We start from the raw sequence: 57671 nt of genomic DNA on the forward strand, positions 1-57671 counted from the left end.
AATACACAGGATTGTTTTGACGAGCTACATCGGTCCGTTCGACTCTTACTTCGTATCACGATCGTGATCTGTTACCGAAGTCACGCCGAGTGTCGCCCACCCGCCGACGCCTTCCTGGTCCCCAACGGTCGCGCAAGAAGCACAGCGATACCTGTAGTCAACGGCACCGACAGCGCAAGAGCAATGCCCCCCACGCAGGACCGCACGATCTCGATGGCAACCGCGTCCCCGGTGAGCACGGTGCTGATCGATCTGCCGGCCACGCTGAAGAGCAGCAACAGCGGCAGCGCGCCGCCGGCGTAGGCCAGGACCAGCGTGTACACCGTGCTGGCGATGTGGTCGCGGCCCACTCGCATCGCGGAGCCGAAGATGGACCGTCTCGTCGCGTCTTCGTCGAGCGCCGCCAACTCGAACGCGGCGGACGCCTGGGTGATGGTGACGTCGTTCAGGACGCCCAACGACCCGATGATGAAGCCGGCCAACAGCAGTCCGGTGATGCTGACCTGACCGATGTAGGCCTGGACGTTGGTGTTCTGTTCTTCGGAAAAGCCGGTCACCTTGGTGGCCTTGATCGCCAGATCCGACAGCAGCGCCGCCAGTCCCATCGACACGATCGTGCCCAGCAGGGCAGAACTGGTTCGCAGGTTCACACCGTGCGCCAGGTAGAGAACGCAGTAGAGGATCACCGTGCCGCCGATGAGCGCGACGAGCAGCGCCGACGACCCGGCGAGAATGGCCGGCAGCATGAACCCGACCAACACCCCCAGGGCCACACCGATGCCCAGGAGTGCGCGCAGTCCCCGCCATCGCGCGACCGCCACGATCACCACCGCGAAGATCAGGCCGACGATCAGAAGAGGCATACCGCGGGTGTAGTCGTCGAACGCATACTGCGGGGTGCCCGACGAGTCCTCCCCACGCACCAGTCGAATCTCGTCACCCACGCGCAGGTCGGGCGCACCGGGGCCGGGAGAGACCTCGAGAAGCGTCGACGTTCCCGCGTTGGTGCCGGTGTCGATGCGCACGATGCTGCGCTGGCACTCGTACGACGCGTCCACCGGAGGGGTGGGGTTGCCCGTGAAAACCTTTCCAGCCGAAGCGCTTCCGCAGGCGCCGAGGTCCTGGAGGGTGACGGTTCCGCTCTCCGTCGCGACGGCGCCGCCGGTCTGCGTCTGGAACGGCAGGGGAATGGCGATGTCCTGCTTCGCGGGCCACAACAACGCAACGCCGACGATCGCCGCGATACCGACGACCGTGAGTACTGCAACAACGATGCGGGAGGCGATGGGACCGACCGGCACGGGTCCGGATCCGTGGGAATGGGTGTGGTCCACGAAGTCGACAGTAATGCGTGCGAAAGGCGGTGGCGGGGAAGCAGGGGGGGTGTCCCCCGCCACCTTCCGAACGCGCCGCCGGGGGGTGGCGTCGCGTTCGGTGCTTTCGAGCACCGATCACAGTGCTACTGACGAACGTACTCCTCTCGAGCCAAAACTTTCGTATCGGCGCCAAGGTTTACGACGTCTGTATGTGTGGCGTCACATGAGTTGCTGAATTTCCTCGCGGATGGACCGCCCGAGTTCCGGATCGATGAACGACGCATCGACGGCGTTCGTCGCCAGCGTGGCCACCGCACGTCGGTCGAGACCCATCTCGAGCGCCGCCCGGTACTCACGGGTGAGGTCCGTTCCGAACATGGACGGATCGTCGCTGTTGAGGGTCACCAGCAGCCCCGCGTCGATCATCGCGGGAAGCGGATGCTCCGCAACGGTGCGCACCACCCGCGTGCGCAGGTTCGACGTCGGCGAGACGTCGATCGGAATGCGTTGCTCGCGAAGCAGTTCCACGAGGGCGGGATCCTGCATCACGGCGATACCGTGCCCGATGCGTTCGGCCCCGAGGTCGCGGATCGCGGACCAGACCCGGTCCGGCCCCTCCGTCTCCCCGGCGTGCGGAACGCTGTGCAGGCCGGCGTCGATCGCACGGCGAAAAACCGGCCCGAACGGCTCGCGCGGCACTTCGATGCCGCCGATGCCGAAGGCGACGACGGAGTCGCGTCGGTCGGCGAGCACGGCGTCGAGCGTCCGGTTCGCCGCGTCGAGGCCGAAGTCGCCGGGAAAGTCGGGAATCCAGCGGACGACGACGCCGCTGTCACGCTCGGCGCGCAGGCGGCCGTCCTCGATCCCGTCGAACACCACCGAGGCGTCGACCCCGCGCATGAGGTGTCCGAACAGCGACACGTGCATCTCGGCGTAGCGCGTGTTGTGCGTCGCGAGCGCGGTGATGCTGTCGTACGCGAGTCGGGAGAAGTCGTCCTCGTCGATCAGTGTCGTGATCGACTTCAGGTACACCTCGATGAAGTGCGGGAAATCTCGGAACTCGAACCACTCACGCAGTCCGGCCTCGTCGCTCGGAAAGTCCTGCAGCCCATGCTTGTCGACCAACGCGCGCAGCGTGCTCGGCCACATCGAGCCTTCGAGATGAACGTGCAGTTCGACTTTCGGCAGAGCTGCGACGAATTCTGCGTCGTTCACTGCGAGTACGACGAGAGGAAGTTGCCGAAACGCTCGATGGCAGTGGACAAGTCGCGTGCCCAGGGAAGGGTCACGATGCGGAGGTGGTCGTGATCGGGCCAGTTGAAGCCGGTGCCCTGCACGACGAGAATCTTCTCCTGCAGCAGCAGATCCTGAACGAGCTTCTCGTCGTTGTGGATCTCGTGCACCTCGGGGTCGAGGCGAGGGAACGCGTACAGCGCACCACGCGGTTTCACACACGAGACGCCCGGGATCTCGTTGAGTTTCGACCAGGCGACGTCACGCTGCTCGAGCAGTCGACCACCCGGAAGGATGAGGTCCTCGATGCTCTGATGACCACCGAGAGCCACCTGAATCGCGTGCTGCGCAGGAACATTGGGGCACAACCGCGTCGACGCCATCAGGTTGATGCCCTCGATGAACCCGGCTGCGTGATCGGTCGGGCCGGTGATGACGAGCCACCCCGAGCGGTACCCGGCGACTCGGTACGCCTTGGACAGGCCGTTGAAGGTCAGGCACAACAGGTCCGGCGCCAACGTGGCCAGCGAGATGTGTTCGGCGTCGTCGTAGAGAATCTTGTCGTAGATCTCGTCCGCCATGAGCAGCAGTTGGTGCTTGCGCGCCAACGCCACAAGCCGGGTCAGCACGTCCTTCGAGTACACCGCGCCGGTCGGGTTGTTCGGGTTGATGACCACGAGGGCCTTGGTCCGCTCGGTGATCTTCGACTCGAGGTCGTCGATGTCGGGGTTCCAGTCGTTGCCCTCGTCGCACAGGTAGTGCACTGCTTTTCCGCCGGCGAGCGTCGTCATCGCCGTCCACAGGGGATAGTCCGGCGCAGGGATCAGTACCTCGTCGCCGTCGTTGAGCAGAGCCTGCATGGTCATGGTGATGAGCTCGGAGACACCGTTGCCCAGATAGACGTCGTCGACGTCGAATTCCGGGAAGTTCGGGACGAGCTCGTACCGGGTGACCACGGCACGGCGGGCGGAGATGATGCCCTTGGACTCGGAATAACCCTGCGCGAACGGCAACGAGGCGATCATGTCCCGGACGATGACGTCGGGTGCCTCGAAGCCGAACGGCGCAGGGTTACCGATGTTGAGCTTGAGAATCCGATGACCCTCCGCTTCGAGCCGGGCGGCGTGAGCGTGCACCGGACCGCGGATCTCGTAGAGGACGTTCTGGAGCTTTTCGGACTGCTCGAAAACGCGGGGGGAACGGTGATGGGTTTCAGTCGCCTCGGTGCTCACAGGTCCCATGATTCCACCCGCTGTCCACCGCTTTACTCCTTGGCCTCCACCACGTCGGACAGCCGCTCGGCGTCCTCACGCTTGTCGTCGGCAGCTTCTGCCTTGGCGGCGGCCTTCTTCATGACCTTCTTCTGAGGCTCCTCGGCCTCCTGCTTCTCGCGCTCGACCTCGTCCAGCTTGGCTTCGCGCTCGGCTTCGGCTGCATCGATCCGTGCCTGCGCGATGTTGTCGGCGCGTTCACGATCGGCCTCCAACTTCGCCGTCGCCTTGCGCCCGGCCTCGATCTTGTCCGAGATCTCGTCGTCGGCAGCCTTGGCGATCTTGTCGTCGGCCTCCTCGCGAGCCTGCTCGACGCGGGCCTTTGCGGCGGCCTCGGTCTGCTCTTTCTGCGCCTTCGCCTCGGCGCGGATGCGCTCGGCCTCGACGTCGAGTGCAGATGCGCGCGCACGGTCGTACGCGGCGCTGCGCATGGCCTCGCCGCGCTTGCTCAGATCCGCGTCACCCAACACTGCCCCGACCACACCGTCGACGGTGCCCGCAACACGCTCGTATCCCACGCGTGCGGGGTTCTCGGAGTCCATCTGGCTGATGACCTTGGCTTCGAGCACCTCCCACGGGAGACGGACGAGGGTGTACTGCAGTCGCAGGATTCGGCGGGGGAGGGTCAGCGCGCTCATTCGGTTCCTTCGGTCTTCTGCTCGGCGTTCTTGCGCGCTTCGTCGGCGCGGCGTTCGAGGGCATCGGCCTTGGCCTTGGCGTCCGCGTAGTCCTTGGTGGCCGCGTCGATCTCCTCCGATGCGCTCAACTCTTCGTCGTGACGATCGACGACGGCCTCTTCCATCTTGCGGACGCTGGCGTTCTCGGCGGCGACGCGGCCCAGTTCTGCGGTCTGCATGGCCTTGGCCTCGGCGGCGCGCTGCTGCTCGAGTCGATCGTTCTGTGCGGCGGCCTCGTTGGCATCGGTGATGTCCTCGACGGACTGCTTGGCGTCCGCGGCGTCCTTCTCCGCTTCCGCCAGGTTCTGAGCGGCTTCCTCGGCCTGCACCGCGGCGGCAGTCTCTTCTGCCTCGGCTTCACGGCGCAGTTTGACCTCGGCCTGTTGTGCTCGACCTTCGTCGGCGATGTCGTCCTTGCCGGTGATCGCGCCTATCACTTCCTTGGCGCGCCCCTTGACCTTGTCTGCGATGTCCTGTCGTGCCTGCTGGGCTGGTCCGTCCTCGGTCATGGTCGCTGATTACCCGGAGGGTGTGCGCGTAAACGCACACGGGCGCGAAAAGGAGTGTCGGGGGACTCCTTTTCGCACCCGAGGCCGAAGGCCCATAATCGAACGATGTGCGGTCGCTACGCCAACACCAGGTCCGACGCCGATCTGTCGTCCATGTTCGACATCGCGTCGGCGCTCGACGACGAACTGCCACCCAACTACAACGTCGCCCCCACGGATCCGGTCCGGATCGTGCTCGACCGCGTCCTGAAAGATGAACCAGAGGATCCTCCGGTGCGCCAATTACGTACGGCACGTTGGGGTTTGATTCCATCCTGGGCCAAGGACCGCAAGATCGGCGCACGCATGATCAACGCCCGTTCGGAGTCGGTGACCGAGAAGCCTGCGTTCAAGAAGGCGGCGTCGTCGCGGCGGTGCATCGTGCCCGCGGACGGGTACTTCGAGTGGGAGAAGCGAGACGGCGCCAAGGTCCCGTACTTTCTGCACGGCAGCGACGACGTGATCGCCATGGCCGGGCTGTACGAATTCTGGCGCGACGAGTCGCTGCCCGAGGACGACCCGAACCGCTGGGTGGTCTCGTGCACCGTCCTGACCACGTCCGCGACGGACTCGCTCGGCCACATTCACGACCGTTCTCCGGTCATCGTTCCACCGGACCTGCGGTCGGCCTGGCTGGACCCGACACTCACCGCCGTCGACGATGTGACCGAGCTGTTGCGCTCGATTCCCGAGCCGACGCTCGAACCGTACGAGGTCAGCAGCGCGGTCAACAGTGTGCGGAACAACGGGCCGGAGTTGCTGGCCCCCGTCTAGAAGGCGGCGCGGCAGTGCTCGACGAACCGCCCGAGTGCGGGGGAGACGGCGGGTCTCCACACGAGCGCGAGCAGCGACGCAATGCCCACGTCGAGTGCAATGGCGACCAACGTGTCGGTGTAATCGGTGGCGATGGTTTCACTGAGGACGGCGACGCCGAGCCCGCGCGCAGCCAGATCGGCCACCGCGGCCGGGGCCGAAGCCTGCAATGTCACCCTGGCGGTCAATGCCTCTGCTGCGCACGCTTTCTCGAACACCGTACGCACTCCGGTTCCGAAGGGCAGGCAGACGATGGGGTGGGCGCACACGTCGATCAGCGTCGGGCTCGGCACGGCCAGAAGCGGATGGCCCGGAGGCACGGCCGCGACGATGCGCTCGGAGAAGACCGTCAGCGACGCCAGATCCGGGGGCGTCCTCTCTGCCACACCGACCAGCGCAGTGTCGAGCGATCCTCGTCGGACATCGTCGAGCAGATCGGTCGAATTCCCTTCTGTCAGAGACAGTTCGATGCCGGGATGGCTGCGGTGAAAGGCCGCGGTGGCGTCGAAGAACGGTGACAGGGTGCAGGCCGTCACCATGCCGACGTCGAGACGGCCGCGCACCATGCCGGTGACCTCGTCGACGGCTCGTCGTGTCGCGTCCGCGCTCGCGAGTGCGGCCCGCGCGTGCTCCAGCGCCGCGTCACCGGCGGCGGTGAGCGTGGCCGCACGGCCGGTGCGGTCGATCAGCTCGGCGCCCAGTTCCCGTTCGAGTTGGCGAATCTGAGCGCTGACGCCCGATTGGCTGATGTGGACTCGCTCCGCGGCACGGGTGAAGTTGGCCTCCTCAGCCACCGCAACGAAGTACTCGAGCTGCCGAAGTTCCATAACTGCAGATTCTAGACTCCATGAATACCATCTGTTGGACTTCTGGAGATGGCGGTTGCATCGTGGAGTCATGACCACAGAAACCATTGCACGCACCTACTTCGACGCCTGGAAGAACAAGGACTTCGAGACTCTGGGCAGCGTCCTCGCCGACGATGTGAGCTTCCGGGGTCCGCTCGCCACCGTCGACGGCAAAGAGGACTGCCTCCGCGGACTGAAAGGCATGTCGCAGATCATCGACGACATCGTGGTGGAGAAGGTCTTCGTCGACGGGTCCGACGTCGTGACCTGGTTCGTACTGCACACGAGCGTGGCGAAGCCGGCTCCGACAGCGAACTGGAGCCACATCGAGGACGGCAAGATCACCCGAATTCGTGTCACGTTCGACGCGACCGACTTTCGCTAGGCTCGCCGGGTGACGACTGCGCCTTACGGAACCTGGACCTCACCCATCACTGCCGCCGACCTTGCCGCGAGCGGACACCCGGTCTCGGGAGCCCGCTTCGTCGGCAACGAGGTGTGGTGGGCGGAATCCCGGCCGACGGAGGGCGGCAGGACCGCCATCAGGAAAGCCGGCCCCGTGAACGTGATCGAAGCACCGTTCGATGCTCGCACCACTGTGCACGAGTACGGCGGCGGCGCGTGGGCCGTCAGCGACGACGGTCGCCTCGTGTTCAGCAACATGTCCGACCAGCGCGTGTACGTCGTGAACGACGGTGTGCCGACCGCCCTCACGCCGGACACCGGAAGCCGCGCTCGTTACGGTGAGCTGTCGGTCCGCGGTGACGAGATCTGGTGTGTCCGAGAGACTCACAGCCCGGGCGGTCGGATCCGACGCGACATCTGCGTCGTTCCGTTGGACGGGTCGCCGGCTCGATCGGTGGTGTCCGGGTCCCGCTTCCTTGCCTTCCCACGCGTGTCGCCCGACGGTCGTCGACTCGCCTGGATCGCCTGGGATCACCCGCAGATGCCCTGGGATGGAACCGAACTCCGGTGCGCGTACCTCGGTGCCGACGGAACAGTGGGTGAATGGACCGTGCTCGCGGGCGGTCCGGAGGAGTCCGTGCTGCAGCCCGAGTGGATCGACAACGACGACCTCTACGCCATCAGTGACATCAGCGGGTGGTGGAACATCTACCGCTTCGAGGTCGAGGGCGGACTGCCCACCCCGATCGGTGCCGTCGACGCCGACATCGGAGCGCCGTTGTGGCAGTTGGGATCCCACTGGTTCGCGCCGGTCGACGACCGTCTGCTCACCGTCCGCACGGTCGGCACCGACACCCTGGCGTTTCTCGACCCCGCCACCGGCCAATTCACCGATATTGACCTCGGCGATCACACGAGCGTCGACCTGCTCGAGGTCGACGGCACCCGCGTTCTGTTGCGGACCGGCGGCGCGACCGTGCCGTCGGGCATCCGCATTCTCGACTCGACCACGATGGAACTCACCGACATTCGGCTCGCACTCGACGACGTCCCCGACACCGTCTATCTGCCTGTGGCGCAACAGATGACGTTCCAAGGGCCCGAGCGGGAGGTGCACACGGTCGTCTACCCGCCGCGCAACCCCGAGTACACCGGACCGGACGGGACATTGCCGCCGTTCATCGCGTTCGTGCACGGCGGACCGACCGCCCACGTGGCGCCTCGCCTCGACACCGTCTACGCGTTCTTCACCTCCCGCGGGTACGGCGTCGTCGACGTGAACTACGGCGGATCCAGCGGGTACGGCCGCGAGTACCGCAACCGCCTGCGCGGTCAGTGGGGAGTCGTCGACGTCGAGGACACGGTGGCCGCCGTGCGCGGACTCGCCGAACAGGGCATCGCCGACGGGTCTCGCCTTGCCATCGAAGGCGGGTCGGCGGGAGGGTGGACCGTTCTGGCCGCACTGACCTCGTCCGACGTGTTCGCTTGCGGTGCTTCGTATTACGGCGTCGCCGAGCTAGAGAAGTTCGTGAAGGAGACGCACGATTTCGAATCGCGATACATCGACGGCCTGATCGGGCCACTCCCCGAAGCGGCGGAGCTCTACCGTAGCCGGGCGCCCCTGAACAACGTGGACGGACTGAACTGCCCCGTTCTGTTGCTGCAGGGACTCAACGATCCCATCGTCACTCCCGCGCAGGCCGAGCGGTTCCGTGACGCACTGGTGAAGAAGGGCATCCCGCACCGGTACATCGCCTATCCCGGCGAGGCCCACGGTTTCCGCAGGGCCGAGACCATCATCGACGCGCGGGAGTCGGAGCTGGCGTTCTACAACCAGTATCTGTGACGGCTTTGCTTGTGTGGGGGGGCGTCGGGCTGAGCTGGGCTGCTGACTGCGACCTGAATGTGTAACTGCGAGTGAAATTTTCAGCGACTCGCGGGTAGGTTTGGGCCGGTCTGTTTCGCGCTGCTTGTGAAGGATTGTCCGCGGATGGCGCGGTAAATGCTTCACGACCGCGCCCGTCGCTCGTCACGCGAACCAGGTGGGCGCGGGTCGGCTCGTTTCGCGTCGCTTTTGAAGGATTGTCCGCGGATGGCGGGGTAAATGCTTCACAACCGCACCCGTCGCTCGACCTGCGGACAGGGGGCGTGGGCCTGGCTCGTTTCGCGCTGCTTGTGAAGGATAGTCCGCGGCTGCCGCGGTAAATGCTTCACAACCGCACCCGTCGCTCGACCCGCGAACAGCAAAACACCCCTACCGGTGAACCGGTAGGGGTGCTTGCGTGGAGCCTGTACCTAGCCCCGCTTGCCCGGGGCCTTTGCACCCGACTTGAACCCGAGGCCGCCAGCCTTCGGCTTGGGCGGTGCCGGGGCGTCGGACCCGTTGGCGTCGGATCCGTTGGCCTCAGCGGAAGGAGCCTTGGCCTCGGAGGCGGGAGCCTCGGATCCGTTGGCCTCGGATCCGTTGGCCTCGGCAGAAGGAGCCTTGGCCTCGGCGGCGGGAGCCTCGGCAGCGGGGGCGTCGGATCCGTTGGCCTCAGCGGAAGGAGCCTTGGCCTCGGAGGCGGGAGCCTCGGATCCGTTGGCCTCGGATCCGTTGGCCTCGGCAGAAGGAGCCTTGGCCTCGGAGGCGGGAGCCCCAGAACCGTTGGACTCGGCAGAAGGAGCCTTCGCCTCGGAGGCGGGAGCCTCGGCAGCGGGGGCCTCGGAACCGTTGGCCTCAGCGGAAGGAGCCTTCGCCTCGGATCCGTTGGCCTCTGCAGCCGGAGCCGTGGCCGGCGCTGCCGCGCCTGCACCCGGTGCCTTCGCGCCCGGCTTCTTGAACCCGGACTTCACCGCGAGTCCCTTGGCCTTGACCGTGGGCTTGACCTCGGCCGCAGCGACATCAGCCGCCGCACTGTCGGTCGATGCCTCCGGCGCAGACGCCGCTGGGGCAGATGCTTCTGCAGCAGGTGTCGATGCGGGTGCATCGGCAGTGTCAGCAGCAGGTGCCGACGCCTCCGCAGCGGGCGCTGCCGCAGGCTTCCCCGGCGCCTTCGCGCCCGGCTTCTTGAAACCGGACTTCACGGCCAGGCCCTTGGGCTTGACGGTCGGAGTGACCTCCGTGGCGGGAGTCGCCGACTCGGCCGACGACGGTGTCTCGGCGGCGGGTTCCGAGGAGGCGGCGGCGGCGGGCGCAGCGGCAGGCTTCGCGCCCGGAGCCTTGCCCTTGACCTGTAGACCCTTCGCGCCCGGAGCCTTCGCGCCACCGGCCATCTTCAATCCACCGGCCTTGGGTGCCGGAGTCTCGGACGGTGCCTCAGCTTCGGTGGAGGCCTTCGCCTCTGCCGGAGCCGCCTTGGCACCGGGAGCCTTGGCGCCGGGGGCTTTCGCGCCCGGAGCCTTTGCGAGGCCCTTCATCTTCAGGCCCTTGGCGGGCGCCGACGTCGCGACATCTGCCGACGAGTCGGCGGGCTCCTCGACAGGAGCGACACGTCCCGCTTCACGCTCCGCGGCCTTGTCCTCGGTGGCCACGGACGCCGTGACGGTCTTGCCGACGGGCTCTTCCGCGTCGACGGTCGTCACCGAGCTGTCGTCGGCCGGCTTCTCGCGGGGAACGACCTTGATGTTCTGGCCGAGCTTGGCCGCATCGACGCGAGAGATCGACCCGAGCAGCAGCTGTGAGACGTCCACGACCTCGACTGCATCGGGAGCGTCGGCTTCCTGGCGAGCGGTCACACCGTCGCTGAGCATCACGCGGCAGAAGGGGCAACCGGTCGCAATCTTCTTGGGCGACATGGACAGTGCCTCGTCGACGCGGTCGATGTTGATGCGCTTGCCGATCTTCTCTTCCATCCACATGCGCGCACCGCCGGCGCCACAGCACATGGACCGCTCGCCGTGGCGAGGCATTTCCTTCAGGTTCGAACCTGAAGCAGCCATGAGCTCGCGGGGAGCGTCGTACACCTTGTTGTGACGGCCCAGGAAGCACGGGTCGTGGTACGTGATGTCCTCTTGCACGGACGCAACCGGGATCAGCTTCTTGGCACGGACGAGACGGTTCAGCAGCTGAGTGTGGTGGACCACCTCGTACTTTCCGCCGACCTGCGGGTACTCGTTGCCCAACGCGTTGAAGCAGTGGGCGCACGTGACGACGATCTTCCGCTTGTCCTCGGGGGTGCCTTCGAAGACCGCGTTCAGCGTCTCGATGTTCTGCATCGCGAGCTGCTGGAACAGGAACTCGTTACCGGCACGGCGCGCCGAGTCGCCGGTGCAGGTTTCCTCGGCACCGAGAACCATGAACTTCACGCCTGCGGTGGCGAGCAATTCGGCGACAGCCTTCGTGGTGCGCTTCGCGCGATCCTCGTACGCTCCCGCGCACCCCACCCAGAAGAGGTACTCGTAGTCGTCGAAACTGTCGGCATCCTGGCCGAAGACCGGGATGTCGAACTCCATCTCGTTGATCCAGTTGAGACGGTCCTTGGAATTCTGGCCCCAGGGGTTGCCCTTGTTCTCGAGGTTCTTGAACAGGCCGGCGAGCTCGGACGGGAACTCCGACTCGATCAGAACCTGGTAGCGCCGCATGTCGAGAATGTGGTCGACGTGCTCGATGTCCACGGGGCACTGCTCGACGCACGCGCCACAGTTGGTGCAGCTCCAGAGCACCTCGGGATCGATGATGCCGCCGAGGCCTTCGAGAGTGGTCTCACCGACGAGTGGACGTTCGGCTTCGTCACGGGCGGCCTGCGAGATCTTGGACAGTTTTGCCTCGTCCGGTTTGCCGTCGGCGTCGACCAGTCCGATTTCGTCGCCTGCCATGTCCTTGCGACCGCCGGCGAGGAGGTAAGGGGCCTTCGCGTTCGCGTGATCGCGCAGCGAGGTGATGAGGAGCTTGGGGGAGAGCGGCTTGCCGGTGTTCCACGCGGGGCACTGGGACTGGCAGCGTCCGCACTCGGTGCACGTGGTGAAGTCGAGCCAGCCCTTCCAGGAGAAGTCCTCGATCTTGCCGGCACCGAAGGCGTCGACGTCGGGGTCGGCGTCCTCCATGACGAGGACCTTGCCGCCCGACATCATCGGCTTGGCCGCGCCGAGGGCGACTCCGCCGTCGGCCTCGCGCTTGAAGTAGATGTTGAAGAACGCGCTGAACCGGTGCCAGGCAACGCCCCAGGTGATGTTGCGGCCGACGATGAGCAGCCACACCATGCCGGACATCAGCTTGACGAACGCGAAGATCGACACCATCGTCACGCTGGCGGGGAGAAGCTTGGCCAAGTTCATCGTGAAGAAGTCGGTGTACGGGTTGGAGTGTCCGTAGGTGGCGATCTTGCCCGCCTTCACGAAGATCATGCCCAGACCCTCGAGCAGCACGACGAACTCGACGAAGTACGCGGCGCGGAAGTTGGACCCGCTGAAGCGAGAGAGGCGTTCCGGATCGCGCGGATGGTTGCGCTGGCGGATGACCATCAGGGTGACGATGCCGACGACGGTTCCGATACCGAGAATCTCGTCCATCAGGTGGTAGATGGCCCAGTCGCCGAAGATCGGCCAGTGGAACTCGGGGTTGAACGTCTGGCCGTACGCCTCGAACCAGAGGATTGCGCCGAGCATGAAGCCGATCATGACGAGCCAGTGAGCCCAGCCGACAGTGCGGAACTTGTTCATGCGTGTGTGCGCAGCGAACTCGATGCACATCTGCTTGAACCGTGGCACGAACGGCCCCATGCGGGTGCGGTCCGGCTGGCCCAGCGCGATGCTCCGCAGAATCGTGACGACTCCGCGGAAGAAGTAAGCCCAGCACACGAGGCTCAGCAGGGCACCGAACGTGCCCAACGAGATCGTCAGCGCATTCATGTGGTCGCCTTTCGTTCTGGCGACGGGTGTCGCCGGGAGTCGGCCTCCGAATTGGTGAGAAGCCAACCACAGCTACCGACCAGTAACTTATGGACGATTACTCATCGGTAACATAACACTTGTGCGTCTTGCTGCCCAGGTCGGACGTGGGGTTGGACCGCCTTGAACCGGGCAATGTGCTCACGGTATGCGGTGGGTGCGACACCCCCTCAGCACAGGTATTCCTAACTTCGATCACAGGTGCGCAACGGAACAGCACGCACGGTCGGTCTTTACTGTTATTCTTCGTCGACTCGAGACCTCTCGTAACGAACGTGCATCCCTCGGACGCGCGCTTTATCGGAACGGTCTCGAATCGAAACCTCCGTGTTGTTACTGCGTGACCGCCCCGTTACTGTGATCCAGAGTCGGGACGGCTTGCTCAAACGAAGAAATGAGAATCACTAGATGAATCTGCGGCGACTCGTAGCGACCTCCGCCCTGGTTATTGCCTCGATGGGCGTGTACGCGGGCACTGCATACGCAGACCCCACACCTCCCGCGACGACCGATGGCGCGAGCGACATCAATTACAGCGCCAAGGTCGAGGGCCAGGGTGTTGTCACCACTGTCGACGCGGGCGTCTTCAAGGTGACCGACGACGGCAAGTCCGTCGAGCTCCTCGACAACAAGAACAATTCGGTTCTCGTTCTTCCGGTGTCGTTGAACCTGAACGGGATCGAGTTCCCGTTCGAGACCACCATCACCAACGAGGGACGCACCGTCACGCTGTTCCCGAACATGGCGGCACCGTCCATCGCCCCGGCTGAGACCCAGGTTGCTTCGCCCGACGAGAACCTCAAGGCGATGCAGAACTTCACCTCGCAGCTCGGTCTTGCAAGTGCAATCGGTGGTCTGACCGGAACGATCATCGGCGCAGTCGTCGGCGGAATCATCTTCCCGGGCGTCGGACTGGTGACCGGTGCAGGAGTCGGCGGCGTCCTCGGCACCATTGCCGCAGGCGGACCGACCCTGGTCATCGCGGGCATCGACTACCTCAACACCCTGAACGCAGCACCCGGCACCACGCAGTGGGCCACCAAGTAACACGCTCCACCAGAACCACAGAAGCCGCCACCGAATTCGTTCGGTGGCGGCTTCGTTCGTCGATAAGGCCGTTGCTCGAGGATCGGTGAAACAGGAAAGCCCCGACCCATCGAAAATGGATCGGGGCTTTCGAGGACGTTCACATCAGGAATAGCCGAGAATCTGTCCGGCGTTCAGACCGATGTTCCACGAGTACTGAAAAATGGTCCAACTCAAGTCGAACAACGAAGAACCCATTACAAATCTCCTGTGTCGAAGTGGGGATTCCGGTGCATGAACCGAAACCTACTCGGTGAGATGTTTCAGGCGGCAGAAACAAACCGCTGGTTCACCTCATGGATGGAACACTACCCGAGAACGGTCGCTCGTGTCCTTCTCCCGACGCTTCCCGAAGAGGCTTCCGTCGGCGCTTCCGACGGCGCCAGAATGCACCCGAAAGGCAACGGTCAGGCCGGCGACAGCGACGTTCTGATCGTCGCTCCCGTGGCGTCCACGACACGCTCCACCGGAATTCCGAGGCTTGCCGTTCCGCCGTACTGCGCGAGAGCCAGATTGGCCTCCGAACAGCTCGGGGCGCCGCCACTGTTGGAGCCGCTGGTGATTCCCAAGGCGAGCGTGCCCGTGACGATCGCGCCGCCGCTGTCACCCGACAGGGTGCAGGCAGTGCTGGCGAAACCGTCGATGGTGCGCGACGTTCCGTCTTCCATCAACAGCTGAGTTTCGACGTGGTCGGCCGCGACGACACCGCACGTGAACGACGACGACTGTCCGGACTTGCACACCGGCGCTCCCACAACGGGTTCCGCAGTTCCGGTGATGGTGAGGGCGCCGCCGTTGGCGCCGCGCACGGTCGGCTTGTCCAGTCCGGCAGCAACTCCGGCGGCGTTCAGCGAAATGGAGGCATAGTCCAGACCGTCCGCCGCGCCTACGCTGGAGCCGTCGAACGTTCCGACGGGTCGGCTCTTACGCACGTCGGCGTAGTCGGGCAGGAACACGGTGGCACCGCCGGCGCCGGTGCTGTTGTTCGGATTGCAGTGTCCTGCAGTCAGATTGACGGGGTCACCCGATGCGCTCTCCGCGTTGAACCCGAAGGAACAGACACCGATGTCCACGAGCGACGCAGATTCGATGGACGAGGTGGTCGTGACATAGGTGTCGCCGCCCATCGCGCCGGGAGCGTTCGGGGCCGCCGGGACCGGGGCGAGCACCACCTGAAGATTGGCAATCAGCGTCGGGAGATTCAGGACCCGCCCGATGTCGGTGTTGGCCACGTCGACAACGACGCGGTTGTTCAAGAAATCGATTCCGGCGGAATTGATCTGGGACGAGATCTCCCGCGGCAAAGCCGACGCCCACCGATTGAACTCGTCGAGACTGGCCTCGAGGCCGTCCGCGGAGACCGGCGCCTGGCGCGTCTGATATCCGTCGCGGGCAACCTCACGAGCGGCTTCGTCGGTGGTCACGGCGACCACCGGAACGCCGTCGTCACCGATCCACGCACCGGCGTAGTCGGAGGGGTGCTGGGCCCGGAAATCGTCTGCGTAACTGCGCAGTCGCTGCGCGTCGGACGCGCGCTGGAGATACTGCTCGGGGGACATCTTCAGGTCGCGCGCGATTGCGTCGACGAGTTCGGTGGGCAACTGGTCCACGGACAACTGCGTGACGTCGGCGGGAGCGGCCGAGGCCGGTACGACACACAGGCCGAGCGAGATCAAACAAGCCCCTCCGAGTACCGCTGCGCGTAGTCGAAATGTTCCCGCGGTGCGTGCGGCCCCCGTGTAACGCATGTAAACCCTTCGTCGCCGTACATCTGTGTCGCAGGTGAATCGTTCCCGACGCTCGAGCATAGGGCATCGAGCGTGCCCCTCGATTCGTTGCGCAAAACGACGGCGCCTAGCCACCAGCCTTCGTGGTCGTCGTCGTGGTGGTCGGCGGCGTTGTGGTGGAACCGGTCGTGGTGGTGACGGTGGTGGTCGTGGTGGTCACGGCGGTCGTCGTCGTGGCCGCAGGAGGGGTCGTGGTGGTGACGACGGTCTCCGGCGGCGGGGGCGGTGCTGGCGGAGGTGGAACGAATGCGGGCTCGGACTCGTCCGTGGTCGGTTCGTCGTACGTCTCGTAGTAGGTCGGCTCCTCGTAGACCGTGACGGTCGTCGACGGGGGAGCCGGGGTGGTGGGCGCGACGGTGGGGGTGGGGCGCGCGTCCGAGGTCGTCACCTCGGGTGCGAGAACCTGTTCGGACGCGGTCGGGCCGTCGTTGTTCGACGACGTGTAGCCGACGGCTGCCGCCGTTCCGCCGACGGCCAGCAGGCCGAAGGCGGCAGCGGCGACGATGGTCGCTCGCTTCGACGGTCGCTTGCGCCTGGGCACACCCGTCGCGGTCGGGTCGACCGAGCCCGCCGGCAGCACCGCGGAGAAGGCCTCGCTCGCGGGTACCGCCGCGGCCACGGGCACGAAGGCGACGGTCTCGGCGTCGGGGTCGTCGCCGGCCCAGTCCGGGTCGACGGCAGTCAAGGCAGCCCCGTGTGCGGCGGCGTACTGCTCGACGACGACGGCCGGGCCGAACCCGGCGAAGGCCGCCGACAGCGAGGTCAGGGACGCGCTACCGCCGACCAGGATCACCGCGTCGAGCGCGGAGCGGTTGAGGCCGTGCGCGAGGAGGCAGTCGTCGACGAGGCCCGGCGCAGTCCCGACCGAGCGAAATATCAACGACTCCAGCGTCGTCCTGGCGACGGGAACGTCCATGGTTACGCCGGGCAGTTCCACGGCGACGGTTGTCGCGATCAGTGTCGACAGCTCGATCTTGGCGTTCTCGCAGCGTCGACGGAGTTCGATCAGTGCGATGCGGGTCGGTGGGTCGTCGACATCGATCTCGTGACCGTGATCGGCGACGATCCCCAGCACGTGCACCAGCAGCGCCTGGGTGAAGCCGTCACCGCTGGGAGAGGACACCTGCAGGTGGGTGTCGCCGACGGCAGGAGTGCCGAGGAGCGTGACGGTGGTCCCGTCGACTCCGACGTCGACCACGGCGGCGGGCCCGTCCGATTCGGTCGGCGTCTGCGTTGCCCACCAGGTGGAAACGGCGTCGATCTCGGGGACGAAACGAGCTCGGGCGAGTCCGACGGCGTCGAAGGAGTCGGCGAGTGCGCGGAGGTCGGCTTGGTCCCAGGCGGGCGGCGCGGCCACGGTGATCGTGGGGGCGGCCTGCAGGTCGTAGAGCGCGGTGACCGTGTCGATCAGTCCGAAGGCGACGTTCGCGACGAGGTCTTCTGCGAAGTACGAATTGCCGTCGGACAGGGCCACGCCACTGGGGTCACCGACACGGGAGACGAAGCCGCGTACGGCGGCGGAACCGTCGCCGAGTGCCACGGTCCCGTCCTCGCGCAGGACCAACGCGGTGGGACTGGTGAACACCACGTCCTCGGCGTCGTCCTGGGTTCGGCACACGACCACCGAGGTGGCATTGCCGATCGAGAGCCCGAGACGAGCTACCACAGCGACGATCACCCCCCTGGCGAACCGGACATCGACTGATCACGGTACCGCCACCGTCCGCGCGGGGTGTGGCTACGGACTTTCCGCGCACCCCAGTGGGAAGCACGGCGGAAAGCTGACGCCGGGTCGTCGCGTCGTCGTGACCGGGGCTTCCGACGTCTCCGGAGCCTCGCTCACCGACGGCTCGGTGGGTTGATCGACGGTGGGGACAGGTGGCAGGTCGACCACGACGGGGGCGGGCTCCGGTGCTGCTGGGGGCGGTAACTCCGTCGACTCGGGGGTGTAGACGGGTGTCGGTGTGCTCGCGGCGGTGGTGGGAAAATCGACCGGCCCGGCGGTGGATTGCGTCGTCGTCGCACCGGACGCGGTGCTGTTCGCGCTCTCCGCGCTCTCGATGGCCGGGACGGGAGTCTCGGGCGTGTTCGACTGTGCGACCACACCGACAATTCCGGCCGTCAGCAGAAGTCCTGACGTCACGACAGCACCCACTAGAAACGCAGTGCGACGACGTGCACCGGACGTGCGCGTCGGCGTCGCCTCGACGGGAGCGATCGGGGGCACAGCGGCATACGCGGCGACGGTCGCCGCATCCGAGGCACCCGCGGTGAACGAATCCGTCGACGGGTCGACCGCCGCGGCGTCGGCAGCGAGGAGAGCTGCGCCGACGGCCGCCGCCGCTTCCGCCTTCGGTGCGCGCGAGCGCAGAGACGGTGTGTCGGGCGTCAGCGACACGTCCGACAGACCGATGAAGTTCATGGCTTCACGCAGCAATTCGACCTGCTCGGACGTCCAGCCGGTGGGGTAGGCCGCCGTCGCGGGCACATTCCCCGCCGGTCCCGCCACGTCACGCAACAGGACGAACAGTGTGGTGACGACGAGGTCCTCGGCGCGCATCGCGACGCCCTGCGCGGACGTGACGCCTGCCGGGTCACCGACACGGTCGACGAAGTCACGGGCCGAATCGAGGCCGGACTCGGCGGGCTCGCCGAGCGACGAACTGCCGTCGACTCCGAGGGTCAGAACCGTCGGAACTGCGATGGGTTCTTCGACCGGCAGACCCGTGGAGACGTCGAGCAAGACCGCCGTCGACATGGTGTTCGTGACGTGGAGACCTGCTACTCGAGCCGGCTGTGGAGATGTCATTGCGGTCAGTCCAGTTGCTTGGTGGGGAACGGCGCAGTCTCGGATGGTGAGTAGCCCGCTGCGCGAAGCATAGACAACATCTCCGACCGGGAACCAGCCCCGAGCCGCCTTCTGATGCGAGCAACGTGGTGCTCGACGGTTTTGGCGGAGATGAACAACCGCGAACCGATTTCCTTGTACGTGAGTCCGAGGACGAGCGCACCGGCCACCTCGGCTTCGCGGTCGGTGAGCGGACCGGTGGGAGCGGGGGCCGCGTCGTCCCGATCCGTAGGCGCAGTGGCGGGGTTGCCCACCTGCCGCGCTGTCTGCAGCAGTGTCGTGGCGGACCGCGTGTCCGTCACACGGAGCGCCGCCTCACTCGCCAGCCGTGCGCCGTCCCACGACAACCCCAGACCTTCCAGTGTGCGGGCGGACGCCTCGACCTCGGCTGCGTCCGGCTCACCCTGCAGGACTCGCAACCAGGCGCGTCCGGCTGCTGCCAGTCCGGCCGCATACGCGCTGGACTGCGCTGCGACACCCAGTGCGCGAGCGTGCGGCAGCAAGGCGGCCGGGTCCTCGGACAGGATTGCCGCCTGAACTCCGTACCAATTCCAGGTGGAGGACCACGTGACCGGTTCGCCGAGGTCGACGAGCAGAACCCTGGCCCGGTCGACGAGATGCGCCACCCGCTCCGAGTCACCGAGACGGATTGCGGCGAGCCATAATTCGCCCAGTGGGAGAAGGGAGAACAGGTCGACTTCCACCTCCGCGACGATGTGCTGGGCCTCGCGCCAGGCGGCGAGCAGGGCCCCGGCGTCGCCGCGCCGCCGCGCCAGACCGACACGAACTGCGCTGTCCAGCAACGCTTCCCGATGCGGAAGCTCGGAGGTGGAGACGGCGGAGATCTCGGCGAACGCTCCGGCGAGGTCCCCAGCGATCATCGTGGTCCACGCCAGCAGCAGACGGAAGCGGTTCGCGTCCGACGACCCGGCCGGCTCCGCGTCGAGTGCGCGCACGAGGATGGAGCGGGCACCGGAGAGGTCACCGGTGTGCAGGCAGAGCAGTGCGGCAGCGGCGGCCGCCGAATCCGGTTCTGCGCGTGGGGTATGACCGGTTCCGGTCATCGACGCCGACCGCAGGAGAGACCCGACGGCGACGGTGGCCGAACCCGTGATCGACTCGGCGACCCCGCGAGCGAACAGCTGACCGCGGGCATTGGTGACCGTGGGTGCGCACTCGTCGGCAGCGGCGAGAAAGGCGTCAGCCCCGGTTCGGTCACCCGCGGTCAGCAACACGACGGCGGCGAGGGCTGCGTCGGGACCCACTCGGCGCACACCGAGCCACCGGTACACATCGGCTGCGCGGGAATAGGTTCCACGTCGAGTGGCGATCGAGGCTGCCACTCGGACGGCTCCGCGCAGAGCCTCCGCGTCGGCCTCCGCGCACGCCATCACGGAGTCGGCCAGACGGGCCGCGGTGTCGAGGTCGCCGGTCATCGCGGCGGCGTCCGAATAGGGGAGGGCCACCGCGGCGGCGGACGCTCCGGCGGCGAGGGCCATGTCCCAGAGTTCGCGCGCTGCACTCGGAGCGGCGGCAGAGGCGAACTCGCACAACGCATCCGCCAGGCGGAGATCCTTCACCCCTGAACGAGCTGCCGCACAAGCGATGTCGATGTGCAGCGCGCCGCGGTCGAGCTGGACACCGACGACCCTACAATGAATTCCGGTCACGGCGTGATCACCGAGCACGCTTCGCAGACCCCGGTGGGCGGAGTCCAGGAACGCGTCGGACTGGGTCAGCAAGCCGGTGCCGCGAGCTCGATCGACGGCGAGAACAGCCTCGTCACGCGTGGTCGCCGTGTCGGACACGTCGATGACGGTCTCCGGGTCCGGCGCCACTCCGAGCGCGGCCACGGCCAGGACGGTGGTGGCCAGAGGGTCGCACCTGCTGATCAGTACATGAAAGTACGCGGAGACCGCACGAGCGATCACCACGTCGGGTTCACCCTCGTCGTCCGAATACAGTTCGGACAGAGCTGAATCTACGGCGGCTTTGATACCGCCGCTTGCGCGCACGATCCGGCCGGCCACCGATGGGGACACGGCGCCGCGGTTGGTCGAGGTACGCCCCGCGACGCTGCTTCGTTCGAGAACGGCCCCGCGATCGAGCAACGGCAGCTCCACGACCGGGTTGTCCTTGCTCAGCGCAGCAGCGAGGTCGTGTAGATCCCTGTCGTGAAGGCGGGGCTCGGAGGTGGCGACGATGGTGACGTCACCGCGGGCAGCAGTCTCGCGCAGGTGCTGTCGGGCGTCGTTCCCGAGGAGGTGGGCATCGTCGATCAACAGAGCCGCACCGGACTCGATCTGCGCCATGGGGTCCGTGTGCACGACGGTTCCGTTGCGCAGCAATATCTCTCGAATGGTGTCGAGCACGGCGCTCTTGCCGGAGCCCGCCACTCCCCGCACGAATCGCAGGCGTGGCCGGGACGGCGCCGCCGCGATCTCGCGAGTCAGTGCCAGCGCGGACGGTATGGCCGCGTGGACGATCTCGGCCCGGGGCCGGGAGAGGGTGGAAGACACGGCGGGTTAGTTTCCACCGCCGGTGACACCGTTGAGAAGGTTGCCCACCGCGCCGCCCGCGGTACCTGCGACGTTGGGGACGATGCCGGCAACCCCACCTACGACGCCGCCCAAAGTGTCTCCGGTCTGATCGAGTACATCACCGGGCGTCGGACCGCTGTACGGAGGAATGCTCGGGAAGTTCTGTCCGCCCCCCGTATTCCCGCCACCGGTGTTGCCACCGCCCGTGGTCCCACCACCGGTATTCGGCGTACCCGTGTTCGGTGTACCGGCCGCCGGGGCGCCACCCGAATTGGCCGTGCCGGTGTTCTGCGTTCCGGTGTTGGGTGTCCCCGTGTTCTGCGTTCCGGTCTGCGCTGTGCCTGCGGAGTTGGATCCGCCGGCCGGGGCTGATCCGGTTGCGACCGGTGCGGCCGGATCGACAGCACCCGGAGCTGCGGAGGTGGGAGCACCCGCGACGGGTGCGACGGACGTTGTCGTCGGAGCCCCGCTCGTCGTGGTGGCGACGGCCCCGTCGGTTGTCGGGCTGTCATTCGAGGTCAGCATGGTGCCCACTCCGAGCCCACCGGCGGCGAGGAGGGCGATCGCGGCGACGGTTCCGGCGATGATCGCGATCCGCTTGCCACGTGACGTCGGGGGCTTCGTCTTCGATCGCGACACGGGCGCAGGTGGCAGTTTCGAGAGCGATCGCGGCGCCGCGGTGGCCAGCGCGGTCGACGCCACCGGCGCAGCCGCGATGGTGTCGACTTCCGATCCTGCAGAGCCGATCTCGGCCGCGAGCACGGCGGCACCGGCTGCGGAGGTCAAGGCAGGTTCGTCGTGTGCGGTGACCGGGACGCGCAGCATCGACGACACCATTTCGGCGACGAGCGGAATGGACGCTCCGCCGCCGGTGAGCAGCACCCGCGTCACCCCGGACGGGTCCACACCGCCCTGGCGCAGGGCCTCGCGAACGACGTCGAGCGACGACGTCAGCGGCTCGCGGATCATGTCCTCGAGCTCGGACCGTACGACGCGGACATCCGTGTCGACTCCCGGAAGCTGAACGGAGACAACGGTGTCCGTGTCCGTCGACAACGCCTCCTTGGCGGCGGCGCACCGCTCGCGCAGCACGGCGAGAGCGTCGACGGTTCCCGGATCGAACGGGTCGATTGTGCTCAGGTCGGCGCCGGAGGATTCGAGAACATGTTGCAGGACAGCATGATCGAACTGGGCACCGCTGATGTCCTCGCTGCGGACGGAGCGCCCGACGAGCGCGGAGTCCGCGCCGGTGCGCACGAGCGCGACATCGAGCGCGGAACCGCCGAGGTCGTAGACGACCACCATGCCGTCGCCGTCGCCGTCTACTCCGCGTCGGGCGCGCTGCAACCACGCCACGGCGGCGATGGCCTCGGGTACGTAGGTGACGTCGGTCAGTCCGTGGTGATCGGCTGCGTCGCGGAGCGCCTCGACAGTGTGACCCTGCCAATGGGTCGGGTACGCAACGACTGTCGTGGTGTCCGCCGATGCGGACGACGACGATGCCAGGCACGCCAACGTCGTCGCGTAGAGATCGTCGCCGGTGAAGGAACGGCCGTCGTCGGCCACGAGTGCGACGGGGTCGCCGACTCTGCTCGCATACCCCGTCAAGGACCCTGATCCGGAGGCCAGAACAGGCTCACGACCCGATGCCACGTCGAGAGCGGTGCGACTGACGACAGAGACGGTGCTGTCGGACTCGGAGTAGGTTTTGTCGGGCGAAACAGCCGACACTGCAATGGAAGTGGTGGATCCGACTTTCAATCCGAGCCCTGCGGTCATGCTTTCGACTCCCGTTTCGTGCGCTTGGGCGTACGCCCACGCGACCTCTTCTGACGCATGTCGCCCCGAGGGGCGATGTTGTTACTCATCACATACGAATCGACGCCATTCTGCGGGCCATTCCCCCTAATCCCCTAACGGATGTCGAATCCCCTATGCGCTGAATGGGGGATCGAAAGGGGGATCGACCCCGTTGGGCCGGGTGCCGGGGATCCATAGCGTTGGTTCCATTCGCCGGCCCGTGTCGGCATCACCGCGACACAACCCACCCGACATCAGGAGCTCACGATGGCCACCAACGCAGTCCTCGACTTCATCCTCAGCCTTCTCCGTGACGACAAGGCGGCCGCCGCATACTGCGCCAACCCGCAGGCGACGCTGAACGCCGCCGGCCTGGAGGACGTATGCCACGCGGACATCGTCGCTGTGGCTCCCATGGTCGGTGAGTCCGGACTGTTCGCCGGCGGATCGCGGCTGGCGTCCATCGTGAACGCCGGGAACTACCGCGCAGGCGACATCAACATCGGTGGTTTCGGTGGGATCAACGCGGGCGCCGCTGCGGGTGGCATCGCCGTCGGCGGCATCTCGCTCGGCGGGCTGGGCGGCGTCAACATCGGCGGCCTCGGCGACATCAACCTCGGTGGCATCGACCTCGGTGGCATCAACTTCGGTGATCTCGACCTGAGCGGCCTGAACTTCCTCGACCTCGACTTCGCGGGCCAGTTCACCGCGGTACTCGCCGCAGCCCTCGGCGGCGCCCTCCAGATCGGCGGCGAGATCGCAGCCGAGTTCGGCGCGGTCTTCGGAGCGCTCGTCGACGCGGCCCTGAGCCTCGACGGAGCTCTCGCCGGCATCCTCGACATCGACGGACTTCTCGACATCGGCGCCACGGTCGCCGGGATCCTCACGGCAGGCCTCGGCCTGGGAGCCGGGTTCGGCGCAGAACTCGCCGCCACCATCAACGCTGCTGTCGGCGCGATCGCCGGCCTCGACCTCGACGCGGTACTGGGCGTCGCGGGCACCCTCGGCGCTGCCCTCGGAGTCGGCGGCGCGCTCGCGGCCGACGTCGGTGCCTCGCTGGCCGGTGTACTCGGAGCGGCCGTCACCGCCGGCGGCTCGATCGGCGCGGAACTCGCTGCCGCTCTGACCGCAGGCCTCGACGTCGGCGCATCGCTCGCCACGGTCGTCGGCGGCGCCCTCGGCGTGACGGGCGACCTGACCGCTGCACTGGGCGGCGCGTTCGGCGCAGCACTGGGCGTCACCGGTGACCTCGGAGCCACCCTCGCGGGCCTGCTCGACGCGTCCGTCGTCGCCGGTCTCGCCGGGGACCTCACCGCAGCCCTGTCCGCTGCCTTGAGCAACGCACTCGCGGCCGGCGGCGACATCGGTGCCACCCTCGGCGCATCCCTGGGTGCCGTTCTCGGAGCGGTTACCGGCCTCGACCTCACCAACACGCTTGACCTCGACGGTGTCCTCGGCGTCGGCGGCACCCTCAGCGCCGCACTCGCCGGTGCGCTCGGCCTCGGCGGCGGCGTCACCGCCCAGCTCGGCGCTGCACTGGACGCCGCTCTCGGCGTCGTCGGCGACCTCGACCTGGCCGCCGTCCTCGCGGGCGGAGCCGACATCGGTGCCACCCTCGGCGCCGCACTCAGCGGGGTCGTCGCGGCCGGCGGAACCGTCGCCGCGGATCTCGGTGCCGCACTCGGGGCCGTGCTCGGAGGCGTTCTCTCGGCCGACCTCGGCGCACAGCTCACGGGTCTCCTGGCCGGCGGAGTCGACCTCGGCGCAGCCCTCGGAACCATCCTCGGCGGCGCACTCGACCTCGACGGTGTCCTCGGGCTCGGAGCCGGCCTCGGTGCCGGCCTCACCACCACGCTCGGGGCCGCACTGGACGCAGCCCTCGGTGCGGGCGGACTGCTCGGCGCCGACCTCACCGGCCTGATCGGCGCCGGCCTCGTCGCCCAGTTGTCCACCGCCCTCGGCGCCGCGCTCGGTGCGGGTGGGCAGGTGGCCGGTGACCTCGGTGTCGCCCTCGGCGGACTTCTCGGCGCAGGCGCCGGACTGGATCTCGTCGGTGACCTCGTCGCGGGCCTCGGCCTCGACGGCGGTATCGCCGCTCAGCTCGGCGCCGCACTCGAAGCCGCCCTCGGCGGTGTCGTCGGACTCGACGCGGGCGCCCAGCTCGGCGCAGTTCTGACTGCAGGTGGCGCCATCGCCGCCAACGTCGGAGCGACCCTCGGCGCAGCTCTGGGCACGGCCCTGTCGGCGGATCTCGGTGCACAGCTCGCCGGACTTCTGGCCGGTGGTGTCGATCTCGACGGTGCACTCGGAACCATCCTCGGCGGCGCCCTCGATCTCGACGGCGGTATCGCCGCCACCCTCGGCGGCGCCCTCGAAGCAGCCCTCGGCGCGACCGGTGGCCTGGACCTCGCCGCACTGCTCGACGGCGGACTGACGACTCAGCTCTCGACTGCGCTCGGTGCCGCACTCGGTGCGGGCGGCCAGGTCGCAGCGGACCTCGGTCTCGCTCTCGGCGGAGTTCTCGGCGGAGTCGCCGGTCTGGGTGGCGGCCTCGACCTCGGCGCCGACCTTCTCGCCGGACTCGGCCTGGGAATCGACACGGGTATCGCAGCGCAGCTCGGTGCCGCGCTCGAAGCCGCCCTCGGCGGTGTCGTCGGAGTGGACGTCGGCGCGCAGCTCGCAGCCGTTCTGGCCGCCGGCGGCGCGGTCGCCGCGAACGTCGGTGCCACCCTCGGAACCGTCCTCGGTGGTGCTCTGGCCACCGACCTCGGCGCCCAGGTGGCCGGTCTGCTGGCCGGTGGCGCTGACATCGGCGCAGCCCTCGGCACCGTGCTCGGCGGCGCGCTCGACCTCGACGGCGGACTGGCTGCCACTCTCGGAACCGCTCTCGAAGCGGCCCTCAGCGTGACCGGTGGCCTCGACCTCGGAACCCTGCTCGACGGGGGCCTGGTCGCCGGACTGGGCGGTGGCCTGGTCGCCGGGCTGGGCGGTGGCCTGGTGGCGCAACTGTCGACCACCCTCGGCGCGGCCCTCGGTGCCGGCGGATCCGTCGCCGGTGACTTGGGACTGGCTCTGGGCGGCGTGCTCGGCGGTGCAGCCGGCCTCGGCGGCGGACTCGATCTGGCCGGTGACCTCGTCGCCGGACTCGGACTCGACGCGGGTCTGGCCGCGCAGCTCGGTGCCGCACTCGAAGGAGCACTCGGCGGCGCTGTCGGTACGGATATCGGAGCTCAGCTCAGCGGCGTTCTCGCCGCGGGTGGCGCTGTGGCGGCCAACGTCGGTGCAGCACTCGGCACGGTCCTCGGTGCCGGACTGACGGGCGACCTCGGCGCCCAGCTCGCGGGACTGCTCGCCGGTGGTGTGGACGCGGGCGCAGCGCTCGGAACCGTCCTCGGCGGCGTTCTCGATCTGGACGGCGGCCTGGCCGCCACGCTCGGTGGCGCACTCGAGACGGCCCTCGGCGTGACGGGCGGGATCGATCTCGCCGCGCTGCTCGGCGCGGACGTCACCACGCAGCTGTCGACCGCGCTCGGCGCGGCCCTCGGCGCCGGCGGAACCGTCGCCGGCGACCTGGGACTGGCTCTGGGCGGCGTGCTCGACGGCGCAGCCGGCCTCGGCGGCGGCCTCGATCTGGCCGGTGACCTCGTCGCCGGACTCGGACTCGACGCCGGTCTGGCCGCGCAGCTCGGTGCGGCACTCGAAGGAGCGCTCGGCGGCGCTGTCGGTACGGACATCGGAGCTCAGCTCAGCGGCGTTCTCGCCGCGGGTGGCGCCGTGGCGGCCAACGTCGGTGCGACACTCGGCACCGTTCTCGGCGGCGTCCTCGACACCGACCTCGGCGCACAGGTGACGGGTCTGCTGGCCGGCGGCGCCGACATCGGCGGCGCACTGGGAACCGTCCTCGGTGGAGCACTCGACCTCGACGGTGGTCTCGCTGCCACTCTCGGAACCACCCTCGGAGCAGCGCTCGGAGCCACCGGCGCGGTGGACCTCGGCACCCTGCTCGACGGCGGTCTCGTCGCCGGTCTCGGTGGCGGTCTGAGCGCACAGCTCGCAACCGCGCTGGGCGCCACCCTCGGTGCCGGCGGAGCCGTGGCGGGTGAACTGGGCGGCGCACTCGGCGCAGCACTGGACGGCGGAATCCTCGCCGACCTCGACCCCAGTGTCATCGTCGGCGGCGATCTCGGCGGCGTCGTCGCCGGGGCTCTGGGAACCAGCTTGGGACTCGACGCGGGTCTGGTCGGAACCCTCACCGCCGCACTGAACGGTGCGGTGGCAGGCGGAGTCGACCTGACCGGAGTCACCGATCTCCAAGGCGCCCTGACCGGCGTGCTGGGAGTGGGCGGAGACGCCGGACTCGAACTCGGTGCTGCCCTCGGAACTGCCCTCGGCGTGGTTGCCGACGGCGGCGGCGCTCTCGATCTGGGTGCCACCCTCGGCGGGGCTCTCGGCGTCGGCGGCGACCTGACCGCAGGACTCGACACGGCCCTGGACTCCGCGCTCGCGGCGGGCGGTGGTCTCACCCTCGACCCGAATCTGGTCGGCGGACTCACCGGCGTGCTCGACGGATCGGCCGGACTCGGCGGACTCGGCGCGGTCACCGGTGGAGTCGACTCGGGCCTGGCAGCGGTGGGCGGCCTCGGAGCCGGGCTGGGCGCAGCGGCCGGCTTGGGCGGCGGTCTCGCGGCCGGGCTCGGCGGACTCGCGGACCTGCCGGGAACGGTGGACGGTGGGCTGAACCTGCCGGGAACGATCGACGGCGGCCTCAACCTGCCGGGCAGCATCGACGGCGGCCTGAACCTGCCGGGTTCGTTCGGCGGCGGGCTCGAGACCGGAACCCCGCTCGACGGTGACGCGTCCGGAAACTTCGATCTCGGCGGCACCCTCTCCGGGACCGTGGAGCAGGCGACGAGCGTCGTCGGTGGTGGCGATCTGTCCTCCACCCTCGGCGGTGTCACCGGCGGCGGCCTGTCCGGTGCCGTGGACAACGTCACCTCGGCCGCCGGGGCGGTCGACGGTCATGCTCAGGGCGCGGTCGACGCGGCGTCGGACTCGGGCCAGCAGATCGATCAGTCGGCGTCGCTGGCCGGCGGAGTGGACGGCGCCCTCGGCGCCGTCGGCAACGCCTGGTCCTCCGTCGACCCGACGGCAGCCTTCGGCGACGACGACACCAGCGGACTCCACACGGGCTCGCTGACCGGTGATCTGACCGGCACCGCGGACTCCACCGTGGACGACGGAACCGAGTCGACCACCACGTCGCATCACGTCGACCTGGGGGACATTCTCAACCCGTGATCGGTCACCGGTAAGTATCTGTAACAGCCTCGGCCCCGTGCGCGCTTAAACGTACGGGGCCGAGGCTTTACTGTTAACCCTCACAACGATCAACGAAGGATCAGAGCGGGTCGGAGTATTGCATGCAGAACAGCGCGATCGAGGCAACCGGCGGGACGGCCGGAGGCCGGTCGGACATCGGGCAGGCCACGCAACTGGGTGACCTTCTGTCTCGCATGCGAGACATCGCCGCCGAGGCGGACCGCCGCGATCTCGTCGATCGTCTGACGAATGCCCGTGAGCGCGTATTGGATCCCCGTATGCGCATCGTCGTCGTCGGTCCGCTGAAACAGGGAAAAAGCCAGTTCGTCAATTCGCTACTCAACCTCGAGGTCTGCTCGGTCGGCGACGACGAGACGACCGCGGTGCCGACCGTCGTACAGAACGCCGACGAGGCATCGGCGGAGCTCGTTCTCGCCGAACCGGGCAGTGAGCCTGTGCGCGTTCCTGTTCCGCTCGACCAACTGACGTCGATCACGCCGGCGTCGCCGCTCGCGCAGGGCCGCGAGGTGTTGCGACTCGACGTGCACGTTCCCAGCCCCCTGCTCGCCGACGGTCTGGTCGTGGTCGACACCCCCGGTGTGGGTGGCCACGGAAATCCCCATGCCGCAAGCACGTTGGGTCTGATCACCTCGGCGGACGCAGTGTTCGTGGTCTCCGACTCCTCGCAGGAGTTCACCGAACCCGAGGTGGCATTCCTGCGTCAGGCGATGACGCTGTGCCCCACGGTTGCCGTGCTGATCACCAAGATCGATCTGTACCCGCACTGGCGCGCCATCGTCGAGGCCGATCGAGAACACCTGCGGCGCGAGAACATCGATGCGGTCATGCTCCCGATCTCATCCATGCTGCGGTCACATGCGTTGCGGTTGAACGACGATTCGCTGAACACCGAGGCCGGTTTTCCGCAGTTGTACCAATTCCTGCGCGAGCAGGTCGTCGCCCGCGCGACGGTGACGACGCGCAAAGCCGTTGCGCTGGACATCAGGTCGGTGTCCGAGCATCTCGCTCTCGCGCTCGGAAGCGAACTCGCCGCCCTGCGCGATCCGGATACCGCCGCCGCGGCCGTGTCCGGGCTGCAGACGGCGAAGGCGTCGGCCGAAGCCATGCAGCAACGGTCGGCGCTGTGGCAACAGACCCTCGGTGACGGCATCACCGACCTCGCCGCCGATATCGACCATGATCTACGAGATCGGTTGCGGCAGGTCACGCGTGAGGCCGAGCAGGCCGTCGACGACGGGGACCCGGGCAAGGACTGGGCCGTCCTCGGTGAGTGGCTCGAAGAACAGATCGCCACCGCGGTCGGCGACAACTTCGTGTGGGCGCACGAGCGGTCGATGTGGTTGGCCGAGCGGGTGGCCGAGCACTTCGCGGATGCCGCGCAAGCGCACCTGCCCGACTTCGACATCGCCGGTATGGACGGCATCATGGACCCGGTGACCTCGCTCGCGGACCTCGAGTCCGGTCGGATGGGCATCGCGTCGAAGGTGCTGGTGGGTATGCGCGGGTCGTACGGCGGCGTGCTGATGTTCGGGCTCATCACCACCTTCGTCGGACTTGCCCTGATCAACCCGATCTCCATCGGAGCCGGAGTTCTGTTGGGCTCCAAGGCATACAAGGACGACAAGGAACAGCGGGTGCTGAAGCGCCGCGCGGACGCGAAGGTCGCCATTCGCAAGTTCACCGACGACGTCAGCTTTCAGGTCGGCAAGGAATCGAAGGACCGCCTGCGGCTGGTGCAGCGCGCACTGCGTGATCACTTCGCCCAGATGGCCGATCAGACGGTGCGGTCCATCAACGACTCGCTGCGTGCGGCGCAGGAGGCGGCCAGCATCGCCAACAGCGAGCGCGCTGCGCGGACCGCCCAGTTGGAGAAGGAACTACAGGCGGTGGCGACCATGCGATCGATCGCGAGTCAGCTCGACCCGGAGCAACTGGAGACGGCGAAGTGACTGTCGCGCTCGACCGTGCGCGGGTGCTGATCGACGCGGCCCGCCGCGAGTACGCCGACGTTCCCCATGCGCGCGAGCAGTTGGCCGAATGTTCGGCGAGGCTGGACGAGCCGTTGCGCGTCGCCCTGGCCGGGTCGTTGAAGGCAGGTAAATCGACGCTGCTCAATGCGCTTGTGGGACAGCACATCGCGCCTACCGACGCAACCGAGTGCACTCGCGTGGTCACCTGGTACCGCCGCGGCGCGACGCCCTCGGTCACCGCCTGGTACGACGGTGACCGCACGATGGACGTTCCGGTGATTCGCCGCGAAGGCCGCCTGACGTTCGACTTCGGCGAGCTGACGGCCTCGCGGGTGGACCGACTGGACGTGGAGTGGCCGGCGCGAACGCTGAAGTCCACCACAATCATCGACACTCCCGGAACGTCGTCGCTCACCCGTGACGTGTCGGCTCGGACGTTCGACATGCTCACCCCGGAGGATTCGACGTCCGGTGCCGACGCCGTGGTGTATCTGATGCGGACACTGAACGCGACGGACACGGCCTTCCTCGGCCGCATCAACGACAGTGTCGGCGGGGATACCGGGCCGCTGGGTGTCATCGGCGTCGTCTCGCGGGCCGACGAGGTGGGCGCAGGCCGGATGGACGCGATGATGTCGGCCAAGGAAGTCGCGGCCCGGTTCTCCGTCGAGCTGGAGCGAACGGGCCTGTGTCAGGCGGTCGTTCCGGTCGCCGGGTTGTTGGCGCTCGGTGCGCGCACCCTGAAGCAGAGCGAGTACTCGGCCTTCGTGGCTCTCGCGTCGACCTCGCCGGACGATCTGCAGTTGGCCATGCTGTCGGCGGACCGGTTCTCGCGGCCGGACATCGATCTTCCGGTCGACGCCGCGACGCGGGCCGCCCTCGTGGATCGGTTCGGGCTGTTCGGCATTCGCATGGCCGTGACGCTGATCAGGCTCGGTACGCGCGATTCTCCGGGACTCGCCGCAGAACTCGTCGAGCGAAGCGGTCTCGGTGAGCTGCGTCAGGTCATCGACGTGCAGTTCGGGCAGCGGACCGATCAGCTCAAGACGCACTCGGCGCTGGTCGCCCTCGAGCGCGTTCTCGTGGAGGAGCCGCGGGCATCGACGTCGGAGATCCGTGCCGAGGCGAGCCGAATGCTGGGCGACGTCCACGGTTTTCGCGAACTGCGGCTGCTGGGGCAGCTGCGCGCCCGCAGCGTTCACCTGCCGGAGGAGTCGCTGGCGGAGTTGTCGAGGATCATCGGCGCCTACGGGATCGACACGTCGGCCCGGCTGGGTCTGGCCCCCGACGACGGGATCGAGCTGCAACGCAAGACCGCGTTCGACGCAGTCCGGCTGTGGCGCACCAAGTCCGGTCACCCGCTCCTCGATCAGTTCACCTCCCGCGCCTGCTCGATCGCGGCTCGCAGCGCGGAAGGCATTCTGGCGGAGCTAGATCGGGCGTAGTTGCCCCTGCCCGCTGAGCCACCGGCCGACGGGCCGAGCGAACAGGGGAGCGGTTCCGGCGACCGCCAGAACGGCGACCACGAACGGCAAGATCCCCGTCGCACCCGAGAGCGCGTCCTTCGCGGTGTACCAGAACACCAGTGACCCGGCCGCGGCCACGACGGCAATCAGCATCAGGACCGTGCGTCCGGTCGAATTGCGCCCGCGCACCTGCACCATCCCCATCAGGGCCAGGAGGAGAACGAGCACAGCCACCGCCCCGGACGCGATCATGGTGATGTCGACCGTGGAGGCGATGTCGTCCGCGCTGGTGTCGGGGCTGTCCGCGGCGAGGGTGTCTCGTAACGTCGCGCGTATTGCGGCCTGATCCAGCCCCACGAGCGCAGCGGTGGCGGCGAGCGCCACCAGAGCCACACCCCACACTGCCACCGCCAGGTCGACTGCACGAGGCCTGTCGTCGCTCACCGGCTCGCGCAGCGGTTCGACGCGAACCTCGGGGCGTTCGGGACGTGGACGGTGCGGAGGCTTGTGATCTGTCACTGTCGGAGCGTACCGAACCGGCACTTGTTTCAGCTCACAACCGACCGAATGCCGTTTTGTTACTTACTAACTCGTTGATCTCGTGGTTACGGTGCGGCCGTCGGCGCGTCGTACAGTGAGCCCACTCACAGGATCTTCACGTTGAACAGACAGGTGCACGACGTGCGTAAAGCAAGACTTTCCGGGGCGCTCATGGTGCTCATCGCGGCGGTGTCGACGCTCGTCGCACCGACGGCGAGCGCGGCAGATTTCTACACTCCGCCCTCGCCGCTGCCGGCGGGACAGAACGGCGACCTCATCAACACGGGGCCGTCCAACCTCGCCATCTCGGTCCCCGGAATCGGCGGGCCGTTGCCCGGCAAGGCAACTCGGTTGATGTACCGCTCCCAGGACTCGAACGACAAGCCCGTCGCCGTGACGGGCACGTACATCGACCCGTCGGCCTCCTGGACCGGCCCGGGCGAGCGCCCGGTGGTCGCATTCGCACCAGGAACGTACGGGCAGGGAGACAACTGCGCCGCATCGAAGCTGCTGAACAACCTGATCTCGTACACGCCGCCGTTCGGGGTGATGGTCGAGTACGAGATCGTGCAGATCTACACGCTGCTCACTCAGGGTGTCGGCGTCGTGATCACGGACTACCAGGGACTCGGCACCCCCGGCAACCACACCTACGTCAACCGCGCAGCCGAAGCGCACGCCGTTCTCGACTCGGTGCGTGCCGCCAAGAACGTACGCGGAACCAAGATTTCGCCGACGTCGCCGGTCGGTATGTGGGGCTTCTCGCAGGGCGGCGGCGCTGTGGCCGCGGCGGCGGAACTGGCACCTCAGTACGCACCCGAGCTCACCATCAAGGGCACCTACGCCGGAGCGCCTCCCGCCGACCTCGGAGCCACCTTGGCGCAGGTCGACGGAACCATCCTGTTCGGCGTCATCGGCTACACCCTGAACGGTCTGCGCGACTCCGATCCCGACATCGGGCCCATCATCGATCAGTACACGAACGACAAGGGCAAAGCGATGCTCGCCGCAGTGTCGAAGCAGTGCATCGTCGAAACCGCGCTGAGCGTCGGCTTCCACCGCACCAACGAGTACCTGAAGGACGGTCGCTCGCTCTCGCAGACGCTGGGTGACATTCCGAAGGCCCAGGAGATCCTGGCGAAGAACAAGATCGGTGAACGTACGCCGAACTCGCCCGTCTACATCGACTCGGGAACGTCCGACGACATCGTGCCGCACGGCCAGGCCGTCGATCTCGCTCGGGACTGGTGCGCCAAGGGTGCGAACGTGACGCTCAACCGCCAGCTCTATCCGGCGATCTTCCCCGGTCTCGCGCTCGGTCACCTGCTTCCCGATTTCCTCGGGTTGCCGGCGGCGAACAAGTGGTTCTTCGATCAGCTGACCAACAAGCCGTCCGGCGGCAACTGCTGATCCAGCTCTGACGACGGCCCCGTTCACCTCGGTGAGCGGGGCCGTTTTCGTCGGGTCAGGAACCCAGCGACTCCCACACCGGGTCGTCGTATCCGATGTCGTAGCTGCACTGGGACGGGCGCGGGTCCGGCACGAACGCCCACAACAACGCACCCGCGGTACCGGCTCGTCGCTGGCCGTCGATCTTGTACGTGATGTGCGCTGCCCTCTCGCGGGTATCACCGCACGATCCGGCCAGTTCACCGATCTCTCCCACCAGCAGAGGTTTTCCCAGAGACCTCGCCTGATCGATGCGGCGCGCCAACCCGTTCCACTCATCTCCCGGAAGTGGTACGCCGTCCGCTCCGTAGTCGTGATACTGCAGGACGTCGACGAAGGGCGACGCACCCACGAACGTGAACTCGTCGCCCTGTGTTCCGCACTGACCGCCGCCCGTGAGTCCCGCCGTGATCGGAGTGCGTGGATCCCGCGCGCGCAGCAGGCTGCCGGCATCGTCGAAGAAGTCTCGAAGGACCTGTGCTGCATCGCTTTCGCAGGTGCGGGTGGACCAGTTGCACGCCGCGTCCGTGCAGGTGCTCGTCTCCGGTTCGCCCACCAGTTCCCACGCGGCCAGTGCGGGTGAGTTCTTCCACCGGTCGGCTGCGGTCTTCACCCACTCGTCGAAGGCAATCGGCGACGTCGTCGACGGAGCCTTCCATCCGTCGATGTACCACTGTCGATTCTTGAACACGTCGTCCTCGCACGCACCGTCCTGCGGCGCGAGAACGGGGACCACCATCTGATCGTGAGCCTCCGCTGCCGCGAACACTGCGTCCATGGCCCGGAAGTCGAGCTGTCCGGTGAACCGGTTCGTGGCCAACGCTTGGAATGCATCGAAGCGGGTCATCGAATGCGGCGGCAGGGCAGCGAAGTAGGAGTCGAGGTTCACCATGGCGCCGCACCCACGGTTGACCGACCAGTCCGTCGCCAACTGGTAGGCGTTGAAACCGGTCGGCCACCACGATGCACCGTCGAGAGTCAGGCCGTCCGGGTTCACGCGGACCCTCGTGCCGGACGGGGCTTGGGCAGCAGCGGACGGCACGAAGGCGGCCGCCAGCCCCGTGAGCCACACCAGTGACACGACAGCGAACGTCCGCGCTGTGCTGGGATTCCACACGCGTCGGACCCTATCCGGCCATTGCTACGAAAACGGCGCCATTGTCCAAGAACGGACGCCGCGACCGAATCGAGGACACATTTCGGTTTCCGGTCTTGAATGGACCGTCCAGTCGCGCCAATTGGATTGCACTGACCGGCAACAGATTACGAAAATCATCGGGAGAGATGCGCGGAAACCGGCAGGCGGGCATACTCGGCCGACCGGGCATTTACTGCACAAGGTCGGTAGCGCACAGAAACGTCGTCGGGAGGACGTGAGCAGTGAAGATCAGGTGTGTGCGAGCTGCGGTGACCGCGGTCGCACTGCTGGCGATGACGGCAACGACCGGTCCGGCGGTGTCCTTCGCGCAGGATGACGTCGGAGCGCCGTTCGAGCTCACGTTCACCGACATGGGGATCGGAAAAGCGTTGCCCCTGAACGGACCTGACGGTCGATCCTCCGTCACGGTGCCCGTGACTCCGGGTACCACTCCCCGGGCTCTCCTGGCCACGGCCCTGGTACCGATGGGATCGGGCCGAGGCTGGCTGGACGTCTCGTCGGACGGGCGCACGCTGGCACGCGCCGACCTGCCCGAGGGCGCCACGTCGGTACCGTTCTCCGCGCCGTTGGCGGGCCTACCCGTGGTCGACAATGCGGTGACACTCGACGTGTCGACCGCGTCGGTCCCCGCCGCCGGCGACTGCGTGGGAGCCCGTGACGGCACTCCGGTCACCGTTGTCGACGCATCGGTCGCGTACGCCGGGCAGCCGACCGTTCCCGCAACGATCGCCGAGTTCCTGCCTCCGGTACTGAGTCGACTGACCGTCTACCTCCCGGACGCCCCGGACGCGGACCAGAGTTCCGCCGCTGTCGCGCTGAGCACGGCCATCGTCGAACGCTACAAGTCCCAACCCGTTCGGATCAGGCTGCTCCCGGAGAGCCGGCTCGACCGCGAGTCACCGGACGGGCCGTTCGAGCGTTCCGTCGCGATCTCGCAGAACACCGACGGCAGTGCACGATTGATCTACCCGACGGATCCGTCACCGCCCACATTGTTCGTCTCCGGTTCGGGGAGCGCCCTCGCAGATCAAGTACGCATGATCACCAGCAGCGTGTCGTCGTTGGCGGTGTCGACATCGGCGTCCGTCGGCGCGCTCTCACGACCTCCGGTCCTGGCGTCCGACACGGCCACTCTCGACGACCTCGGGGTGGGCACCGTGTCCGGTTCGGGATCCGGAAGGGTCGACGTGACCGTACCCATCGATCAGACCAGACTGGGGCGAGCTGCACAGAACGTGTCGGTGCACCTGCTCGGGAGCTACACACCGCTGCCCGCGGACGTCGGCGGTTCCGTCACCGTGACCGTCGGGGACTCCTCTCTCGCTGTCCTGCCGGTGGATTCGAGCGGGCGGCTCGATTCCTGGGTCGACATTCCGCCGTCCGTCGCCCAGCGTGTGACCGACCTGACCGTCACGCTGGCAACGACGACCGCCGGAAGTGGTTGCGGAACAGGTAGTTCGAAGGACCTCACGGTCGACGGCAGTACGCTGGTGACGAACTCCGCCGACGGCGTACCTGCTCCGGGTGGATTCGCGTCGGTACCGCAGGCCCTGATGCCTCGGGTCGACGTCGCCATGACCGGGCAGGACTTCGCCGACACGCAGCGCGCGGTCACTCTCCTGGCGGGCTTGCAGCGACTGTCCGCGCTTCCCCTTGCGCCGCAGCTGGTGTCGATGGACGACGTGGCGGGCGGTGACGCCCCGGCCGTCGTGATCTCGCCGAGCGGAACACTGCCCGATTCGATCACGCTGCCACTGCGCAGGTCCGGATCCACGACCTTCGACGTCGGTGGGCCGGGCTCGGAAGCGGAGACTTCGCTGACCCTCGACGGAGCCGTGCCCTACGGTTCCCTTCAGGTCGCCTACGACAGCGCGCGACAGCGGACTGTGGTCGTCGCATCGTCAGACGATGCACCCGGTGAACTGGACCGCATTCTGACGTGGTTGGACGCCGATCCCGGTCGATGGTTCGGTCTGTCCGGCGATGTGTTGTTCGGCAGTGCAGGGAGGGACCCGATTTCGTTGTCGAGCGCCGATCTTGCCGGCGTCGTGGACGAGAAAGACGTTGCAGCAACGGAATCCGGATCCACCTCGAACCCGCTCGTACGAAAGATCTTCGCGGCGGGCGCATCCCTGCTTCTCGTCGCCGCGGTCGTGGCGGCCGTGGTGGTGATCCGCGGCCGCCGACGTACCCCGCCCGGTGAGTCGACGGCGTCGTGAGTACCGTCGAGGCGCCGCTCGCGGTCGATTCCGGCGACGACGGCGCCGAGCCGGTCGAGCGCACACCGAATCATGTCCGACCTCTGGTGTTTCGGTGGGTGCTGCTGGGGCTCTGCGTGATCGCCGCGTTCTTCCCGACGTGGCGTCGCCTCGCGAAGGAGGCGAGCGACGGGGCGATCACCGCCTACATCTTCATCCTTCCGTTCCTGGCCGCCATCGCCGCGCAGGGAATCGCTCGACGGCGCGGTGCGGAGCTGCCCATTCACGATCGCCAGACGGACAACATCTGCGGCGGTATCGGTCTGCTCGCCGCCATCGCGATTCAGGGCTTGTGGCTTCCGCGATACGCGGACCAGTACGCCCTCGCGCACCTCGATGTGCTGGCGGGAGTGGTGTTCACGATGAGCGGGGCGGTTCTCCTGTTCGGTCTTCGGCCCGTCGGCCGGTTCTGGTCCGTATGGCTTCTGCTGCTCATGCTCTCGCCGTTGGGTTACCGCATGATCGCCATCGCGCTGGGCGGGAGCCGGTTCGATTACGGGAGCGTCATGGTCCTTCTCGCCGGTGTCGCCGGCGGCATCGCGGTCGGGCGCACGAAGCGCCGGGCGATACGGGGGTCAGTCACCACCGTGGCGGTCGGTCTCGCGATCCTGTGGGCGATGTTGGAGCTGTGGCCGACACTGCACATCGCGATCCTTCAGTTCGTGAGCGCCATCGGATCGGCCTCCGCCACCGGTCTGCTCTACTTCCTGCACGCGCGGCGCGGCCGGTCGAAGAAGTATCTGGCCGCACCAGTGACGAAGATGAGTGCGAAGCGGTCCGTCAGCGCCAAGGTGAGTGTCGTCCTCGCCGCGATCGTTCTGTTTGCGCTGCCCCTTCCCGCGTCGGACACGTCCACGACGTCGCCGGGACCACCCGGTCCCGTCGACGGTCCGCTCTCGACCCCGGACGGGTGGACGCGGACATCGATCGAGTCCTACCCGTGGGTGACGTCCTTCTTCGGCCGGTCCTCGACGCTGGTGCGTCAGTCGTTGGTGGCCGAGCAGGGAAATCCCGACTGGGACGAACAGTCTCGGCCTCGCACCGTCATGGTGGACGTCCTCTCGACCACGAACAAGGCAAGTCTCGTGGTGTACCCGGAGAGCACGCTCTACCGGTTGGCGGACACTCGGACGAGTAATGCGCTGTCGGTGCGCTTGGGACACGACGTCGTTGGGTCCCTGTACACCTCGGTGGACGACACACTCCTGCTGACGTGGACCAAGCTGGTGTTTCAGTGGGAGCGCTCCGGGGTCGTGCAGCGCGTGACGGTCATCAGCGTCGACAACCACGACGAAGGCGCACTGTTTCCGGTTCCCGCACCGTCGATGGCGTCGAATCTGAGCTCCAGCATCGGTACCTTTTTGCGGGGCAATAAGATTGCCACGAACGACGATCCCGACTTCAAGGATCGGACCCTCCTCACCGCGCTCGCCACCGACCTGGTGGACGAGCAGTGGCCGCGCACGGGGAGCGGACGGTGATCGATCCGCCACGGGTCGGAACCGAGACGGCCGAGTTCCGGGCCGCAGCGCTCGACGACGCCATCAACGGCCTCGCAGCTCGGGATCCGTTGGCCAGTGCCGCAATCGCATTCGTGCCGTGGCAGAAGTACGTGGGGTTCGCGGCGATCGCTCTCGTGGTCGCCGCCGCCGTCGTCGCTCCGGTCGGCACACTCGTCGCCATCACGGTGATCTGCACGACCGGCTACCTGGCGATGATGATCGACCGGTTGCTGCTGTTCTCCCGCGGGCTGGACGCGTCGGCGATCGTCACGATTCCGGACGACGACGCTCTGGCCCTCGCCGACGACGACCTGCCCCAGTACACGATTCTCGTTCCGGCGTACGACGAGCCGGAGGTGGTCGGAGATCTCATCGCCGCGATGTCCGGCCTGAACTACCCGCCGGACAAGCTTCAGGTTCTGCTCCTCCTCGAGGAGGACGACGACGCCACCATCGACGCCGCATGCAACGCCGGCGTCAGCGCGGTGGTCGAAGTCGTGTTGGTTCCGGCGGGCGATCCCCGCACCAAGCCGAAGGCCTGCAACTACGGCCTGCATTTCGCCACCGGGACGATCGTGACCATCTTCGACGCCGAAGACATGCCGGAGCCGCTTCAATTGCGGCGCGTCGTTGCGGCTTTCGCATCCCTCCCCGACACCGTCGCGTGTGTGCAGGCAAAGTTGGCGTTCCACAACGGCTCTCAGAACTTGCTGACGGGATGGTTCACGGCCGATTACGCGCTGTGGTTCGGCTACCTGCTCCCCGGTCTGATGAAGAGCAAGTCCCCGATCCCGCTGGGCGGGACGTCGAACCATCTGCGCCGGGACGTCATCGAGAAGGTCGGTGCGTGGGACGGGTTCAACGTGACCGAGGACGCCGACCTGGGTGTGCGGATCGCGGCGTCGGGATACTCCACGGCCGTCCTCGATTCGACGACGCTCGAAGAGGCGAACAGTGACCCGATCAACTGGGTCCGGCAACGATCGCGTTGGTACAAGGGGTACCTGCAGACGTGGCTCGTTCACATGCGGAGACCGTGGAAGACCATGCGCGCGCTCGGACCGATGGGAACCTACCGGTTCACCCTGCTGCTCGCCGGCACTCCGATCACGGCGTGCATCAACATGGTGTTCTGGTTTACCACGGCCGCATGGATTCTCGGTCAGCCGGCCTTGATCGAGGAGCTGTTTCCGCCCTACATCTACTACTTCTCGCTGGTCTCGATGATCGTCGGCAACGTCGCGACGATCTACATGTATCTGGTCGCGTGTCGAGAGAGCGACAACGCCTACCTGCTCGTTCCGAGCCTGACGATGCCCTTGTACTGGGTCATGATGAGCGTCGCCGCTCTCAAGGGGCTGTGGCAACTTCTGCGCAATCCGTCCTACTGGGAGAAGACCTTTCATGGTCTGACCGCGCCGGTTCCCCACGACGTCATCGACGAGAAGGTGGCATGAACCGCTCTCGGGCAGCGACGATCCTCCTCCCGTCCTTCGCCGTGTACCTGGTTGTCGGACTGACACTGTCGCTGAAGTTCGGATACCTGCTCGGTGATGCGTTGAGCAGAACCTATGCCGCGCAGGCGGTCCTGTTCAGTCGCGACCCCCACGTCTCGGCCATCGGCTTCGTGTTCACTCCGCTCACCGCGTTGCTGCAACTGCCCCTCGTGGCCTTTTCCAACCTGCTTCCGGCGCTGACGCGGTGGAACATCTCGGGACTGATCGTCTCGGCCGTGTTCATGGCCGGCACCGTGGTGGTGATTCACGGGATCTGCCGCGACCGCGGATGTACGAGAACCCAGACCTACGTGTTGACAGCGCTGTTCGCGATCAATCCGATGATCGTGTTCTACGGCGCCAACGGTATGAGCGAAGCAGTCTTTCTCTTCTTCGTCTGCGCGGCCACGCGGAGGTTGTTGCGGTGGGTGCACACCGACGACGTGCACGACCTTCTGGTGGCCGGCGTCGCGCTCGCGTTCGCATACCTCACCCGATACGACGCCGTTGCCGCAGTCGCGGGCACGGCCGCGTTGGTCTTTCTGGTCACCCTGTTGCGGCGTGGGGGCCGCGGCCGCGCGGAGATGACACGCCGGGCCATCCTCGACGCGGTACTCGTGGCGAGCCCCGGACTGGTCGCGTTCTTGGTCTGGGCGGCCACCAGTTGGCTCATCACCGGGGAGGCTCTGGCTCAGTTGTCTTCCAGTTACGGCAATGCGGCCATCCTCGAGCAGTCGGGCGGATCGACCGGCGGGCCGTCGGAGAACGCGCTGTTCTCGATCATGGCGATAGTGGTTCTCGCTCCGGTACTCCCGGTCGTGCTGCCGATCGCCGCGGCCCTCTCGTTGCGTCGGCGCGACCTCGAATTTCTGGTGGCCCCTGTCGTCCTCGGCAGTGTTCTCGCGTTCCAGCTGCTGAGCTTCGCGACCGGTTCGACGTTCGGCTTTCTGCGCTTCTACATCTGCGCGATCCCACTCGTGACCGTGGCGGCGATCCAGTGGGTACCTGCCCGCGGTCATCTGACCTCGAGGCGTCCCGGGGTGTTCGCACGGCGCCGACCGGAGCTGGGAAGCGCGATCAGACCCGTCGCCGTGACGGTGATGGCGCTGTCCGCAGTGGCGTTGCCGGTGACGGCGTTCGCCATGGTGCAGCCGAGTCTGTCCAGTCAGCAGTACGCGCTGGGGTCGCTGTTCGATGTGGAACCGACATCGACCGAGGGAATGTCGGCGCGCCGGGTCATCGCCTCGTTCTCGACCGAGCGCACCCTCGCCGAGTATCTCGACCGGCAGGACCTCGCGCCCGGTTCGATTCTCACCGACTCGGTGTACGGATTCGCGATCGTCGCGGCCTCCGAACACCCGGACCGATTCGTCGTGCCGTCGGACGACGGCTTCACCGAGGTCCTCAACGAGCCGGCCGCCGCCGGGGTGCGATACATCCTGACCGTTCCCAACGTCGGCCGCGGGGAGTCCGATGCGGTCAATCGGCGGTACCCGACAATCTGGGACAACGGGGGAGGAGTGGCGACGCTGGCCTTGGAGGTACCGAACGACGGAGCCGACCAACCTGTGTGGCGGGTCTACGAAGTTCTGGGTTGACGGATTCTCACCCGACGGTTTCTCGCCCGACGCGTTCTCGGGCCGCGGACACCCGTTCGTCGGCATCGTCTCGGGCGGTCCGGGCACTGGCGGCCGCCGATTCGGCAGCCGTCAGTTCCTTCTCTGCTCGCCGGAGCAGATCTCGGAGTTCGTCGACGCGCTCCCGAACGGTGCCGACGGTCTCCTGTGCGTCGTCGAGGGCGGACTGCGCTTCCGCCAGAGCGTCTTTCGCCTCGTCGAGTTCGGCCTGAGCGGCACGGCGGTCTTCTTCCGCTGTGTCCGGTTCGGGCTCGGGTTCGGGTTCGGGTTCGGCATCCGGAACCGCCGCAAGTAGCGCCGGTCCGAACCCGCTGTACTCGACGGCGCCCAGAACGCGTCCACCGCGAACGGTCTGCGCCACGTCGGGATCCGCGAGAGCGGCGCTGAGGGTCTGGCCGACTTCACGCACCATGTCCTCGGTCAGCGTCACCTCGCGCGCTGCGGCCAATTCGCTTGCGGCGGAGGCTAATCCGCGGACCGCTGCCTGGCGTTGTTTGGTGAGCGACTTGAGCGCGGAACCGGACAGGTGGCGCTGCGCCTCGACGAGTGCTTCTCCGAGGTCGAGCAGGTCCTGCACGTCGCCGGGGCGTTCGTGGGCGAGAAGATTGACGGCCCATCCGACCGTCGTGGGCTTGCGGAGTTTACCGATGGCGGTGGCGAGGTCGCGGTTCTTCGCCGCGCGCGCTTGTTTCACCCTCTCGGTGCGGACGGGTACGAAGTCGGGGAGGTTCCCGCTGTACAGCTCGTCGGCGACCTCGTCGATGTTCACGTCGTCCACCCTTCCCGATTCCCGGTGATCAATTGTGTACCTGCTGCGCGCCGACCTAGGAACCCGTCGACCGTGCAAACCGATTTCGGGGCTCGGGAACAAACCACGAACCTCCCCCGTTGGACGTGTCAGTTGCATTGAGTGTCAGACGCTCAAGTCTGGACTTGACTCGAACGGGAGTCGTGAGCAAACTTGAGCCTTGTTCGCTCAGGCATCCCCTGAACCCGTTATATCTAGGAGGAACACAATGGCTCGTGCGGTCGGAATCGACCTCGGGACCACCAACTCGGTCGTGTCCGTCCTCGAGGGCGGCGAGCCGGTCGTGGTCGCCAACTCCGAGGGCTCGCGCACTACCCCGTCGATCGTCGCATTCGCGAAGAACGGTGAGGTCCTCGTCGGCCAGTCGGCAAAGAACCAGGCCGTCACCAACGTCGATCGCACCATCCGTTCGGTCAAGCGCCACATCGGCACGGACTGGACCGTGGGTATCGACGACAAGAAGTACACCTCGCAGGAGATCAGCGCGCGCACGCTCATGAAGCTGAAGCGCGACGCCGAGGCCTACCTGGGCGAAGACATCACCGACGCCGTCATCACCGTCCCCGCGTACTTCGAGGACGCACAGCGTCAGGCCACCAAGGAAGCCGGCCAGATCGCCGGCCTCAACGTTCTGCGCATCGTCAACGAGCCCACCGCGGCAGCACTCGCGTACGGCTTGGACAAGGGCGAGAAGGAACAGACCATCCTCGTCTTCGACCTCGGTGGCGGCACGTTCGACGTGTCCCTGCTCGAGATCGGCGACGGAGTCGTCGAGGTCCGCGCCACGTCTGGTGACAACCACCTCGGTGGCGACGACTGGGACGAGCGCATCGTGACCTGGCTGGTCGACAAGTTCAAGGCTCAGAACGGCATCGATCTGACCAAGGACAAGATGGCTCTGCAGCGTCTGCGCGAGGCCGCCGAGAAGGCGAAGATCGAACTGTCCTCGAGCCAGAGCACGTCGATCAACCTCCCGTACATCACGGTCGACGGCGACAAGAACCCGCTGTTCCTCGACGAGCAGCTCTCGCGCTCGGAGTTCCAGAAGATCACGTCCGACCTGCTCGACCGCACTCGTGCGCCGTTCCAGGCCGTGGTCAAGGACTCCGGCATCGCCGTCAAGGACATCGACCACGTCGTGCTCGTCGGTGGCTCCACTCGTATGCCCGCCGTCTCCGAGCTCGTCAAGGAGCTCTCTGGTGGACGCGAGCCGAACAAGGGCGTGAACCCGGACGAGGTCGTCGCCGTCGGCGCCGCACTGCAGGCCGGTGTGCTCAAGGGTGAGGTCAAGGACGTTCTGCTCCTCGACGTCACGCCGCTGTCCCTCGGCATCGAGACCAAGGGTGGCGTCATGACCAAGCTCATCGAGCGCAACACCACCATCCCGACCAAGCGTTCCGAGACCTTCACCACCGCCGACGACAACCAGCCGTCCGTGCAGATCCAGGTCTTCCAGGGTGAGCGTGAGATCGCGTCGCACAACAAGCTGCTCGGATCGTTCGAGCTGACCGAGCTGCCGCCCGCCCCTCGCGGCGTGCCGCAGATCGAGGTCACGTTCGACATCGACGCCAACGGCATCGTGCACGTCACGGCCAAGGACAAGGGCACCGGCAAGGAAAACACGATCAAGATCCAGGACGGCTCCGGCTTGTCCAAGGAAGAGATCGACCGGATGGTCAAGGACGCGGAGGCGCACGCCGACGAGGACAAGGCCCGCCGCGAAGAGGCCGAGACCCGCAACCAGGCCGAGTCGCTCGTCCATCAGACGGAGAAGTTCGTCAAGGACAGCGAAGACAAGATCCCGGCCGACCTCAAGGAGCGCGTCGAGACGGCGATCTCCGAGGCCAAGACGGCACTGGACGGCACCGACCTCTCCGCCATCAAGACCGCGGTCGAGAAGCTCAGCACCGAGTCCCAGGCCGTCGGCACCGCGATCTACGAGGCGTCCGCCGCCGAGGGTTCCGCGAACGGTGAGGCCCCGACCGACGGAAGCGACGATGTCGTGGACGCCGAGGTCGTGGACGAGCCCGTCGACACGGACAAGAAGTGAGTGGTGACGCAACCGAACCGGTAGCGGGAGACGTGGAGGACGTCGTGGAGGAACCCCTCGCGGGTACCGCCACGGCGCCTCAGCCGGGTTCGGTGGACGACGACGTGCTCGAGGTAGTAGAGCCCGAGCGCGACGAACTTGCCGAGCGGACGCTCGATCTGCAGCGGATCAGCGCGGAGTACGCCAACTATCGGCGTCGCGTCGCGCGGGACAAGCAGACCGACATCGAGAACGCGAAGGCATCGGTTCTGACCGAGCTGCTGGCCGTTCTCGACGATCTCGATCGCGCACGTTCGCACGGCGACCTCGAGACGGGGCCGCTGAGCAGCGTGGCGAACAAGCTGGAGTCGGTTTTCACCGCACAGGGTGTGGTGGCGTTCGGGGCCGAGGGCGATGCCTTCGATCCGGCCGTGCACGAGGCAGTTCAGCACGACGGCGACGGGCAGAACCCGGTCGTCGGAAGTGTGTTCCGCAAGGGATACACATTGCGCGACCGCGTACTGCGCACCGCAATGGTGGCAGTGACGGACGGCGAACCGGCTGCCGACCAGGCATAGTCGGACAGAACAGAACGGAAGGAGGAGACATTCAGTGAGCCAGCGGGAGTGGATCGAAAAGGACTTCTACAAGGAGCTGGGTGTCTCCTCCAGCGCGTCGGCGGACGAGATCAAGAAGGCGTACCGCAAGTTGGCGCGGGACAACCACCCCGACGCCAACCCGAACAACAGCAAGGCCGAGGACAAGTTCAAGGCGGTCAGCGAGGCACACGCCGTGCTGTCCGACGCGGCCAAGCGCAAGGAATACGACGAAGCGCGCGCTCTGTACTCGAGCGGTGGGTTCGGCCGCGGGGGGTTCTCACCCGGCGGCGGCACCAACTTCGGGGGCGGCGGTGGCGCGCAGGGATTCGACATCGGCGACCTCTTCGGAGGCGGTGGGTCGTACACGTCCGGCAGTGATTCCGGCCTCGGCGACCTCTTCGGCGGATTGTTCAACCGCGGCGGCACCACACAGCGCCCGGGTACGTCGACGAGACCGAGCCGCGGAGGAGATCTGTCCGCGGAGATCACCCTCGACTTCCGGGATGCGGCCACCGGAACGGCTGTCCCGCTGAGCATTACGAGCCCGTCGTCGTGCACCACGTGCCACGGCAGCGGAGCCAAGCCGGGTACCAGCCCACGGGTGTGCCCCAAGTGCAACGGCGCGGGAGTCGTCAACCGAAACCAGGGCGCGTTCGGCTTCAGTGAGCCGTGCGACGAATGCCGCGGAACCGGTTCGATCATCGACGATCCGTGCCCCGACTGCCGTGGCAGCGGCGTGCAGAACCGGACCCGTTCGGTGACCGTGCGGGTGCCGGCGGGTGTCAGTGACGGTCAACGCGTTCGCGTCGCCGGTCGCGGTGAAGCCGGACTGCGCGGCGCCCCGGCAGGAGACCTGTTGGTGACGGTGAAAGTGCGCGCCGACAAGGTGTTCGGCCGAACCGGTGACGACCTCACCCTGACCGTTCCGGTCGGGTACAGCGAACTGGTTCTCGGTGCGACGCTGTCCGTCCCGACCCTCGACGGCCGGGTGGGCGTCAAGGTTCCCGGCGGCACCGTCGACGGTCGGACGTTCCGAGTCAAGGGACGCGGAATTCCGAAGAAGAGCGGCGCGGGCGACCTGCTGGTGACCGTGAAGGTCGCAGTTCCACCGAAGCTCGATGATGCTGCAACAGAAGCACTCACAGCGTATGCCGAGGCCGAGAAGGCAAGCGGGTTCGACCCGCGTGCCGGTTGGCCGGGCGCGTAGACAGTCTGCGAAGGGAGAGGACAGTGGTGGACGCACGAGAATCTGCCGCGGATCCCGATGCCCGAATCTTCGTGATCTCGGTGGCGGCCGAACTGGCCGGAATGCACGCACAGACGTTGCGCACCTACGACCGCCTGGGTCTGGTGACGCCGCACCGCACCACCGGGGGCGGTCGACGCTATTCGCCGCGCGACGTGGCGTTGCTCCGCGAGGTGCAGCGCCTGTCGCAGGACGAGGGAGTCAACCTCGCGGGCATCAAGCGCATCATCGAACTCACCAATCAGGTGGAGGCTCTGCAGATGCGCGTGACCGAACTGGCGACAGAGCTGGCGCAGGTGCACGCGGGGTATCGGCGCGATCTTCTTCCTGCCCCGCGCAACAACGCGCTCGTGGTGTGGAAGCCGCGCAACCCGCGTCAGCAGTAGTGCGACCCCGCGGGAAACCGTCGGCGATTGCATATCGTGTGTGGACAGGTCGCACGAAAACAAGAAACAATATATTCACCGGTTATTGCTGCTCTTAATACACAATGAACCGAAATGGAGTTCGACCCTCCCTGATTCATGGGAATGCCGCTAGGCTGTGCCTCGAGCAGGCATTTCTACGGGAGGATAGGCCGCGGTGGACCCACGAGCGATCTCCTTGGTGCGCACCTCTTTCAAAGCAGTCGCCGCGGTCGACGGCGGCCCCGATAAACTGACATCGTCGTTCTACGCATTTCTTTTCGCGCGCAATCCGGAAATCAGGGAATTGTTTACGGCCACGATGACCGGTCAGCGGGAGCGACTCGTCACGGCGATCGCCTACGTGGTGGATCACCTCGACGACCTCGAGGCGAGCTTGCCGTTCCTGGAGCAGCTCGGGCGCGATCATCGCAAGTACGGCATCGTCGACCGGCACTATGCGGCGGTCGGCGCCGCGCTGATCCTGGCGCTCGAACGGTTCGCCGGCACCGAGCTGTGGACCGACGAGGTTGCCGCAGCGTGGGACGACGCGATCGCCATCATCGCCGGGACCATGATGAACGCCGCGAACGCCGAAACGGGTCCCGCAGCCGTCGGGGCCACGGTGATCGAGCACGTCGAGGTGCTGCAGGACGTCGCGATCATCCGTCTCCAGCTCGACGAACCGCTGAAATACGCTGCGGGACAATACATCAGCGTGCAGGTTCCCAGCCGGCCCCGCATGTGGCGGTACCTGTCGCCGGCGATCCCCGCGAACGACGCCGGGCAGATCGAGTTCCACGTCCGCCGCGTGTCCGGAGGGTGGGTCAGTCCGGCGATCGTGCAACGAACCGAGGTGGGGGAGCGCTGGGTCGTGGGATCCCCGCTGGGCTCGCTGGGAGTCGCCGGAGCCGGCGGACGGAACATGCTCATGGTCGGATCGGGAACCGGTCTGGCGCCGCTGCGCGCGCAGATCATGGAGATGTCCGCCCGGTCGCAGAACCCGAAGGTGCACCTGTTCATGGGCGGCACCTACCCGTGCGACCTGTACGACTTCGACACCATGTCGGACATCGCGCGGTCCAATCCCTGGCTCACCGTCGTTCCGGTGTCCGAGAACGACACCGACCCCTGGTGGCACGACGGCGGCCCGGTTCCCGCGCTGTCGCGTCAGCTGATGCCGAGCCCGGTCGGTGTGCTCGCCGCGTCCTTCGGCTCGTGGGCCGAGCGTGACGTGCAGATCGCCGGCTCACCGTCGATGATCGCCGGCACGGTCGACGCGCTCGTGGCGGGCGGCACTCCGCACGAGAACATTCGTCACGACCCGCTGATCTAGGTGGCGATGGCGTCCGCCGGCGTACCCGTCGCCCGCAGGCACCGCACCGTCGCGTCGACCATCCCGGGCGAGCCGCAGACGAGGACCTGGCGGTCGAGGAACGGCCCGAACGACGCAGCGACGTCACCGACGCGCCCCACCACGAGCTGATCCGCTCGGAAACCGGACGAGGGCGCATCCGCCTGCCTCTCCAGGTCGGCTCGGGCGAACCATTCGTCCGCGAAGGGCGGGTCCGCGATGTTGTCGACGACCGGGATAACGGTCAACCACGGAGCGTGCGCGGCCAACAGCGACAGCATGTCGGCGGCGTAGAGATCGCGTGGTGACCGGCCGCCCACGAACAGATGCACCGACGGTGGACGCTCCCACCGCGCAAGATCGAGGATCAACGCTCGCATCGGCGCCAGTCCCGTGCCGCCGGCGATCATCACCACGTCGCGGCCCGAATCGTCGACGAAGAGATCGCCGTCCGGGGAGTCGATCGTCCACACGTCGCCGACGCGGGTGTCCGAGACGATCGACCCGCTCACCCACCCGGCCGGAACCGCGCGGACGTGGAACTCGAACTTGCCGTCGAGCGACGGGGGAAGGGCCGGCGAATACCGACGCGGCACCCGCGGGCTCTGCGGCACGGTGACGGACACCGATTGCCCCGCGTGAAACGGCACGAAATCGCCGACGAGTCGCACGACGCCGATGTCTCGCCGCAACCGATGAACCTGAACAACCCGAGCGTCCCCCACGGCGCCTATTCTTCCTCGGCGTCACCGATCTCGCGATTGGACACGAGATGGCTGGGCACGTCGTCTCCGGTTCGGTTGAGCGCGGACAGGAACGACCGCGCCCACCGGTCCACGTCGTGAGCCAGGACCTGCCTGCGCATGGCCCGCATGTAGCGTCGGCCGGTCTCACGGTCCTGTTCGATCGCAGACACCATCGCGTCCTTGACCGAGTTCAGATCGTGCGGGTTGCACTGGTACGCCTGCCGCAATTCGGCTGCGGCGCCGGTGAATTCGCTGAGCACCAGCGACCCACCCAGATCGCTGCGGGACGCCACGTACTCCTTGGCGACCAGGTTCATACCGTCGCGCAGCGGGGTGACGAGCATGACGTCGGCGGCCAGGTAGTAGGCGGTGAGCTCGTCGCGGGGAACGCCCCGGTGCATGTAGTGGACCACCGAGTGGCCGACGCGACTGAACTCGCCGTTGATGCGCCCGACCATGCTTTCGATCTCGCCGCGCATGTGCTTGTAGCTCTCGACGCGTTCGCGGCTCGGGGTGGCGATCTGGATCATCACCACGTCCTCGGGGTCGACGCGCCCCTCGGTCAGCAACTCCAGGAACGCGTTCAGCCGGACGTCGATGCCTTTGGTGTAGTCGAGGCGGTCGACGCCGAGCATGATCGTCTTCGGGTTGCCCAGCTCGCCGCGCATCTGCTGCGCGCGGTCTCGCACGTTCTTGCGGCGCGACTTCTCGTCGAGGTCGCCGGAATCGATGGAGATGGGGAACGCGCCGACGCGGACGTCGCGGAATCCGACCTGCACCACACCGAGTTTGGTGCGGACACCGACGCTTCCGCGCGAGGTGGGTTGGCCGGCGAGCCGCCGCGCGAGGTAGAGGAAGTTCTGGGCGCCGCCGGGGAGGTGGAAGCCGATGAGATCGGCGCCCAGCAGGCCTTCGACGATCTCCGTGCGCCATGGCATCTGCATGAACAGCTCGACCGGCGGAAACGGAATGTGCAGGAAGAACCCGATCGTGAGGTCAGGCCGCAGCATTCGCAGCATCTTCGGGACGAGTTGCAGTTGGTAGTCCTGCACCCAGACCGTGGCGTTCTGCGCGGCGGTCTTGGACGTCGCCTCGGCGAAGCGGCGGTTGACCTCGACGTACGCCTCCCACCACGTTCGGTCGTAGACGGGCCGGACGATGACGTCGTGGTAGAGCGGCCACAGCGTCGCGTTCGAGAATCCCTCGTAGTAGTCGGCGACTTCGCGCGCCGACAACCCGACCGGAACGAGCTCGAGTCCGTCTTCGTCGAACGGGTCGACGTCGACGTCCGGAATTCCCGGCCACCCGACCCACGCGCCGTGATTGCTGCGCAGGATCGGCTCGAGAGCGGTGACAAGCCCACCGGGGCTCTTCTTCCAGCGTTGCGTTCCGTCCGGAGCGGTGTCGAGGTCTACGGGCAACCTGTTGGCGACAACGACGAAGTCGGAACCTGCTGCAGCCACACTGAATTCCTTAGTTATGGGTTCTCGAAACCTAGTCGGTCTTGAGGGCGGGACCGATTCCGAGCATCGCGAGCAGCATGCGGCACTCGTCGGCGTCGGTGGCGTACGCGGCGACGACGCGCTGTGCGTCGCGCGCGGTCTCGTCGGCCAACGGTTCGATGTCGTCTTCGGCGATGTCTGTGGTGTCGGACGTCTTGGCGACCATGGGGTACTCCGTACGGTTAGCGATGTGCTGGTGGTTACCTAGTACCCAAACTCTATGTAAATCCTCGCCCGTCCTGCAAAGTCACGTCGGGATCTGTCAGCACAGCCCCGAAGAAGGAGAGCCCAGCGCGATGCCGATCGGCACCATCAACGGAATTCGGTTGAACTACTCGATCACCGGCGCCGGCCCGCTCGTGGTCATGATCATGGGCACGGGCAGTCCCGGCCGCGTCTGGCAGCTCCATCAGGTCCCCGCGCTGACCGCTGCCGGGTACCGCGTGTGCACTTTCGACAACCGCGGAATCCCGCCGACGGACGAGTGCGCGAGCGGCTTCACGATGGCCGACCTGGTTGCCGATACCGCCGCGTTGATCGAGCGCGTACGCGACGGCGACGAACCGGCGATCGTCGTCGGCACCTCCATGGGAGCTCGGGTCGCTCAGGAGCTGGCGTTGAGCCGTCCCGAGCTGGTCGCCAAGGCCGTGTTCCTCGCCGGCCACGGCCGTCTCGACGAATTCCAGAAGGTACTCGGGCAGGGCGAGAAGGATCTGGCCGACGCCAAGACCGCCGTCCCCCCGAAGTACGCGGCAGCCGTCACCGCTGCGCTGAACCTCTCGCCTGCGTCGCTGAAGGATCCCGTCAAAGGCCGAGACTGGCTCGACCTGTTCGAGTTCTCCGCTCAGCCCACCACGCCCGGTCTGCGTGCGCAGCTGAACCTGGACGACGACTTCGACCGCGTCGAGGCGTATCGGGGCATCACCCGTCCGTGCCTGTCCATCGGGTTCGCCGACGACCGCATGATTCCGGCGTACCTGTCCCGTGAGATTGCCGACGTGATCCCCGGCGGGCTGTATCTGGAGATCGCCGACGCGGGGCACTACGGATACCTGGAGAAGCCGGATGTGGTCAATGCGGCGATCGTGGAGTTTCTGCGGGCGCCCGTTTCGGACTCAGGGGCACCCTCACACCGATAGATCGACTGAATGTGCCCCTCAGTCGGAACGCAGGCCGATCAGCGTCCCTAGTTTGGGTAGCCTATCGTTAGTCGGGTTCAGGCCCCGACGAACGGATCTCGATGCCGACTCGCACCACGCTCGCGCTGACCGCTGCTCAGACCGAGGTCTGGGTTGCCCACGCGCTGTCGCCGTCTGCGTCGCTCTACAATATCACCCTCATCATCGAGGTGACGGGACCGCTGGACATCGACCGCGTGCGACGCGTCGTGCACTCCACCGTCGAGGACGCCGAGACGGTCCACATGCGTTTCGACCTCGATGCCGAGGTGCAGTACCTCCAGCGTGAGGACTGGGAAGTCGAACTGGTCGACCTGCGCGGCGAGGCCGACCCCACGGCAGCGGCCCACGCGTGGATGGAAGCCGACCGGCAGAGCGTGCCCGACCCGGCTGCCCGACTGTTCGCCCAGGCAGTGCTGCGGCTCGCCGACGACACCACCTACTGGTACCAGCGCTACCACCACAGTGTGATCGATGGGTACGGCGTCTCGCTCATCTTCGAGGAGGTGCGGCACCGGTACGACAACGACATCGAATCGCGACCTCTCTCATGGTCTTTGGCCCCGATGATCGACGCCGATCGCGCGTACCGCGAGTCACCGTCCTTCGCCAAGGACCAGGCGTACTGGCTCGGCCGCGTCCTGGACCAACCCGAGCCGGCCATGCTGGTGCCTGACGTCCCCGTCACCGGAGTGTCGATCCTCGAACGATACGAACTCGGCTTCGACAGTGCGAACCGGCTGTACGAGTACGGTTCTCGTGAAAATCTGCGCCGTACGCGCATCGCTTGCGCCGCGCTGGTCGCCTACATCTCCGCCGCCACCGGACGCTACGACGTGGTTCTGTCGTTCCCCACCACCGCGCGGGTCGGACGCCTCGCCCGCTCGACCCCGTCCATGGCGTCGACCATTCTTCCTGTGCGCGTGCCGTTGTCGCCGTCGATGACCCTCGGCGACATCGGGCGCGCCGTCGAAGCCGCGCTGGTCGGTCTCGTCCGGCACGGCCGCTACCGCGGCGAGGATCTTGCCCGCGCGGTGTCCGAAGCCGACCCCGAGCGTCGACTCTTCGGACCGGGCATCAACATCTTGATGTTGGCCACTGCCAACACGTTCGGCGGCAGCCCCGCGAAGATGCTGACCCTGCACACCGGCCCGGTGCACGACATCGACTTCACCCTCACCGGCGGCCACGACGGCGAACCGCTCGTCTTCGACCTTCGCGCCAACGCCGGTGTCGAGACGGAACTGGCCGATCATCGACGTCGGCTCGCATTCGTTCTCGACCAGATCGTCGCGCAACCGGACCGCCCGCTGTCCTCGCTGACGACGATGCCCGACGACGAACGCCGCCTGATTCTCGAGACCTGGAACGACACCGCCGCCCCCACCCGCTCCGAGTCCGTCCCGGATCTGTTCGCTCGGGCCCTCCCCCTGACCCCCGACGCTATTGCTGTCAGGGCTTCCGGCCGGACACTCACCTACCGACAACTGGGTTCTCACGTCGCCCAGTTGGCGCACGCTCTGCTTGGGGCGGGCTTGACACCCGAAGGCGTGGTGGCTATTTCAGTCCCGCGCTCGCCCGAGATGGTGGTCGGCGTCCTCGCCGCCATGGTGGCCGGCGGCGCGTTCGTTCCGCTGGACCCGTCGTGGCCGCAGGAGCGGCGTCGGCGGGTGTTGGAGGAGTCGCGCGCGCTGTTCGTGCTGGGCGGGGAGGGCATGCCGCTCGACCTGACCTCGTGGGCGTACTCGGATCTGCCGGACACGTTGCCCTCCTTGGCCATCGAGGGTTCGCGCCTCGCCTACGTCATCTTCACTTCCGGCTCCACCGGGACGCCCAAGGGTGCCATGATCCGCCACGAGGCCATCTGCGCCCGCCTGCGGTGGCAGGCGGAGGAGATCCTCGGTTTCGGGCCGGGCGACGCGACTTTGTTCAAAGCGCCGCTGTCCTTCGACATCTCGGTCAACGAGATCCTGCTGCCGCTCGTCACGGGCGGCACCGTGGTGATCGCCGACGACGGCGGTGAGAGGGATCCGCAGTACTTGTTGGACACCATCGCCGAGCACGGCGTCACCTTCGTGTACTTGGTGTCGTCGATGCTGGACGTGCTGCTCGACCTTGCGCGGGGCACGGACAAGCTGGACGGCCTCAGCCATGTCTGGTGCGGCGGTGAGGTTCTCACGCCGGCACTGTTCCGTCGCTTCCGGTCTCAGGTGGACGCCACGCTCTACCACGGGTACGGCCCCGCCGAAGCCACCATCGGCGTCTCGCACGTGATCTACCGTGACGACGCCGACCGAATCGCGACCTCGATCGGCCGCCCCAACCCCAACACTGCGCTGTACGTGCTGGATTCGCGCCTGCGGCCGGTGCCGGCGGGTGTGGGCGGCGAGTTGTACGCGGGTGGGTTCCTGCTCGGCCGCGGGTACGTGAGCGCACCGGCTCTGACCTCGAACCGGTTCGTCGCCAACCCGTTCGGGCCGGGCCGCCTCTACCGCACCGGCGACCTCGCCCGGTGGGCACCCGACGGGACATTGGACTTTCTCGGGCGCGCGGACAATCAGATCAAGATCCGCGGCATGCGCCTCGAGCTCGAGGACGTCGAGGCGGGGGTGTCGTCGCATCCGCAGGTTCGCCACGCCGCTGTCGACCTTCGGGTGACCGACGCCGGAGTGAAGTATCTGGCGGCATACGTGATTCCGGAAGGCCACCTCGACGTGTCCACCGTGAAAGTTCACGCTGCCTCCGTGCTTCCCGAGTACATGGTCCCCACCGCGTACGTCGTGCTGGAGAAGTTCCCGGTGACCGCCAACGGAAAACTCGACCGAAAGGCGTTGCCGGAACCACTGTTCGGCGGTGAGGGCGTTGCCGCGCGCACCGACCTCGAACGCACCGTCTGCGACATGATGGCCACGGTCCTCGGTGTCGACAGCGTCGGTGTCACCGACGACTTCTTCTCCCTCGGCGGCGACAGCATCGTTGCGATCGCCCTGGTCGGCGCCGCCCGAAGGCAGGGGTTCGACCTCGGAGCGCGGGACGTCTTCACCCTCCGCAGCGCCGAAGCGATCGCCGCGGCGCTCGAAACCCGCAGCGGCTCCGTCGACGATACGGAGGACAACCCCTACGGCGAGGTGCCCCACACGCCGATCATGGCCCGCACCCACGATCGCGGTGGACACGTCACGGGCTTCCACCAGTCGGTGACGATCCCGACGACGGACGACCTCGACACCCTCAATCACGCACTGAACGCGGTGATCGACCGGCACGACGCCCTGCGCGCACGGCTCACCGGCGACTGGTACCTCGAGACCGTTCCCGAAAAGCGTGACAACGTCATCGATTCGAGCGCAACCGATCCCGTCACCCGTCTCGACCCCGCGGCGGGACACATGATCGCCGGATCGCTCCACGACGGCAGACTCACCCTTGCCGTGCACCACCTCGTCGTCGACGGCGTGTCCTGGCGCATCCTTCTGGGGGACCTCGCAACCGCGTTGTCCGGTGCCGAACTGCCTCCGGTCGGTACCTCGGTGCGCCGGTGGGCAGAACTGGTCTCCGCGGTCGACGTCGACTCCCAACTCGACTACTGGAGCGAGATCGCCGCGCACACCGACGACCCCATCGGGTCCGGCGTTCTCGACGCTGTCGACGGCGACTTCGACTCTCTCACAGTGATATCGGCCGACACCCTGACCGCGACGGCCGACGCCTTCCGCACCGGCCCCGACACAGTCCTGCTGGCCGCGCTGGAAGCGGCCCTCGGTGCGTGGCTCGGCCGCGACCGGATCACCGTCGACGTCGAAGGCCACGGGCGCGACGAAGATATCGTGGACGCACGCGTCGACCTCACCCGCACAGTCGGATGGTTCACCACCATCTTCCCGTTCGTCCTGCAGCCCGGCGACCCCCGCGGTCTCGCCGCGCTGAAGGACCGCAGGCGGGCCGTGCCGTCCGACGGATTCGGCTACGGAATCCTGCGCCACCTCCGACGCGATCAGGTCCTGCTGGACTGGGTCGGCCCGCAGATCCTCTTCAACTACCTCGGCCGCATGGACGGCGGAGGTGCCGAGTTCACCGGCGGCAACGATCCGTCGATGCCCGCCGATCATGCACTCACCATCGACGTCATCGCCACCGACGAGGGTCTGCGCAGCACCATCCGTTGGGCGCGCACCGTACTGAGTCGCGCCGACGTCGACCGGTTCGCCGAACACTGGACCACCGCCCTCGCCACACCGCCGACCGGACCGACGTTGTCGCCCAGCGATTTTCCGCTGGTGACACTGACCGCGGTCGATGTCGACCGGTTCGACGCCGAGGACGTACTCCCGACGACCGCCCTGCAGGAGGGCATTCACTTTCACAGCACGATGGCCGACGGCGACGACCCCTACATCGTGCAGCAGGCGATCGAGCTGACCGGTCCCGTCGAGACCGACCTGCTGCGCGCCGCGGTACAGCGACTGGTCGATCGACATCCCGCGCTGCGCACCGGGTTCCGTGCGCTCGCCGACGGCCGTGTCGTGCAGGTCGTCGCAAAGCGGGCGACCGTGCCGTTCACCGTCATGGTCACCGGAGATCCGAACGCGGTGATGCGCGCCGACCGGCACACGGCGTTCGACCTCGAATCGTCGCCACTCGTCCGCTACACGTACCTGGAAGACAGTCGGACGCTGCTGCAGTCGATCCACCATCTCGTCGCGGACGGCTGGTCGGTCCCGATCATGTTGCGCGACTTGCTCTCCCTCTACGGCAACGTGACCCTGCCTGCGGCGCCGTCACCGGCTCGCTACGCGGAGTGGGCGGTCAGGCAGGACGACTCCGCCTCGCTGGACAAGTGGCAATCCGCGCTCACGGGCATCGAAGAAACCCCATTGCCCGGGCGGCCGTCCCGCCCCGGCGTGCACAAGACCACGGTGTCACTGTCCGACACCGATACGGCGACCCTCGTCGCCCGCGCCCGCGCCGACGGTCTCACCATCAGCACGCTCGTGCACGGAGCGTGGGGAATCGTGTTGGGCCGCTTCGTCGGGCGCGGTGACGTCACCTTCGGATCGACCGTCTCCGGCCGCGGTGTCGATGTGCCCGGCATCGAGTCCATCGTCGGCCTCTTCATCAATACCCTCCCCGCGCGTCTGCGCTACCGCCCGGACGAGACCGTCACCGCCGCGCTCACGCGCTGGCAGGACGAGCAGGGTCGCTTGCTCGACCATCATCACGTCGGCCTGCCGGACTTGGCCCGAACCACCGGTGTCCGAACGATGTTCGAGACGGCAGTGGTCTTCGAGAACTATCCCCTCGGCGACGGCGCGATCAGCGACCCGTCCGGCACCGTGTCGATCACGGGAATTCGCTTCGACGAGAACCCGGCGTACCCCATCACGCTCATCGTGGTGCCCGGTGACCGATTGACCATCGACATCACCGTCGACACCGCGCGCGTCGATGCGTACACCGCCGACGCGCTCGCCGCCGGCATGCACGCGGTCCTCACCGCACCCGCCGATGCGGTGATCGGCCGCATCGGACTCAGCAGTGCGGATCTCGCCCACACCGGTGAAGTAGTGCACCGGCCCGGGCACACCCTGGTCGACCTGCTCGACCGGCATCGGACCAGTGAATCCCCGGCGGTGCAGTTCCAGGACACCGTGCTCACCTACGCCCAACTGCACGCCCGCGCAGACGAACTGGCCGAGGACCTGCGCTCGCGTGGTGTCGGACCCGAAGCGATCGTTGCGGTCACGCTCGCGCGATCGACCGACCTGGTCGTCGCCCTGCTGGCGGTCGTCAAAGCAGGCGGGGCGTACCTGCCCATCGACCCGGGGTACCCCGCCGAGCGCATCGACTTCATGCTCGCCGATGCCGACCCGGTCTGCGTGATGGGCGACGGGCTGTCGATCACCGGAGCCGCGACACCTACCGACTCAACCCCGCTGCACCCCGACAAC

37 protein-coding genes (1 of these 37 only partly in view) are annotated in these 57671 nt (G+C 67.1%); 19 read left to right on the plus strand and 18 right to left on the minus strand.

Annotation, left to right across the window (positions count from 1 at the left end; all coding sequences use genetic code 11):
• Positions 1 to 80 precede the first annotated feature (80 nt).
• The 5 genes from IEW02_RS23850 to IEW02_RS23870 form a co-directional block, all read right to left on the minus strand.
• Positions 81 to 1334: a YibE/F family protein gene (locus tag IEW02_RS23850; RefSeq protein WP_188547750.1), complete on the minus strand. Its 1254-nt coding sequence runs from the start codon at positions 1332 to 1334 to the stop codon at positions 81 to 83.
• Positions 1335 to 1535: 201 nt separating this feature from the next.
• Positions 1536 to 2531 carry an adenosine deaminase gene (gene add / locus IEW02_RS23855; RefSeq protein WP_188547752.1) on the minus strand — a complete coding sequence of 332 codons (996 nt, stop codon included), beginning with the start codon at positions 2529 to 2531 and terminating at the stop codon, positions 1536 to 1538.
• A complete protein-coding gene (locus IEW02_RS23860; RefSeq protein WP_188547754.1) occupies positions 2528 to 3790 on the minus strand; it encodes a pyridoxal phosphate-dependent aminotransferase in 1263 nt (420 codons plus the stop codon). Before IEW02_RS23860 ends, add begins: the two co-directional genes overlap by 4 nt.
• A gap of 23 nt (positions 3791 to 3813) precedes the next feature.
• Complete coding sequence (locus IEW02_RS23865; protein WP_188547756.1) at positions 3814 to 4458, minus strand: hypothetical protein; 645 nt, start codon at positions 4456 to 4458, stop codon at positions 3814 to 3816.
• Positions 4455 to 5006, minus strand: a complete 552-nt coding sequence (locus IEW02_RS23870; RefSeq protein ID WP_188547757.1) for a hypothetical protein — start codon at positions 5004 to 5006, stop codon at positions 4455 to 4457. The genes IEW02_RS23865 and IEW02_RS23870 overlap by 4 nt, the downstream gene beginning before the upstream one ends.
• Before the next feature lie 105 nt (positions 5007 to 5111).
• Here IEW02_RS23870 and IEW02_RS23875 point away from each other — a divergent pair, with 105 nt between their 5' ends.
• Positions 5112 to 5819 carry an SOS response-associated peptidase gene (locus IEW02_RS23875; RefSeq protein WP_188547759.1) on the plus strand — a complete coding sequence of 236 codons (708 nt, stop codon included), beginning with the start codon at positions 5112 to 5114 and terminating at the stop codon, positions 5817 to 5819.
• Here the strand turns inward: IEW02_RS23875 and IEW02_RS23880 are convergent.
• Positions 5816 to 6685 (minus strand): LysR family transcriptional regulator, encoded by an 870-nt coding sequence (locus IEW02_RS23880; protein WP_188547761.1) that lies wholly within the window; start codon positions 6683 to 6685, stop codon positions 5816 to 5818. The two genes, IEW02_RS23875 and IEW02_RS23880, sit on opposite strands and share 4 nt — an antisense overlap.
• 70 nt (positions 6686 to 6755) lie before the next feature.
• Here IEW02_RS23880 and IEW02_RS23885 point away from each other — a divergent pair, with 70 nt between their 5' ends.
• On the plus strand, positions 6756 to 7091 hold the full coding sequence (locus IEW02_RS23885) for a nuclear transport factor 2 family protein (protein WP_188547763.1): 336 nt from the start codon (positions 6756 to 6758) through the stop codon (positions 7089 to 7091).
• A gap of 9 nt (positions 7092 to 7100) precedes the next feature.
• Positions 7101 to 8957 carry a dipeptidyl-peptidase 5 gene (locus tag IEW02_RS23890; protein ID WP_188547765.1) on the plus strand — a complete coding sequence of 619 codons (1857 nt, stop codon included), beginning with the start codon at positions 7101 to 7103 and terminating at the stop codon, positions 8955 to 8957.
• 449 nt (positions 8958 to 9406) lie between these two features.
• On the opposite strand, the gene IEW02_RS23895 is transcribed toward IEW02_RS23890, so the two are convergent.
• Positions 9407 to 12940: a heterodisulfide reductase-related iron-sulfur binding cluster gene (locus tag IEW02_RS23895; protein ID WP_188547767.1), complete on the minus strand. Its 3534-nt coding sequence runs from the start codon at positions 12938 to 12940 to the stop codon at positions 9407 to 9409.
• A 447-nt stretch (positions 12941 to 13387) separates the two neighbouring features.
• Between IEW02_RS23895 and IEW02_RS23900 the strand changes: the two genes are divergently transcribed.
• Complete coding sequence (locus tag IEW02_RS23900; RefSeq protein WP_188547768.1) at positions 13388 to 14026, plus strand: DUF8020 domain-containing protein; 639 nt, start codon at positions 13388 to 13390, stop codon at positions 14024 to 14026.
• Positions 14027 to 14472: 446 nt separating this feature from the next.
• On the opposite strand, the gene IEW02_RS23905 is transcribed toward IEW02_RS23900, so the two are convergent.
• The 5 genes from IEW02_RS23905 to IEW02_RS23925 all read right to left on the minus strand — a co-directional run bounded on the left by IEW02_RS23905 (position 14473) and on the right by IEW02_RS23925 (position 23019).
• Positions 14473 to 15813 carry a S1 family peptidase gene (locus IEW02_RS23905; RefSeq protein WP_229746286.1) on the minus strand — a complete coding sequence of 447 codons (1341 nt, stop codon included), beginning with the start codon at positions 15811 to 15813 and terminating at the stop codon, positions 14473 to 14475.
• Positions 15814 to 15919: 106 nt separating this feature from the next.
• Positions 15920 to 17518: an Hsp70 family protein gene (locus IEW02_RS23910; protein WP_188547770.1), complete on the minus strand. Its 1599-nt coding sequence runs from the start codon at positions 17516 to 17518 to the stop codon at positions 15920 to 15922.
• A 72-nt stretch (positions 17519 to 17590) separates the two neighbouring features.
• Positions 17591 to 18661: a hypothetical protein gene (locus tag IEW02_RS23915; RefSeq protein ID WP_188547772.1), complete on the minus strand. Its 1071-nt coding sequence runs from the start codon at positions 18659 to 18661 to the stop codon at positions 17591 to 17593.
• A gap of 5 nt (positions 18662 to 18666) precedes the next feature.
• Entirely contained in the window at positions 18667 to 21219 is a 2553-nt protein-coding gene (locus IEW02_RS23920; RefSeq protein ID WP_229746287.1) for a helix-turn-helix domain-containing protein, read from the minus strand.
• A 6-nt stretch (positions 21220 to 21225) separates the two neighbouring features.
• Positions 21226 to 23019, minus strand: coding sequence for an Hsp70 family protein (locus IEW02_RS23925; protein ID WP_188547773.1), 1794 nt, complete (start codon positions 23017 to 23019; stop codon positions 21226 to 21228).
• A 288-nt stretch (positions 23020 to 23307) separates the two neighbouring features.
• Between IEW02_RS23925 and IEW02_RS23930 the strand changes: the two genes are divergently transcribed.
• The 3 genes from IEW02_RS23930 to IEW02_RS23940 all read left to right on the plus strand — a co-directional run bounded on the left by IEW02_RS23930 (position 23308) and on the right by IEW02_RS23940 (position 31795).
• Positions 23308 to 28338: an IniB N-terminal domain-containing protein gene (locus tag IEW02_RS23930; protein ID WP_188547775.1), complete on the plus strand. Its 5031-nt coding sequence runs from the start codon at positions 23308 to 23310 to the stop codon at positions 28336 to 28338.
• Between the two features lie 215 nt (positions 28339 to 28553).
• Positions 28554 to 30329: a dynamin family protein gene (locus IEW02_RS23935; protein ID WP_371829994.1), complete on the plus strand. Its 1776-nt coding sequence runs from the start codon at positions 28554 to 28556 to the stop codon at positions 30327 to 30329.
• Positions 30326 to 31795: a dynamin family protein gene (locus tag IEW02_RS23940; protein WP_188547780.1), complete on the plus strand. Its 1470-nt coding sequence runs from the start codon at positions 30326 to 30328 to the stop codon at positions 31793 to 31795. The genes IEW02_RS23935 and IEW02_RS23940 overlap by 4 nt, the downstream gene beginning before the upstream one ends.
• On the opposite strand, the gene IEW02_RS23945 is transcribed toward IEW02_RS23940, so the two are convergent.
• Positions 31781 to 32335, minus strand: coding sequence for a hypothetical protein (locus tag IEW02_RS23945; RefSeq protein ID WP_188547782.1), 555 nt, complete (start codon positions 32333 to 32335; stop codon positions 31781 to 31783). The genes IEW02_RS23940 and IEW02_RS23945 overlap by 15 nt on opposite strands.
• Before the next feature lie 192 nt (positions 32336 to 32527).
• Between IEW02_RS23945 and IEW02_RS23950 the strand changes: the two genes are divergently transcribed.
• Complete coding sequence (locus tag IEW02_RS23950; protein ID WP_188547829.1) at positions 32528 to 33766, plus strand: lipase family protein; 1239 nt, start codon at positions 32528 to 32530, stop codon at positions 33764 to 33766.
• A gap of 55 nt (positions 33767 to 33821) precedes the next feature.
• Here IEW02_RS23950 and IEW02_RS23955 read toward each other — a convergent pair whose 3' ends face one another.
• Positions 33822 to 34922, minus strand: a complete 1101-nt coding sequence (locus tag IEW02_RS23955; RefSeq protein WP_371829993.1) for a beta-mannosidase — start codon at positions 34920 to 34922, stop codon at positions 33822 to 33824.
• A 263-nt stretch (positions 34923 to 35185) separates the two neighbouring features.
• Here IEW02_RS23955 and IEW02_RS23960 point away from each other — a divergent pair, with 263 nt between their 5' ends.
• Genes IEW02_RS23960 through IEW02_RS23975 form a run of 4 tightly spaced genes read left to right on the plus strand, consistent with a single transcriptional unit; the run spans position 35186 to position 41818 of the window.
• Complete coding sequence (locus IEW02_RS23960) at positions 35186 to 37183, plus strand: hypothetical protein (RefSeq protein ID WP_188547784.1); 1998 nt, start codon at positions 35186 to 35188, stop codon at positions 37181 to 37183.
• The gene (locus IEW02_RS23965) at positions 37180 to 38703 is read left to right on the plus strand and encodes a hypothetical protein (protein WP_188547786.1); all 1524 of its coding nucleotides are present in this window, start codon (positions 37180 to 37182) and stop codon (positions 38701 to 38703) included. Before IEW02_RS23960 ends, IEW02_RS23965 begins: the two co-directional genes overlap by 4 nt.
• Positions 38703 to 40181 carry a glycosyltransferase gene (locus tag IEW02_RS23970; RefSeq protein WP_188547832.1) on the plus strand — a complete coding sequence of 493 codons (1479 nt, stop codon included), beginning with the start codon at positions 38703 to 38705 and terminating at the stop codon, positions 40179 to 40181. The genes IEW02_RS23965 and IEW02_RS23970 overlap by 1 nt, the downstream gene beginning before the upstream one ends.
• Complete coding sequence (locus IEW02_RS23975) at positions 40178 to 41818, plus strand: glycosyltransferase family 39 protein (protein WP_188547788.1); 1641 nt, start codon at positions 40178 to 40180, stop codon at positions 41816 to 41818. The genes IEW02_RS23970 and IEW02_RS23975 overlap by 4 nt, the downstream gene beginning before the upstream one ends.
• Before the next feature lie 7 nt (positions 41819 to 41825).
• Here the strand turns inward: IEW02_RS23975 and IEW02_RS23980 are convergent, their stop codons facing one another.
• Positions 41826 to 42626 (minus strand): hypothetical protein, encoded by an 801-nt coding sequence (locus IEW02_RS23980; protein ID WP_188547789.1) that lies wholly within the window; start codon positions 42624 to 42626, stop codon positions 41826 to 41828.
• 247 nt (positions 42627 to 42873) lie between these two features.
• Here IEW02_RS23980 and dnaK point away from each other — a divergent pair, with 247 nt between their 5' ends.
• The 5 genes from dnaK to IEW02_RS24005 all read left to right on the plus strand — a co-directional run bounded on the left by dnaK (position 42874) and on the right by IEW02_RS24005 (position 48279).
• Positions 42874 to 44715, plus strand: a complete 1842-nt coding sequence (dnaK, locus tag IEW02_RS23985) for a molecular chaperone DnaK (RefSeq protein WP_188547791.1) — start codon at positions 42874 to 42876, stop codon at positions 44713 to 44715.
• Positions 44712 to 45272, plus strand: coding sequence for a nucleotide exchange factor GrpE (grpE, locus tag IEW02_RS23990; RefSeq protein ID WP_188547793.1), 561 nt, complete (start codon positions 44712 to 44714; stop codon positions 45270 to 45272). The genes dnaK and grpE overlap by 4 nt, the downstream gene beginning before the upstream one ends.
• 34 nt (positions 45273 to 45306) lie before the next feature.
• Positions 45307 to 46500 (plus strand): molecular chaperone DnaJ, encoded by a 1194-nt coding sequence (gene dnaJ, locus IEW02_RS23995; protein ID WP_188547794.1) that lies wholly within the window; start codon positions 45307 to 45309, stop codon positions 46498 to 46500.
• A 23-nt stretch (positions 46501 to 46523) separates the two neighbouring features.
• Complete coding sequence (locus IEW02_RS24000) at positions 46524 to 46925, plus strand: heat shock protein transcriptional repressor HspR (RefSeq protein ID WP_308933206.1); 402 nt, start codon at positions 46524 to 46526, stop codon at positions 46923 to 46925.
• Positions 46926 to 47121: 196 nt separating this feature from the next.
• Positions 47122 to 48279: an FAD-binding oxidoreductase gene (locus IEW02_RS24005; protein WP_188547796.1), complete on the plus strand. Its 1158-nt coding sequence runs from the start codon at positions 47122 to 47124 to the stop codon at positions 48277 to 48279.
• On the opposite strand, the gene IEW02_RS24010 is transcribed toward IEW02_RS24005, so the two are convergent.
• The 3 genes from IEW02_RS24010 to IEW02_RS24020 are packed head-to-tail and all read right to left on the minus strand — an operon-like array spanning position 48276 to position 50711.
• Positions 48276 to 49022 (minus strand): FAD-binding oxidoreductase, encoded by a 747-nt coding sequence (locus IEW02_RS24010; protein ID WP_229746290.1) that lies wholly within the window; start codon positions 49020 to 49022, stop codon positions 48276 to 48278. The genes IEW02_RS24005 and IEW02_RS24010 overlap by 4 nt on opposite strands.
• 5 nt (positions 49023 to 49027) lie before the next feature.
• Positions 49028 to 50506, minus strand: coding sequence for an alpha,alpha-trehalose-phosphate synthase (UDP-forming) (locus tag IEW02_RS24015; RefSeq protein WP_229746291.1), 1479 nt, complete (start codon positions 50504 to 50506; stop codon positions 49028 to 49030).
• Positions 50507 to 50537: 31 nt separating this feature from the next.
• The gene (locus tag IEW02_RS24020; RefSeq protein WP_188547798.1) at positions 50538 to 50711 is read right to left on the minus strand and encodes a hypothetical protein; all 174 of its coding nucleotides are present in this window, start codon (positions 50709 to 50711) and stop codon (positions 50538 to 50540) included.
• 130 nt (positions 50712 to 50841) lie between these two features.
• On the opposite strand from IEW02_RS24020, the gene IEW02_RS24025 reads away from it, so the two are divergent.
• Both IEW02_RS24025 and IEW02_RS24030 read left to right on the plus strand, forming a co-directional pair.
• Complete coding sequence (locus tag IEW02_RS24025; RefSeq protein ID WP_188547800.1) at positions 50842 to 51684, plus strand: alpha/beta fold hydrolase; 843 nt, start codon at positions 50842 to 50844, stop codon at positions 51682 to 51684.
• A 101-nt stretch (positions 51685 to 51785) separates the two neighbouring features.
• Positions 51786 to 57671, plus strand: the 5' end (the start) of a protein-coding gene (locus IEW02_RS24030; protein ID WP_188547802.1) for a non-ribosomal peptide synthetase. The gene runs 10107 nt beyond the window's last position; only the first 5886 of its 15993 coding nucleotides appear in the window; its start codon is at positions 51786 to 51788; its stop codon lies beyond the right edge, outside the window.

The organism is Rhodococcoides trifolii, from assembly GCF_014635345.1.
GTDB classification, from domain to species: Bacteria; Actinomycetota; Actinomycetes; order Mycobacteriales; family Mycobacteriaceae; genus Rhodococcoides; species Rhodococcoides trifolii.

What these genes read in the sequence shown, in the direction of transcription:
- IEW02_RS23950 (WP_188547829.1), top strand. Translation starts at nt 32,528, where the DNA reads ATGGTGCTCATCGCGGCGGTGTCGACGCTCGTCGCACCGACGGCGAGC.
- dnaK (WP_188547791.1), top strand. Translation starts at nt 42,874, where the DNA reads ATGGCTCGTGCGGTCGGAATCGACCTCGGGACCACCAACTCGGTCGTG.
- IEW02_RS23875 (WP_188547759.1), top strand. Translation starts at nt 5,112, where the DNA reads ATGTGCGGTCGCTACGCCAACACCAGGTCCGACGCCGATCTGTCGTCC.
- IEW02_RS23860 (WP_188547754.1), bottom strand. Translation starts at nt 3,790, where the DNA reads ATGGGACCTGTGAGCACCGAGGCGACTGAAACCCATCACCGTTCCCCC.
- IEW02_RS23930 (WP_188547775.1), top strand. Translation starts at nt 23,308, where the DNA reads ATGGCCACCAACGCAGTCCTCGACTTCATCCTCAGCCTTCTCCGTGAC.
- IEW02_RS23975 (WP_188547788.1), top strand. Translation starts at nt 40,178, where the DNA reads ATGAACCGCTCTCGGGCAGCGACGATCCTCCTCCCGTCCTTCGCCGTG.
- IEW02_RS23915 (WP_188547772.1), bottom strand. Translation starts at nt 18,661, where the DNA reads ATGACATCTCCACAGCCGGCTCGAGTAGCAGGTCTCCACGTCACGAAC.
- IEW02_RS23895 (WP_188547767.1), bottom strand. Translation starts at nt 12,940, where the DNA reads ATGAATGCGCTGACGATCTCGTTGGGCACGTTCGGTGCCCTGCTGAGC.
- IEW02_RS23935 (WP_371829994.1), top strand. Translation starts at nt 28,554, where the DNA reads ATGCGAGACATCGCCGCCGAGGCGGACCGCCGCGATCTCGTCGATCGT.
- IEW02_RS24020 (WP_188547798.1), bottom strand. Translation starts at nt 50,711, where the DNA reads ATGGTCGCCAAGACGTCCGACACCACAGACATCGCCGAAGACGACATC.
- IEW02_RS23880 (WP_188547761.1), bottom strand. Translation starts at nt 6,685, where the DNA reads ATGGAACTTCGGCAGCTCGAGTACTTCGTTGCGGTGGCTGAGGAGGCC.
- IEW02_RS23900 (WP_188547768.1), top strand. Translation starts at nt 13,388, where the DNA reads ATGAATCTGCGGCGACTCGTAGCGACCTCCGCCCTGGTTATTGCCTCG.
- IEW02_RS24025 (WP_188547800.1), top strand. Translation starts at nt 50,842, where the DNA reads ATGCCGATCGGCACCATCAACGGAATTCGGTTGAACTACTCGATCACC.
- IEW02_RS23885 (WP_188547763.1), top strand. Translation starts at nt 6,756, where the DNA reads ATGACCACAGAAACCATTGCACGCACCTACTTCGACGCCTGGAAGAAC.
- IEW02_RS23865 (WP_188547756.1), bottom strand. Translation starts at nt 4,458, where the DNA reads ATGAGCGCGCTGACCCTCCCCCGCCGAATCCTGCGACTGCAGTACACC.
- IEW02_RS23925 (WP_188547773.1), bottom strand. Translation starts at nt 23,019, where the DNA reads ATGACCGCAGGGCTCGGATTGAAAGTCGGATCCACCACTTCCATTGCA.
- IEW02_RS23870 (WP_188547757.1), bottom strand. Translation starts at nt 5,006, where the DNA reads ATGACCGAGGACGGACCAGCCCAGCAGGCACGACAGGACATCGCAGAC.
- IEW02_RS23905 (WP_229746286.1), bottom strand. Translation starts at nt 15,813, where the DNA reads ATGCGTTACACGGGGGCCGCACGCACCGCGGGAACATTTCGACTACGC.